Origin of the sequence: Azospirillum sp. (genome assembly GCF_035627195.1) — a bacterium.
Classification (GTDB): domain Bacteria; phylum Pseudomonadota; class Alphaproteobacteria; order Azospirillales; family Azospirillaceae; genus Azospirillum.
Genome location: NZ_DASPMG010000179.1, coordinates 1 through 53,711, shown reverse-complemented (window position 1 = coordinate 53,711; position 53,711 = coordinate 1). Strand labels below are relative to the sequence as shown.

The following is a 53,711-nucleotide window of genomic DNA, read 5'->3' as shown; positions in this document are numbered from 1 at the left end:
CGCCAGCCCGGACCTGCGCTGCGGCGTCTGGGGCCTGCACGCCCGCTTCGACCACGTGGTCATCGACACCCCGGCGGCGTCCACTCCGGCCCTGCGTGCGGCGCTGCTGGCGGCGGACACCGTGCTGGTGCCGACCCATCCCGAACGGGACGCCGTGGGGCGCTGCGCCGCCACCCTGCAGTTGGTGGTCGAGGCGCTGGCGGTCGAGCCGGCCATGACGGCGTCGGTGGTCCTGACGCATGCCCCCGCGGGCCTGGAGATCGAGCCGGGCACCGAGATGACCGTCTGCGGCCTGCGCCTGCCCGTGGCCGCCGCGGTGGTGGGCGAGCGGATGAGCTTCGCCATGAGCCGGGGCACCGGGCTGCTGGTCCAGGAGATCGACTTCGTCGGGCCGGCCGAGGTCGATGTCCGGCGGCTGGTCGATGAGGTGTTCGGTCGCGGCCGGACAGGGAAAACGGGCTGAGCGGGGCGGGGCCAGGGTGGTTTCGGGACCGGGCGTGGTGTGGCGTAGGAATGGCGGCAAAGACAGGCGGCCGGCGGTCACCGGAAATAATAGGCAACGGCTGCTTGGGAAGTAAGAAAGCCAGTTCAGCAAGATAAAAGAGCGTCTACGGCGTCGTTTCGTCCCGTTCCAGATCAACAGCTTATCTGTATTCCAGAGATGCTTGGGGATACAGGCGCATTCAACACGCCAATCCTCTTAACTCATCCGAGACGTTGAGAAAGAGCGGCGCGCGGCTCAACGATGATCATGCCGGATTTGTGTCCGGTGATCTGTGGGGTGGAGCATGGGAAAGCGGTTCGGCCTGTTCGGCGGCATCCTCGACGACGACGGCTTCAAGGCGCGGATGAAGGCGCTGGCCGACCGCGGTCGCCGCCTCGCCCGCGCCTACACCCGCCGGCCGATGCAGAAGGTCCGCGTCAAGGGCGCGCCGCCGCAGGCCGGCCCCTACGCCCGCCCGGTGATGGTCAAGGTGCTCTACCACGACCGCGCCCGCGGCGCCTACCCGAACACCGTCTCGGCGCTGGCCAACTACCTCGCCAAGGAGGGGCCGCTGTTCGACCGCGAACGGTTGGGCATCGACACCGCCGGGATCGTGGACGCCTGGTCGGCCGACCGCCGGGTGTTCCACCTCATCGTCAGCCCGAACGACGGGCACCGCATCGACGACATGGTGTCCTACGGCCGCGACGTCGTTACCGCCTGGGAACGCCGGGTCGGCCCCCTGGAGTGGGTGGCCTCGGTCGAGCGCAAACCCGACATGGCCCATCCCGACGGCAACCAGCACCTGCACATCATGGTGCGCGGCGTTCAGAACGACCGCGACCTCCACCTCGACCCGGACGTCGTCTCGCGCTGGCTGCGCCATGACGCCGTCGAGGTGACCACCGACCGTCTCGGCTACATGACCGAGCGTGAGCGCCGCGATTTCGAGCGCCAGCTCGTCGAGATGCAGCGGCTGCGCGAGCAGCAGCGTGGCCGCGAGGTTGGGCGCGACGATCTCCACGATCTGGGAGGGCGCGAGCTGTGACCGCTCCCATCCTCCGCGCCGCAACCCTGCTGCTGGTCTGGCTCGCCGCGGTGTTCGCCATCACCGAGCTGACCGGCTGGCTGTTCGCCTGGCCGGCCGTCTTCGGTGGGCTGCGCGTCGGTCCCGCCGCCCTGTACTGGCCCGGTCAGTTCCTCGGCTGGCGCGGGCTGCTGGCCTCCGGCCACCGCTGGATCGTCGATGGCGCCGCGGTGGTGTCGGGGCTCTGCGCGCTGGCGCTGGCCGTCCGGGTCGTCCTCGACCTGCGAGGGACCCGCCGGCCGGGCTTCGGTGCCGGCCGCTGGGCGGACCGCGCCGCCGTGCGCCGCAGCGGCCTGCTGGGAGGGGGACGGCGATGACCAACCGCTCCTCCGTCATCCTGGGCGCCTACGGCCGGGACCTGCTGCACGAGCGCACCATGCAGCCGGTCCTCGTCATCGGCCCGACCGGTTCGGGCAAGACCACCACCGCCGTGCACCCGACGCTGCTGGCATCCTGGGACGAAAGCGCGGTGGTCTGGGACTTCAAGGGTTCGGTCACCGAGGACACCAGCCGCGCCCGCACCCGCTTCGGCGACGTCATCGTGCTCGACCTCGCCCGCCGGGGCGGCCCCCGCTACAACCCGCTGATGGCGGTGCGGCCGGAACCGTACCTCGTCCCCGACTGCCAGCACGCCGCCCGCGTCCTCACCGAGGGCGAACAGGAGGGGCACTGGCGCAACGCCGCCTTCTCCTACCTCACCGGCGTCTTCGTCTTCCTGCTGACCGCCGCGGCCGATTCCGAAAAGTCGCTGGCCGGTGCCCGTCGGCACATCCTGCTCGGCGACGAGGGGCTCAAACTGATGCTGGCCGAGGGCGTCCACCCGACCGCCCAGCGCGCCGCCCAGGAGCTGTGGGACAAGAGCCTGGCGCTCGCCGAGGAGCGCGGCGCCGGCGAGGGCGAGGGGAAGGGGCGGCCGGGCGGCGGTTCCGCCCCGCCCGACAAGAGCCTGCACTACCGCAAGTCGGTCTACGTCACCGCCTCGGTGCTGCTGGCCGAGTTCGAGGATTCCGTCCTGGAGGCGCAGACCGCCGTCAGCGACTTCTCCATCGCCGACCTCGTGGCCGGCGAGCGGCCGGTCACCCTCTACATCGTTGCCCGCCCGCTCGACGCCCGCCGCCTGCGCCGGGTGTTCAAGCTGATCCTGACGCAGATGGTGGACTTCCTCACCATCGACCGCGCTCTGGCCGACGACGGCCGGGCGCGGCGCTGGCGGCTGCTGGTGGTGCTCGACGAGTTCCTCCAGTTCCACCTGCGCGAGGCGGCGGAGTGGATCAAGTACGTCCGCGAGTACGGCATCCGCCTGCTCCTCCTGGCCCAGAGCCTGTGGGAGGTCGAGGAGGAGTATGGCCGCGGCCTCACCGCCAACTGCCGGCTGGTGGTCTTCCGCCCCAACTCGTCGGACGAGGCCGAGCGCATCAGCCGCATGGTCGGCGAGGCCATCGAGGAGGTGCCGACCCGCTCGACCTCCAAGGGCCTGCTCGACCTCTTCCCCACCGTCAGCCGCGGCGTGCGGGTGGACCGCCGGCCGGTGCTGCCGATGCACGAGGCGCTGGAGATGGGCGGGGACGACCTGATCGTCTTCGGCTACGGCAAGCCCATCCGCGGCACCCGCCTGCACCCTTACGCCGATCCGCGCTGGCGCCCGCTCTACGGCCGCGCCACAGCGGCCTGGACTCCCAACCCCGACGCCAACCGCTGGTTCGGCGCCACCGGCCCGGCTGCCGAGGCCGGCGTGCCCGACACGCCCACGCTCCCCCGGCGTCCCGGCAAACCCCCGAAGGTCTGGACATGACGGACACCCCCGACACCACCGCCACCCGCCCGGTGTCCGCCCGCGTGCCGGTGCCGCTGGCCGACCAGATCGCCCTGGTCCAGGCCCGTCAGGGATTGCGCACGCTGAGCGATGCGGTGATCCACGTGCTCGACAAGGGGCTCGACGCCATCGCCAACGAGCGGGCGAAGACCGAGCGGCTGGAAGCCACCGTCGCCCGCATCGACGATCTGCTGATCACCGTGGTCGCCGTGCTCAACCTCGTGCACGACCTCGACCCGGCGGCGGTGACCGAGACCAAGGCGGCCGTTCAGCAGCAGCTCGGCCACCCCCGGCGCACGGTGCCCAGCGTGCGTGACGGCTTCCACCCGAAGGAAACCGGCGCATGACCGAACCGGTGACGATCGACGAGCCGGCACGCCGGGAGATGCTGCTGCTGGCCCTGCGCCGGCTGATGGAGGGGCTGTTCGGCGACCTGTTGTCCCGCGACGACGTCGCCAACGTCCTGGTGCTGCCGCCCTTGCGCGGCTCCGGCCGCTGCCGCGTCGTCGTGAAGAACGGCCCGTCGCCGGAGTTCGTCCGCGAGGCCGATCCCGATCAGGTGCGCCGCTTCCTCGCCTACGTCGCCGGCTTCCAGCGCAAGGAGCTGCGCCGCGACCGCCCGACGCTCGACGTCACCCTGCCGGAGACCGGCGAACGCATCCACGCCGACGTCGAGCCCGTCACCACCGGCCCGGCCTGCTCGATCCGCAAGCCCTACCGCGGCCGCATCACGCTGGACGACTGGGTGCTGTCCGGCGCCGCGACACCGCTCCAGGCGCGGCTTATCCGCCGGCTGATCGACGGGCGCCGCACCGTGGTGATCGCCGGCGACGTGGACACCGGCAAGACCACGCTGCTGCGTGCCTGCCTGGAGGAACCCGCCTTCCGCACCGGGCTGCCGGCGGTGTTGCAGGACCCCTACGAGTTCGAGCCGCCGTGCCCGCACGCCTACGCCATGGTCGCCGACCCGTGGGCCGAGCCGCCGGTCACCCTGGAGACGCTGGTCGCCAACGCGTTGCGCGTGCCGATGACGCACTTGGTGCTCGGCGAGGTGCGCCGGGCCGAGGCGCGGCAGATGGTGGTCGGCTGGACCACCGGGCATCCGGGGCTGTGCACCGTGCACGCCGGCTCGGCCTGGGACGCCCTCGACCGCATCGCCCAGATGGTCGGCCTCGGCGGCGTCGCCATGGACGCGCTTCAGATGCGCTGGATCGCCAAGGCGGTGCACGCGGTGGTGCACCTCGCCCGCGACCGCGCGGGCAAGCGCTTCGTCAACGAGATCGTCCGGGTCGAACGCTTCGATCCGGAGCACGGGTTCGTCCTCCGCCCGCTGGGGGCGGGGGAGCTTGACGGTGGAGGTGAGGATGCGGAGCTTGCGTGACGCGCGCCGGGGACTGGCCCTGGCGCTGGTGCTGGCGTGGACGGCGATGCCGGCGCACGCCCAGGTGATCGCCAACCTCGGCGCCGAGCTGCTGTCCTGGCAGGCGGTGTTCGACACCAACTTCGTGCCGATCGCCGTCACCGCCGGTCTGCTGCTGGCGCTGGTTGCGGCGATGTTCTCCCGCATCGCCGGCGTGGTGGTGTTCGTCTTCACCGTGGCCGGCGCCGCCGCCTATGGGGCGCGCGACGCCATCATCGCGCTGGCCGGGGGCTGAGCGATGGAGACCCCGCTGCCGCCGCCGTCCGTTCCCGACGGCTGGGAGAAGCCGGTCCGCCGCACCTCGGTGCGGCCGACCAAGATGCCGCTCGGCGTGCCGATGGAGCTGCTGGCCATCGCCGTCTGGCTGGCCGCGGAGCTGTGGCTGGCTTTGGGCGCCATCCCGCAGGCGGTGGCGGGGTTCCTGCTCGTCTTCCTGACGGCGCGCTATCTGACGCGCCGCGATCCCTGGTGGCTGGAGATCGTCCGCCAGAACACCTCGGCCTGGCTGCTGCGGGCGCTGCGCACCGGCGGCCGGTCGCTGTCCCTTTCCTCCTACCGCGCCCCGAGGTGAGGCATGCTCGACCTGACCGCCTTCGACGACGGCTTCGATTCCCTGTCCCGGCATCTGCCGTGGGACTGCTTCGTCTGGCCCGGCGTGGTGCTGCTGGAGGAGGACGGCGCGCTGATGGCCGTCGTCGAGTACGGCGGGCGCGACCAGGACGGCCAGGACCCCGCCGAGCGGATGCAGACGGCGCTGGCCGCCGGCAACGTGCTGTTCCCCTTCACCGGCGGCTGGACCTTCCATTTCGAGATGCAGCGGCGGTCCGCTGGTGGTTACCCGCGCTCCACCGGCGCGCACCCCGTCTCCGAGCTGATCGACCGGGAGCGTCACGCCCGGCTCGACCAAGCCGGCCGGCAACTGCGCACGCGCACCTTCGTGGCGATCACCTACACGCCGTCCCGGCCCACCACCCGCACCGTGGCGTCCTGGTTCACCCGCAACCCGCCCGAACGCGCCCGGCCGGACGTCATGCGCGACCACGTCGAGCCGTTCCGTCAGCTCGTGCTCCAGTTCGCCGGGCTGCTCGGCCGCGCGGTCGGCTGGGCCAGGATGCTGGACGACGATGGCGTGCAGACCCTGCTGCACAACTGCGTCTCGCCCTTGCACCAGCGCCACGTCACCGCCCCCGACATCCCCGGTTTTTCGATCAAGGCCAATCTGGTGGACGTCGGCTTCAAGCCCGGTTCCTTCCCGGCCTGGAGCAACGGCGGGGCCGAATGGCCGGTCCGCATGATCGGCATTGGTGGCTACCCCAAGGTCAGCCACCCCGGCCTGCTCAACGTGCTGGACAAGCTGCCCTTCGAGTTCCGCTGGTCGGTGCGCTTCGAGGCGATGGACCACGTGCAGGCGCGCGGCGTCTTCGCCGCGCTGTGGCGCAAGCACGACGACACCTCCTACGACTGGCGCTCCGTCCTGCTGCGCGCCGTCGGTGGCTACGCCGCCCTGCGTCACGACCCGGTCGGCGTCATGGAGGCGCTGGAGGCCGAGGCCGCGCGCCTGGAAGCGGAGCAGGCCGGCACCAGCTCGGGCTGGATGACGCCGACCGCCGTGCTGTGGGGCCGATCGGTCGAGGAGGTGGAGGAGCGCCGCGACGAACTGGTCAAGGCGCTGCGCACGCTGGGCTTCACCGTCATCGAGGAAACCTGGGGCGCCGAGCGGGCGTGGTACGGCACGCTGCCCGGCCACGTGCGGCCGAACCCGCGCAAGGTGCCGCTGACCCAGGTCCAGCTCGCCGATTTCCTCGTCCTCTCCTCCGCCTGGGGCGGGCCGGAGCGCAACCCGCACCTCAAATGCGATCCCCTCATGCAGTTGGAGGCCGAGGGCGGCACGCCGCTGATGCTCGACATCCACCAGGGCCAGGACGGGGCGGCGCTGGTGATCGGGCCGCCGCGCACCGGCAAGTCCACCGTGCTGGCCTTCATGGGGCACCAGTTCCTCGCCCGCGTTCCACAGGGACGTGTCGTCTGGATCGACGTGGACGCCACCGAGAGCACGTCGCTGGTGGCGACTTGGGCGGCCGGCGGCGAGTTCCTGTCCATGGGCTCGGGCGACGGCGCGCTCGGCGACCTCGCCTTGCAGCCGCTGGCCGACGTCGACACCCCCAACGGCTTCGCCTGGGGCCACGGCTTCGTCATGGACCTGCTGCGCCTCCAGGGCGTGCTGGCACCGGGCAACCTCTCGGCGGCCGAGGCCGGCGACGTGGTGGACGCCGCCCTGCACCTGCTGGCCGTCTCGCCGCCGGCCGAGCGCACGCTGTCGCACCTCGCTCATCTGGTGCAGGACAACATCGTTCGCATCGCGCTGGAGCCCTACTGCCGCGGCGGTCCCTACGGCGATCTCGTCGACGCGGCCGAGGACCGCTTCCTCGGCTCCGCCTGGACCACGGTGGACATCGGCGCGCTGATCGACCGTGGTCCCGGTGCGGCGCCGGTGATCAAGGCGCTGTTCCGCCGCTTCTACCGGCTGTTCGAGGACGGCCGACCGACGCTGTTCCTGGTCGATGAGGCGTTCAAGGCCTTGAAGCATCAGCCGGCCGAGCTGGACGAGCTGCGGCGGCGCGGGCCGAAGAAGAACGTCGCCCTGGTGCTGGCCACCCACCAGCTCGACGACATCGAGGGCTCGGCCATCGCGGCGATGTTGAAGACCATCCAGGTCCTGCTGCTGCTCGCCGATCCCAACGCCGCCAAGCGCTCCATCCTGCGCGACTGGGGGCTGAACGCCACCCAGGCCGCTCAGGTCGCCCGCGCCATGCCGCGCCGCGACGTCTTCTTCAAGACGCCCGAGGGCAGCCGGCTCGGCCAGCTCACCCTCGATCCGGCGGCGCTCGCCGTCTGCGGCTGCGGCGGGGCGGCCCACAAGCGCCGGGCCTTCGAGCTGAGGACCGACGTCGGGCCGCAGCGCTTCGCCGCAGAATGGCTGCGCCGCAGCGGCTTGATCGAGGTCGCCGACACCCTGGAGACGCTTCATGAAGGAGAAACCCCATGAGGACCAGCACCCTGCGCGCCCCCACCGCGGCGCTCGCTCTCACGGTCGGCCTGACCGCCGTTCCGCCCCCCGCCCATGCCTTCCTGGGCGGGCTGCTCAACAGCTTCTTCGGCGGTGGTGGTGGAGGCGGCTGCTTCTCCGAGGAGGGCGACGGGCTGTTTGGCACCGCGCTTTCGGTCGCCGCCGGTTACGTCACCGCCGGAGCCGCCGGAGCCGCCATGGGGGCCGGCTCCAGCCTGACGGGGAGCGGCGGCTCCCAGGCGCCCGGCTGCCCCATCATGGAGAGCGAGCCCCTGATCGTCGAAGGCATGGTCCAGCGCCAGGAGGTCGAGATCATCGCCCAGACCGCGCACATGCTGACCCAGATCGACAACATGATCCGCATGCGCCGGCTGTCGGATCTCGACACCCGCGTCGACGTGGCCGTCCGGCTCGGCGACGCCCGCCGCACTGCCGGCCTGGTGGACCGGGTGCTGTGGAGCCTGGACGGCGTCGGGCAGCAGTTCGCCGACCTCTACCCCGAAGCCCTGCCCGAGGGTATGACCGCCGAGGCCCTGGCGGAGCACCAGGCCGAGCAGGCGCGCCTCGCCCGGGACGCCAGCCGGGCCAGCAAGCTGGTCTCGGCCGACGTCATGACCGGCATCGAGGACTACCCGGCCCGCGCCCGGGCGCTCATGGCGGCGCTGAAGGCGTGCGACGGCCAGACCTGCGCCATCGACGCCGGCACCCAGGCGACGCTGCTCACCGCCGAGGTCGCCGGCCAGCTCCTGATGATGCAGGCGGCGCACCACCGGGCGGCGGAAGCTCAGCTCGACTACGAGCAGGCCGCCGTCGAGCGCGCCCGCCAGCACACGCGCATCAACTGGCAGGGCCTCGACACCTACGGCGCACCGGGGAGCTGAACCATGACGGCACGTTCGATCCTGCTCGCCTTCGGCGTGATGCTGGTCGTCAGCATCATCGGTGCCGTGGCCCTGGTGCTCTACGTCCGCTCCGACAACGGGGCGTCCGCCCTGGAGCGGTTGGAGCGCAGCAACCCGGCTTGGAAGGGCATCGGCACATACACCGCACCGGAAAGGTGACCGCCATGGACGTCAGTGCCCTCTCGGTCGTCCTGCACCAGCTCACCGCCGCCGTCGTCACCGGCCTCGGGCTGCTCGGGCCGGACGTGCAAACGGCGCTGCGCCTGCTGATGACGTTCTCCTACACGCTGGCCCTGCTGCTCTGGCTGTTCGAGGGCAAGGCGGCGGTGCACGGCCCCTTCCTGCGCATGCTGCTGAAGTTCGCCGCCATCGGCGCCCTGGTCGAGTGGTTTCCTGCCGGTTCCGCCGCGCTGATGCAGGCCGCCGCCCAGCAGGGATTGAACCTCGTGCCCGGCGGCGGATTCGCCCTCGACGACCCCGGCTACATCGCCCACCTCGGCATCCAGGCGGTGATCCCGCTGATGCAGCGCGTCAAGGAGATGCTGGGGCCGGTCGATTTCTTCCTGAACTTCGTCGAGATCGTCATCTTCCTGCTGGCCGCCCTGGTGGTGATCGTCAGCTTCTGCATCCTGGCGATCCAGGTGTTCCTCGCCTTCCTGGAATACCGGCTGCTGTCGCTGGCCGCCTACCTCGCCATCCCCTTCGCCGTGCTGGGACCGACCAGCTTCGTCGCCGAGCGCGCCATCGGCTACATCGCCGCCACCGCGCTGAAGCTGCTGGTGCTCGGCTGCATCATCGCCATGTGCAGCGCCACGCTGCTGGCGCTGACCTTTTCCGGCACGCCGACGCTGGCCCAGGCGTTCGGAGTGGCGGTGCTGGCCGCCGCCATCTTCGTGCTGGCCATCAAGGCGCCACGCGCCGCCGCCGGCTTGGTCAACGGCGGCCCGGTGATGGACGGCATGACGGCGCTGGCCGCCCTGTGGACCGCCGGCTGGCTCGGCATGCGCACCATGGCCGGAGCGGCGGCGGCCACCACCGGGGCACCCGGCAGCCTCGCCATGGGCGCCTCGGCGGTGTGGGGCGGCCTGCGCCATGCCATGGGCGGCGCGACATCGTCCATCGGCAGCACCGGCGGCGGTGCCGATGGCGGAACCGGCGGTGGGTCCGCTGGCGCCTCGGCCGGACGGCGCTACCCGGCCGGCCGCTTCGGTGGCTCCCAGGCTTCGGCCCCGCGCGGCAGCGGCTGGGACAAGCCGATGACCGACGCCCAGCGCGGCGAACTCGACCGCCTCGCCGCCGGCCGCACCGTCGATCCCAATCTCACCCGTGGGCAGGCCAGCCGGCTCATCGAACGCTGGGGCGGCGAAGAGTCGTGGCTGCGCCGCACCGCCTCCAACGCCACCGAACGACCGCAGGATCCGCCGGGCCAGACGCCCGGAACGGATCGCCGCGCCGACGACAAGGAGACTGACCCGTGATGAAGGAGCGCGTCGTCAACGTCTACGACCCACCGCCGGCGGCCGTGCCCGACAGTGCGAACTACCTCGCCGCCATGACCTACCGCGCCAGCCGCGAGGCCAAGGCGCTGCGGCTCAAGCGCTGGACCTTCGCCCTGGCCGTGCTCGGCCTGTCCTGGGGCTCGCTGATGACCTGGGACAACCTGCGCATCGCCGGCAAGCTGGTGGAGATCGCCCGGTACAAGCCGGTCTACCGCGTCGAGCAGGAGATGGACGGCCACCAGCGCCTCGTGCTGCTCGACAACACCATCACCGTGACCAAGGGTGCGCGGATCAACGCCGTCCAGTGGTTCGTCCGCTGGCAGCGGCAGATCGGCACCGACCCGGTGATGCTGGCCAGGGACCGCGCCGCCGCCCGCGCCCGGCTGACCGGCGGCGCCGAGCGCAAGTGGGACGCCCTGCTGGCCGCTGACCTCGCCCCGGCCGAGGGCTGGACCCGCGACGTCGCCGACGTCCGCGTCCAGGAGCGCGAGGCCGACCCGAAGACCGGCGCCACCGCCTTCTACGTGGTGTGGACGGAGACGGTGTACCGGGACTTCAAGCCGCGCGCGAAGACGCTGATGAGCGCCGCCGTGGTCACCGTGGACGGCCCCTCGCGCGACGGCGCGCTCGACGGCGTGTCGATCTCCGGCTTCTCCGAGCCCAGCGGCACGCCGCTGAAGGCCGAGACCAAGGAGCCGGCCAAAGCCCACCCCATTCCTCATCCCGAGACGATGGAGCCCCAGCCATGAGACTCCCGGTTCCCCTGCTGGCGCTGCCGCTGCTCGCCGCCTGCGCCACCGAGCCGCCCTTGGCGCCGGCCGCCGGTCCCGCCAGCCCACAGCGCCCCTACACCCTGGCCGACCTGCACATCCCGCCGACGGCGATGGAGCGGGAGCCGAAGGAGAAGGCAGCGCCGCGTCCATCGCGGGCGCAGACGCGCAGTTGGGTCGGGCAGGCCAACGAGGCCGCCCTCGATCTGCCGACGCTCACCTGCTTCAAGGGCAAGAGCTGCGAATACTGGTACCAGCCCGACATGCAGTACCTCGTCTACATGGCCGAGGGGAACCAGACGCTGGTCTGCCTGAAGCCGGGCGAGGTGGTGCGCGACATCGTCGCCCCCGGCGCCCAGGTGTGGATTCCCCACACCCCCTACAGCTTCGGCAAGGGCGCCCGGCGCACCGAGTGCATCGCCTTCATGCCCCGCCGCGCCGGCCTCAACCAGCAGATCTCCCTCTTCACCAGCGAGCGCAAGTACGACCTCAACGTCGAAACCCACACGCGCACCCACCACGTCGAGGTGCGCTGGCGCTACCCCGAGGACTATCTCGCCACGCTCAACGGTCAGGCCGCAGTCATTCCGGCCGCCGGAGGCGACCGGCGCGACCGCACCACCGAGCTGGCCTACCGCGACCGGCGCTGCACCTACACGCTGGACGGCGACACCCCCGAATGGCGGCCGGTGCCCACGGCCGACGGCCAGCCGCCGGTGTGCGACGACGGCGAGGTGACGGTGATCAACTTCACCCCCGGCGCGCTTGGCGCCTACGGCGCGCCGATCCTCTGGCGCATCGGCGCCGACGGCACCCGCATCCCCGTCCAGTACGGCCGGATGAACGCCACCTACCGCGTCGCCGGCATCCACGACCACCTGCTGCTGGCGATCGGCGCGCAGGAGGTGCACATCCGGAGGACCCGCCCGTGACATCGGTCAACGACACCCCGCCGCTGCCGCCCGATCCGCTGGCCCGCCACCGGGTGGTGACCTCCGGTCCGCACGTCGTCCGCATCCTGCTGGTGGCGGGCGTGGTGATCGGGCTGGGGTTGGCGGCCTACATGCTGGGCCGCAGCCAGGGGGGCGGGGGCTTGCCGAAGCTGTCGGTCGCCCTTGGCCCGACCCAGCCGGAGCCGCGGCTGCCCAGCTACGAGGACATGGCGCCCAAGCCGGCGCCGGCCCCGCCGCCGGTGCCCCGCATCGAGAAAGACCCGCCGCCTCCGCCGGTGCGACCGCAGGCCAAGGCGGCTCCGAAGGAGGACGAACTGCGTAAGAAGGCGATGGAAGCCGGCGTCGGTGGTTGGAGCCGCAAGGAGGACGCGGGTGCTGCGACTGCCATTCAGACCGGGACGTCGGGCTTCGCCGCCGCCGGGTCCGAGTGCTTCGTGCCGCCCGGCACGCCGATCCCCCTGCTGACGGCGAACCGGGTGGTGACCGAGCGTGGTGGCATCGTCACGGCGCGCGTCACGCAGGACGTCTGGGACGCCGGCTTCGCCTGCCTGGCGGTGCCCGCCGGCTCGGTGGTGACGCTGGACGTCGGCAGCGGCGTCAGCAAGGGGCAGAAACGCATCGAGGTGGCCAATCCGGTGATCACCCGGCCCTGGCCGCGCAACGACACGGTGCGCGTCGCCGCGGTCGGGACGGACGCCACCGGTGCGGCGGGGCTGGCCGGGTCGGTGCAGGTGCCGTGGCTCCAGACCGGGCTGCTGATCGCCGCCAGCACGGCGGTGGACATCGCGGCGGCGGCGCTGACCGGCGGCGGCAGCCTGATCGGCGGCATCCTCGGGCACAGCATCGACCGTCCGCTCGACAAGGCGGCCAAGGACCTGCTCGACCGGGCACCCGTCATCACCCTGGACGCCGGAGAGCCGGTGCTGCTGCTGTTGCGCGGCGGCCTCAAGGCTGACGATTTCCGCGATGAACGCTGACTCTGATGAGGCACCGTTTTGGCAGTCAGAGGGTGTGACGGGCTTCCCCACGCCAAGCGGTTCGGTTCCGAACCGGAGGCTGAGGACGAGCCCCACCACGGAATGCCGCTGCCGCCGAACAGGCGAGTGCCGCTGCCGTCCTCCTTCGGGAGGGCGGCTTCGCGCTCAGCATGCCGTGCCGGCCACTCGCGGCGGCTGGCGAGTCATCCGTCCATCAAGCGGGTGGTGCGCCCGTCGTCTCCTCCGATTGCCGGGAGCCATGGAGTTCGCAGAGAACAGGCGTGCCAGCGGTTGTGGAGCAGCCCGCGATCGTTCCGATTCCCGGCAGGGGTGTGTCCGCCGGCGCGTGGGCGTCCTATTCACCGGGAGGAACCCCGGCCGCCATCAGGAGACGGTCGAGGGCTTCCCCGAGTTGCCGCGGAGTGACCGGCTTATGGACGATATGAAGGCCATGCGCGGCGGCGTCGCGCTGGACCTCGTTTCCCGTCTCCCCGGTCAGGATGATGCCCGGAACGTCAGCACCGCAGGCCTCACGCACCCGCAGGATGGCTTCGGATCCGTTGCGCCCCTCGCGCAGCCGGTAGTCGGCGATGGCGACGTCCGGACACCGGCCGCAGGACGTCATCAAGACCAGCGCCCGGTCGGTGGTGTCGGCGGCCAGCACGTCGTAGCCCCACGCCTCGAACGTCGCTTTCAGCCCCAGCAGCACGATGGCGTCGTCGTCCACCAGCACCGCAAGACGGCCGTTGCCCGCGGCCTGGGGTGCCGACGTGGCGCCCGGCCGTGCTTCCGCCCGGCCGAGCGGCACCTCGATGGAGAACACCGAGCCCCGGCCCGGCGTCGAGTGCACCTCGACCGGATGCTTCAGCAGCAAGGACAGACGCTGAACGATGGCAAGCCCCAGGCCCAGGCCGCGGTTGCGGTCGCGTTCCGGATTGCCGACCTGATGGAACTCCTCCCAGATCCGTTCCAGGTGCTCGGGCGGGATGCCGATGCCGGTGTCGCTCACCTCGACGCGCAGGCGGTCGCCCGCCGGACGGCATTCGATGGCGATGCGCCCGCTCTCGGTGTAGCGCAGCGCGTTCTCGACCAGATTGCGCACCATCCGGCCGAGCAGCGTCCGGTCGCTGTGCACGACGATGGAACAGGCCGAGACCTCGAAGGTGATCCCCTTGGCCGCGGCGATCGGCGTGTAGGCGGCACCGGTCTGCTCGACGAGATCCTGGATGGCGAAGTCGTCCAGGACCGGCTCGACGATGCCGGCGTCCAGGCGCGAGATGTCGAGCAGACTCTCCAACAGGTCCCGCATCGCGTCCAGGCCACGGCCGAGATGCTTCAGGGCCTCCCGCCCCTTGGGGGCGACGTGCGGCTTGAGGACGTCGAGGAACAGCAGGAGCGACTGCATCGGCTGGCGCAGGTCGTGCGACGCCGCGGCCAGGAATTTCGACTTGGACAGACTGGCCTGTTCGGCCTTTTCCTTGGCCAGCTGCAGATCCCTCTCGGCCTGCTTGCGGGCGGTGATGTCGTCGAGGAGGATCCCGACGCGGTGCCGTGCGGGACCGACCGGGAACGCGTAGACGGCGTACCAGCGGCCCAGCGCGGCCGTCCGATGCTCGAAGCGCTCCGAGCGCCCGGTCAACGCGATCCGGCCGTAGATTTCGAACCAGTGCTCCTCATGCTCCGGCTGCATCGCGCGCATGCGCTTGCCAGCGGCATCCCGCAGGTCCGTCTGCGCCTCGAAAGCCGGATTCACCTCGGCGAAGACATAGTCGACCGGCCGGTTCCGTTCGTCGAACACGACGTCCACCGTGCAGAACCCCTGATCGATCGAGGTGAACAGAAGCCGGTAGCGCTCCTCGCTCTCGCGCAGCCGCGCCTCGGCGCGGGCGCGTTCGACCGCCGCCCACAGCCGCTCGCAGGTCTCCTCGACGATCTCCACCTCGGCCGGCGTCCAGGCCCGCGGCTCGGGATGGTGGACGAACAGCACGGCGACCATGCGCCCATCCTTCACCAGCGGCACGTCGAGGATGCTGCGTGTTGCGATGCCGTCGTAGGCGGCGACCACCTCGGGCGCGCGCGTCCGCGCGTCCGCGCGCACGTCGGGGATGACGATCGTCTCGCCGCGCTTCATCTCGGCGATGAAGGCCGGCCCGAAGTCGTCCATGCGCCAGGTGCCGGCGACCGACGGGACGCGCCCGTCGTTCCAGTCGTGGTGCACGGTCACGTGCGCCTGCGCCGCGTCGACCTCGCCGTAGCCGGCCTGGGCCGCCTGGAGGAACGCGCCCAGCGTGGTGGTGGCGGCGGCGATCATCGCGTGCGGGTCGGCCAGATCGCGCAGCTGTTCGGTGAGCGTGAGGCGGTAGGTCTGGCGATGCTCCTCCCGCTTGCGCCCGGTGATGTCGAGAATGAACTCCACGGCTTCGCCGTCGGCGAGCAGGCGTGGGGCGAACAGGCCCCACCAGCGCGAGCCGTCCTTGCGGAAGTATTCCTTCTCATAGGGCGTCGCGCGGCCGGTGGTGGTCAACTCGGTGAACGCGCGCCAGCTCGCCGCCATGTGCTCGGGTGGGGTCAACTCCTGCCATTGGAGTTGGCCGGCCGCCACGTCCTCGTGCGTGAACCCGGAAAAGCTCAGGAAGGCGGCGTTGGCCTCCCTGATGGTCCCGGCCGGATCGAAGAAGATCACGCCGACCGTCTCGGTCGCCAGGGCGCGGCGCAGGCGTTCCTCGCTGTGGTGCAACGCTTCTTCGGCGCGCTTGCGCGCCGTCACGTCGCTGGCAACGCCGAACCACTCGGTGATGTCGCCCCCGGCGTCGAGAACCGGCACGGCGCGCGAGTGCGTCCATCCCAGGGTTCCGTCCGCGAGCCGGACCCGGTGCTCCAGCGCGAAGACGCTTTTGCTCCGGACGGCGTCCTGGATCGTCGCCAGGACGCGGGGCCGGTCGTCCGGGTGGATGTAGTCCTCCAGCCAGCCGCGGTTCGCCGTCTCGGTGGCGGAGAGGAAGCCCCCGCCGCTCAGCTGGCGCATCTCCGACCAATCGGGGCTCATGCGGTACATGACCTCCGAACTGGCTTCCGCCAAAGCCCGGAACCGCTCCTCGCTGGTGCGCCGGGCGACGACCGTCGGGGTCGTCTCCGTGCAGAGGACCAGGACGCCGCCCACGCCGTTCGGCGCCCCGGCGTCGGTGATCGGGCTGTAGCCGTAGGTCCAGTAGACGTCGTCGCGCCGGCCATGGCGGGTGATGGGGACCAGCTGATCCTCGTGCCAGGTCGGTTCGCCCCCCGCCATGACCTGCCCGATCTGCGGCCCGATGACGTCCCAGGCCTCCGGCCACGCCTCGGGGCCGCGGGCGCCCAGGATGGAGGGGTGCTTCTCCGGCCCGAGCGAGGCGGCGTAGGCGTCGTTGTAGAGGCAGACGTGCTCGGGACCCCAGAAGATGAACACCGGATGGCGGGTGGTGAGCATGATGCCGACCGCGGTGTTCAGGCTCTGCGGCCAGTTCCCGGTCGGGCCGAGGGGGGTGCGCGACCAGTCGTGCGCCCGCATCAGCGCCCCCATGGTGCCGCCTCCCATGGGCCAGACGCGCGGGTGCCCGGTGTCAGCGTCCATGACCACCCTCCGGGGTGGGGGCGGTTTTCGGACGGGGTTGCACGGGCGTTCGTTCCTGAAGCAGGCGCAGTGCGTCGCGGATCGCCTCGCTGACGGTCTGGTAGCGGCCGGAGGCCGCCTGTGCCTGGACGGAGCGGTCGAGGTCCGGCGTGAGGGGGATGCTCTGGCTGACGCGCCTGGATATGGGCATTCTGGCAGGACGATGGTTGGTGCTGGTTCGTACGACAAAGAGGAACACGCGGACAGATTTCAAGTTGCTTGTCCGATATAGTTGGGTACGCGCGATCCGGATCGTCGTGTTCGGCTGGCGTCCTGACGCTGCCCGGAACGGGTTCTCCGAAAAAAATCCGTTCCGCGATCTGCGCCTGCGCTCTTGAGGCAAGTTGCCGACGTCTTATGTTGAAGGGGTATGGCTTCTCCGAAGCGGCTTGAGACGTTGCAGGCAAAGGTTCGTGCGGTGCTGGAGCGCAGACATCGGCTCTTGGAGGCCGCCTATGCGCGTTTGCGCTCCGCCGAAGACGTCTTGGCCACATCCCGACGCCTGACACACCGCAAGGAGAAGCCCGATGGTCGCGACACAGCTCCCCATGGAAAGGGCTGAAGAGCAGCGCGTGGATGCGGAGGACTGGCGACGGCGCGGTGAGGCGCGGCGGAGCAATTCCGAAGAGGCCCGCGCCGCAGCCGAACGCCAGCGCGCCGAAGCCGAACAGGAACGGGCGGCGGCCTTCGAGCGCCAGGAGGAGGCTGAAGGCGTTCGCCTCATGGCCGAGGAGGGGCGGATCACCGGCGAGGCACAACGGCGGGAAGCCGAGGATTGGCGCATCAAGGACGAGGATCAGCGTCGATCCGCCGAGGAGGCGAGGCGCGCGGCGGAGGACGCACGTCAAGCCGAAGAACGGGCACGGGCGCTCCGTGAGGAGGCCGGTCGCTGCGCCGAAGAAGCCCGCGTGCATGCTGAGCAGGCTCGTGCGGACGCGGAACGCACCCGTGCCGCCGCCGACGAGCAGCGCCAACTCCTGGAGGAGATGCGGGAAACGGTCCGGCGCTATGAGACCCTGTTGGATCAGCGCCAATGATCCTTGGATCAGGGCAGGTCGGCCCACCCGTTCATCCGATGCCATATTGCGTTCGCTCTTCCGGGTTGGGCGGCATTGTCCCGGTTTACTCAGGGCATGGACGACCACGCCCTCATTGCATGGTCTCGGCACCTCCGCGAGCGCGTGCGGGAGGCTCTGGCGCACCACGCCGCGCTGCTGGAGCAGCTCCGGCATGCGGTGGCGGCCAGCGAACCGGAAAATGGGGCAGGTCCACGGGTGAGCGAGGAGCAGCGTAAGGACTTCCAAGATTGTTCCGATGATTCGGTCCAAGCGGGAGGGGGCAATGGACGACATCGATCCGGAAGATTTACGGCGCCATCAGACGATCGAAAACCTGATACGCCGCCATAGAGAACTCATCGTGCGTGCCCGGGCCATCGTCGAAGAGTCCCGGCGCCTTCGTGCCGCTTGGCGGCAGGAACGGGAACAGGCCCGCGCCCGGCTCGAGGCGGTTCAAGGCCAGAACGTCATCTGCATTGAGCAGGCCAAGACGGCCTTGGCGAAGTCCGCCGACGCCGTTTGCAGCAGCATGGCTTCGGTCGGCTCGATCCACGGACGACGTGGGGCTTCTTCGTGTTCCGGCAGGCGCTGAGCCTGGCGCGACCGCGCAGACGTGGTACGGGACCGCTCTCAACGCCAAGCAGAACTGAACACATAATTCTTCCAGTCCAACGGCGGCGTCTGTCCGGACAGCGATCCATTCTTCGGGAGCGTCCGTCACCCGCATGGCCACGGAACCTCCGGCTTTGGCTCAGGTTGAGACGCCATGGCAGACGAACCCGAGAGCAACCGGGATGACGATGCCCTTGTGGCGCGCGTGTCGCGCTACCAGGACATCCTGACCGATTACAGCCGGATCGCGGCTGAAGCGAAGGAACTTGGCCGCCTGCTTCAGCTGACCTGCGTGCAGGCCGCCCGCGGCATCGGCATCAAGCGCACCAAGATCATGCGCTACCGCCCGGCCATGGGCGACCTGCTCGTCGAGGCCGGCGTGGGCTGGAAGCCGGGCGTGGTCGGACAGGTGAAACTCGGCACCGACATCGCCTCGCCACCAGGCCGCACCTTCCAGACCCGCCTGCCGCTGGTCATCGACGACCTGCCGAACGACCCCGAGTTCCGCTACTCCCCGGTCCTCCAGGAGCATGGCATTGTCTCAGCCCTCAATGTGCCCATGGCTGCCGACGGTGTGGTCTGGGGGGTGCTTGAGGTGGACAGTGAGGAGCCCCGACACTTCAGCCAGAGCGACGCCAAGTTCCTGACCGCCATGGGCAACATCCTGGGCATGGCCGTGCAGCGCAAGCTGCTGGAGCACCACGCCGGGAACGTCGCCAGGAAGGCCATCGCCGACGTCGAGCAGCAGAAGATGCTGATGCGCGAACTGCTGCACCGGGACAAGAATGACTTTCAGTTGATCATGGCGCTGCTCGTCATGCAGCAGAGCAAGCAGCAGGACCCCAACGTCCGGCAGGCCTTCCGCCATGTCCTGGACCGGGTGGCGGCGATCAGCATGGCCCACGACCAGTTGTCCATGCGCCCGGAGACCGGCACCATCGACTTGGCCGACTACCTGCAAGCCCTGTGCGGCAACTTCGACCAGCGCCGCGAGGGCATCCGGATCGAGACGCAGTGCGAGCATGCCGATCTGGTTCGCGAACGCGCGGTGCCGCTCGGTCTGATCACCAACGAACTCGTGACCAATGCCATCAAGCATGCCTTCCCGGATGGCCGGGGCACGGTGCGGGTGGAGTTCACGGTCGATCAAGCAACCGAGCAGGGCCGCCTGACGGTCGCGGACAATGGGACGGGTATGGGACCGCCCCGGCCGGGAAGCGCCGGGTTGCCTCTGGTCCAGAGCTTGGCCGAGCAGGTCGGTGCCTCGGTTCGGCAGGAAAGCCCGGGCCGTGGGACGGTTTTCCGGATCACCTTCCCGCTTGTGGTCTGATGGGAGCGCGGCCTGGACGCATCCGGTTGTCCGGTTCAGGACAACGGGCCGCATATCCGCTGCGCAAGAGCCGCACGCGGGGGCGCCAAGCGCGGTCAAGATCAGCAGACGGTTGCCATGAGAACCGGGGCAAGCACAATCGAGGTGGCCTCTGACGGTCGATCAAGCTCTTGCCGCGGCAGTCATCATCGGCTTGGTGGTGATGTTCGTGTGGAACCGGCTGCGGTACGACCTGACGGCCTTGCTCGGGCTGCTCGTGGCCATGGCGACCGGCGTCGTCCAGCCGGACCGGGCTTTCGTCGGCTTCAGCGATCCGGTGGTGGTCATCATCGCGTCGGCCCTCGTCGTCAGCGCCGGGGTGGGCAAGTCGGGGGTGGTCGGCCGGGCCATCCGGCGCCTGGAACCGCACCTGCGGACCACGGGGATGCGGGTGGCGGTGCTCGCGGGCAGCGTCATGGTCCTGTCCGCCTTCATGAAGAACATCGGTGCCCTGGCGATTTTCCTGCCGATTGCCGTTCAGGTCGCCCGGCGCAGCGGCACGCCGGCCTCGACGATGCTGATGCCGATGGCCTTTGGATCGCTGATCGGCGGACTCGTGACGCTGATCGGTACCTCCCCCAACATCCTCGTCGCGCGGGCGCGCGCGGAGTTGCTCGGGGAGCCGTTCGCCATGTTCGATTTCGCGCCGGTCGGTCTCGGCATCGCGGCGGCCGGCTTTGCCTTCCTGGTGGTCGGCTGGCGATTGCTGCCCAGGGGGCGCCGGGCGCCGGCGCCGGCGGCCGCGGCGTTCGACATCGATCCCTATCTCTCCGAAGCGCGCCTGCCCGCCACCTCCCCCCTGATGGGGAAAACGGTGGCTGATCTCGAAGCCATCGGCGAGGGCGACGTCACCGTGGTCGCGATCATTCGTGAAGAGGAGAGGCGCTACAGTCCTGCCGGGCACTGGACGCTGTTCGCCGACGACGTCCTCGTCCTCCAGAGCGACCCTCACGCGTTACGGACGGTGGTGACGGAAGCGAAACTGCACCTTGAAGGCGCCGGCCGGAGCGTGACGAGGAACCTGGCCGCCAACAACGTTGGGGTGGTCGAGGCGGTGGTGATGACGAGTTCCCCTCTGCTCGGCTGCTCGCCGGCGCAGTTGCGCCTGCGCCAGCAGCACGGCGTGAACCTCATCGGAATCAGCCGGCACGGCGAACGCGTTGCCACCCGGCTGCGGAACCTTCGCTTCCAGGCGGGTGACGTGCTCGTCCTGCAAGGAAGCGCCGAGGCCATGCCCGATACGTTGCGGGGGCTCGGTTGTCTGCCGCTCATCGATCGGGCTACCGGCTTGGGACGTCGCGGTCAGGAATACCTGCCGCTCGTCCTGCTGGCGCTTGCCATGGTGACCGTGGCGCTCAACCTGCTTCCCGTGGCGGCAGCCTTCTTCGGTGCCGCCGTTCTCATCGTGCTGTTCGGCGTTCTCACCTTGAAAGAGGCGTACGATGCGCTCGAACTGCCAATCCTGGTGCTGCTCGCCTGTCTGATCCCGATCAGCGATGCCATCAGCAGCACGGGTATGGCCGCGTTGATCGCGCAAGGGCTTGCGGTGGTCGCCGGCACCCTTCCACCCGTGGGGGCCGTGACGCTGGTTCTGGTGACGGCCATGGCGCTGACTCCCTTCCTCAACAACGCGGCGACCGCGCTGATCATGGCGCCGATCGCGGCGAGCCTGGCCCAGAGGCTCGGCATGAGCCCGGATCCCCTGCTGATGGCGGTGGCGGTGGGGGCGGCTTGCGACTTCCTGACGCCCATCGGACACCAGTGCAACACGCTGGTGATGGGACCGGGCGGGTACCGCTTCGGCGACTACTGGCGGCTTGGCTTGCCGCTGTCGATCATCGTCGTCGCGGTCGGAACGGTGCTCATTCCTCTGGTGTGGGGACTGCGGTGACGAGGGGCGGGTACAAGCGTACATTTTGTCCCGGCGATCGTATTGAACCGGGCGCCGCGGCGCAGAGTTGCCTGTGCGGGCGTCACGGGGGCGTGTTCCCCTCTTGTTGCGAGGGGGCCTGCCTTCGCGGTCATGCCGGCCTCGCCAAGGCCGAGGACAGGGGGAAAACGAGGCCATGAACGAAGCGCAGTTTCCCCATGACCGTCGGAGCCAGGACGAACGGATAGAGGTCGGGCAGACCCATGCTGTGGTTGAGGCTGTTGACCCCATAGGTCAGCGGCAGCCACGTTCCGATCAGAACATTGAAGTCCTGTTGGCCGTAGGGGTCGAAGTCGACGTCCACGATCAGCGCCGGATCGGTTTCCCCCCTGGGCCGGACACGCAGGCCGAATTCGCAGGCCGTCTCGAGCGTGTCCAGGATGTGCAGGTAATGCGCCCAGGTCTCGGCGAAATCCTCCCAGGGATGGGCGCTGGCGTAGCCGCTGACATGGTGCTGCTGCCAGCCGGCGGGTGGACCCTGCGCGTAATACGTGCTCAGGCTTGTCTGATAGTCCCGGCGTTCGTCGCCGAACAGGTCACGGAACGCCGCAATCCAGGGGCTGCTGCGGACCAGCCGATCCCAGTAGTAGTGTCCGACCTCGTGCCGGAAGTGCCCGAGCAGCGTGCGGTACGATTCCGCCATGTCCCTCCGGTGACGCTCCCGCTCGGCATCGTCGGCTTCGGCGATGTCGATGGTGATCAGGCCAGCCGCGTGACCCGTGACGATTTGAAAGTGTTCCCGGGCGATCCGGTCCGAGTCGGTCCGATCCGAGTTGGCAAGGAAATCGAAGGCGAGCCCCGTCTCGGGATCGTCGAACCGGCTCACCAGGGGCAGGCCGAGCCTCAGGAGGCCATAGACGAGACGGTGCTTGGCGGTTTCCAGGCGTTGCCAGCGCAGCCGGTTCTCCCATGGACCGAGGTCGGGGATCGTGCGGTTGAGCCGGCAAGCTTGGCAGAACGCGCCGGGGCTCTCGGCCGGAATCAGCCAGTTGCATGCGTCATGGGCGGCGTTGGCGCAGAACCGGGACGGCCGGGTGGGGGCGGCCAGCGGGCGCCAGCGATCCCCCTCCAGCGGGGCAAGGGCGCTCAGGACCGCAAGATCGGGGAGGTAGCCGAGACGGTGCCCGCAGCGTTCGCACCGGGTGTTCGCGAAATACACCATCTGGCCGCAGCTCTGGCAGTGGAAAACCTTCATGGGGCAGCCTCGCGATCCTCATTGGCCTTGGTATGCTCGGCTCCCCGCGGCCCCACATGATCCGGCTTGTCTGGAGACACGAAAAGGGCACCGGGATTCCCGGTGCCCTTTTCAAGAGCCCTTTCACGGCTCAGACGGCCTTGAGGTCTTCGGCCGAGCTCTTGCCCCGCTTGGGGTCGCGGTGCTCCTCGTAGGAGACCTTCTGGCCTTCGCCCAGGCCTTGCATGCCGGCGCGCGCGACGGCGGAGATGTGGACGAAGACGTCCGAGCCGCCGTTGTCCGGCTGGATGAAGCCGTAGCCCTTGGTGCCGTTGAACCATTTGACGGTGCCGATGGTCATCGCTGTCCTCCTGGAATGCGGGCGGTACCCCGTCACCAGCGGGGCAATCAGACTGTGGTCCAGGAACAGCGCAGCGATCCCGCGCCCGAAGGCCGTGCACGCCAAACGCCTGAAGCAGAATGACCGGATCAACATGGGGCGCGAGACAATCCATTGCTTCCCGCCATAAGACGGCTGGCCTGCCGATCATGTACCGAAGATCTCCGGCGAGGCTGTCGTCCATGAAGATGATTTGGGTGGGCAGAGTTCGCCGGCACCGCAATTCCAGACCTACATGTACCGATGCGCATGAAAGTCGCATTTGACGGCCTTAAATAACTGACCGGAAGGCTCCATTTTACAAAATCAGCAGTGCATGCGGCGATCCTCGCTGTATGCCTCTTCCTGTTTTGGGGAGAAGCCATGAAGCCGGATAAGCAGAAAACCTCGGAGTGGTATGCCGACCCAATGTTCTTAATTCCGGTCTGCGCAATATTGATGCTGTTTCTGTGGACCATTTTTCGCCAATTTGGTTATTAGGCCGAGTCAGTGCCCATCAAATTTTGCCGGTCTCCCCGGTCACGAAACCGGGTTCGTTCAACTGTGCGCGGAGAATGCATCATGGCCACGTTGACATTGAATGCACGCCGTCAAGGTGGTGATCGCGATGCAAGGGCGGTGGAGCGATACAGCTTGTGCTACGTGCTTGGTGGGGACTGCTGCTATGAACTCCATGCCCGAATGATCGAGGTTCAAAAGCGCCTTCCGGCACTAATTGCCGCGGGGGCTGCGGAATTTTCAGTGCTCAGGCCCGATGGGGCGGAAGTCGCCACCCACGACGACCTTATCCATTGCTTGGATGTTGCCTCCACGGACGGGGCCCTTAATTGCAGAACGTGACGACGCGTCGTCGCGTTCAGGGTGTTCCCAAGGAACGGTATCGAATCGGCTTTGAGGGCCGCCGGCCGTTTCTGCAAACAGGGTGGCAGCCGCTCCGGTCGGATGCGATGGGCAGTGCTCGAAACATCAGGACATTGCTGAGGCTGGTTCTTGGCGGAGCGGCCGCAGGGGTTGCTCGACGCCTCGGAGCGCGGAGGCCGGAATCCGGCAGCGGTCAGCACGACCCTCGCCCCGGAGAGAATGCGTCAGCGCGCACGGCCTTGGCAGTCGAACGCTGCCGCCGCGCCATCGGCCAGGCAAGCACGGAGCGCGACCGCCTCATCGCGGAGATTCGTCGCTACGATGACGCCCGCGAGGTTCTCATCGCGCGCGAAGCCAGCGAGCCTGATCGCACCAAGAGGAATGAACTGCACCGTTCGTTGAGGGCGCTCGATGCCCGGTTGACCGGGTGGCTCGATGAGCATGACGCGCTCACCGCGCGCATCGCCGGCCTCGAGGCCGACCTCGCCTTTCTCGAGACGTTGGCCGGCGCCGGAAGCCGCTGGCGTGGAGCTCAAGCGGACACCGGCACCGCGGCGGATCCCGGTGTCATTCCGTATCTTGAAGCGCTCGGGCTCCTTGCAATGCCGGCCACCCTGGTCGAGTTGAAGGCGGCATACCGGGCCCGGCTCAAGGCGGTGCATCCGGATGTCGGCAACCAGCCGTCCACGGAGGCTGCGGCCGCAGCCACCGTCGCCTTCGCCGAACTGCGAAAGCGCCTGACGCGTTCTTGACCCTGTCCGCAGCAATAAAGCTGCATGGTCTGAATATCCATGCCCCGTGTGAGCAAAATTCAGCAGCCGTGCTCATATGGATCGTGATGCGGCAACTTGGGAAAGTTCTCGCCGCTGCGGATGGGAGGACGTGATGGCTGATGCCTTGACCAAGTTCCTTCCGCCTGTACCCGGTGGATCAAGCCCCAGGAGACGTCCGATGTTCTCACGCACCACCAGCAAGACGGTGACGTTCTCGCACCCCTTCGTGTTGACGGGGATCGACGGTGTGCAGCCGGCGGGAACCTACACGGTCGAAACCGACGAAGAGCTGGTGGACGGCTTGTCCTTTCCGGCTTACCGGCGTGTCGCGACGGTGATCCTGCTGCCGGTGGCCGCCGGCGGCACCATCCTCGTCCAGGCCGCCACGATCGATCCCCTGGACTTGGAGCGGGCCGAGCAGGCCGACGCAGCCATCGCATAGATGGCGCCACCGGCATGGCGCACGGACATGGCCACCGTTCGGCCCGCTGGTCTCTGGACCCCGCTTGCCGCTGGCGATGTACCGGCTCGTTCGGGAATGAAGGCCTCTACAGGAAACTTGGCAGCCAGCCGGCGGCGCTCATCGTCTCCCAGGCGACCCCCAGGGCGATGGCGGACAGCAAGAGGGTTCCGACCAGCGCGGCGCAGAGCAGCGCACCGTCTTCCTCCAGGTAGGCGAAGGCGATCAGGACGACGAGGAGAGCAGGGGGGAGGTTGCTCAGGGGGACGGGAATGAGGAGGCTCGTGCCAAGCAGCAGGACGACACCGCCGACCACCCGCTTGGTTGCCGCGAACGGGGTGGCCCAGCGCGGCCGGATGAACCGCTCCAGATACCGCAACACCGGAACGGTCCGGCGGATGATCGCGGTGAGCCGCCGGGTCTCGACGTGACGGGTGGCTATGCGGCGGGGGAACACGGGCCCGGGACGATCCAGGATCATCTGGAACGCAACGATTATGAGCAGCACGCCGGCCATGGCTGACACGCCCGGAAGCACGCCGAGGAGCGCCAGGAGAAGGAGGATGACGCCGAAGGAACGATGGCCAAGCCTCCCGGTGAGCCAGTCCAACGTGACGTGCTCCGCGGGTGCTTCCCCGAGGATCCCGTTCAGCACCACGGACGTGGGCACGCGCGCGATCATGACGATGCACCCCAGGACGCTTGACCCATCGGGAGATGGGACGGGCTGGCCGGCTCAGGAGGGGGAAACACGTGGGCGGGTGATGCCATGAGCGAGTCGCAGATGGGCCTGTTCATCGCCGCCGCTTCGGTCATCGCGGTTTCCGTTACCCTATACCGGCGCGGTCGCCTCAGCGAGACTGGCTTGCTCGGCGTGCTGATCGGCATCGCCGCCGTGGTGGCATGGATGCTCTCCGGTCGGTGATGGGCGTCCTCCGCAAGGCCCGGAGAAAGGCCGTGCAGCAGCGCGCCTTGGGCAGAACGAAAGACCTCCAGCGATGTTGATGCCGGGAAACGTCCGCAACGACCGTCTCCGGCGCCGTTCGAACCCTGATCGCCAGCCACGGTCGGCCAGCCACCGCCGGTGGAACGAACACGAGGGGCTATTCCCATGGGCGCGGAGAGAGGCACGGATCATAACCGTCGGCGGCAGCAGGCCCGTCGAGGCGGCGCAGCCAGCAACCGGGAGAACGGTGAAACCGGGATGGACGGTGGTCCGGACCGGCTGCCTTTGCGGCCCGACATGGCCCTGGGCCTCTGGACGTCCTGGATGGAGGCCAACGCCGGCGCCGTCCGGGATTGGGGCGGGGCGGGCAGACCATGGTGGCAGGTCTCGCCCGACGATCTCACCGGCGCCATGCTGGAGGCCGGAACCCGGCAGCTCAACGATGCCCTGGCCAAGGACCCGGTGCTTCGGTCCATCGACAGCCTGTGGAACGCCAATCCCTTCCGCACCATCGTGCCGGTCGACTGGGCGGAAGTCGCCCGCGCGCTCCGGACCGTGTGGGTGCTGTCGCTCAGCCGGCCGGACAGGACCGTCCGCAAGGCCGCCGATGTCCAGGCGGCGGTCTGGACGTCCGCGATGGAGGCCTGGAACGACGCGGGCCGCCGCTGGTGGGGCATGGCCGAGGGCAAGGCGGCGGACGGGGCCAAGGCCGGACCGGCGCCCGATGGCGACAAGCGCTTCGCCGCGCCGGAATGGCACACCAACCCGGCCTACCGCACGCTCAAGGAGATGTACCGGCTGGCCTCCGACTGGCTGCTGGAGCAGGGCGAGCGCGCCGACGGCCTCGACGACGCCGAACGGCAGCGGCTGACCTTCCACCTCCGCCAGTTCGTCGACGCGATGAGCCCGACGCTTTTGCTGTTCTCCAACCCCGCGGCTTTGCGCCGGGTGCTGGAAACCGGCGGGGTCAGCCTGGCCGACGGTGCGCGCAACCTGCTCTTGGACCTGAGGGAAGGCCGCCTCAGCATGGTGGACGCCACCGCCTTCGAGCCGGGGCGCAACCTGGCGACGACCCCCGGCAAGGTCGTCCACCGCAACCGGCTGATCGAGCTGATCCAGTACCAGCCGGCGGGTGGGGCGGTGCACGCGGTGCCGCTGCTCATCATGCCGCCGTGGATCAACAAGTACTACATCCTCGACCTGCAGCCGAAGAACTCGATGGTGCGCCATCTGGTCGAACAGGGGTTCACGGTGTTCGTGATCTCGTGGAAGAACCCGGACGCCTCGATGGACGGCGTCGGGTTCGAGGACTACATGGACCTCGGCCCGCTCGCGGCCGCCGACGTGGTGCGCGACATCACCGGGGCCAAATCCATCAACGTGATGGGCTACTGCATCGGCGGCACGCTGCTCGCCATCACGCTCGCCTGGCTCGCCGCGAAGCGCGACGCCCGGTTCAACGCCGCCACCTTCATGGTGTCCCTCCAGGACTTCTCCCACGTCGGCGACACCGCGGTGTTCCTGGGCGAGCCGACGGTGGACTTCATCGAACAGCAGATGATGGAGCGCGGCTATCTCGACAGCCGGGAGATGAGCAACATGTTCACCCTCCTGCGTTCCAACGACCTGATCTGGTCGAACGTCGTCAACAACTACCTCATGGGCAACAAGGCGCCGGCCTTCGACCTGCTGTACTGGAACAGCGACGGCACCCGCATGGCGCGGGCGGCGCACAGCTGGTACCTGCGCAACACCTACGTCGAAACAACCTGATCGTTCCGGGCAAGGTCACGCTCAAGGGCGAGGCCATCGACCTCGGGCGCATCCCGCAGGACGTGTACGCGGTCGGCGCGGAGAAGGACCACATCGTGCCCTGGGATGCCGCGTGGCGCGTCACCCAGCTGCTCAAGGGGAGCAAGGTGCGCTACGTGCTGGCGTCCAGCGGGCACATCGCCGGCATCATCAACCCGCCCGGCGGCAAGGGCACCTATTGGACCAACGACGCCGGGGAGCCCGGCGCGACCGCGCAGGCGTGGCGCGAGAAGGCCACCGCGCACAGCGGCAGCTGGTGGACGGACTGGACGGCGTGGCTGGCGGAACGCTCGGGTCGAAAAGGAAAGCCGCCGGCGCTGGGCAGTGCGGCGCATCCCCCGCTCGCCGACGCACCCGGCGCCTACGTTCTGGAGACGTAAATCCGCACCACCGCTTGGCGTCCCTGCGGGCGGGCGGTCAGGACCAGACCCCGTTCATCGCCCAGGCGACGAGCATCGCCGTGAGCACGAGGAGAAGCCAAGGGCCGGTGCTGCCCGTGTGGCGGTTCCGGCCGCCGGTTTTGCTGGTGATGGCTGTGGCGGATCCTCCTTCCGGCAAGAGCTTCACCAGGCGATCCGCGGTCGTGACGGCATCCGGGGCGTCGGGCTGTTGCGCGGGAAGCCGGCGGAGGATGACGGCGAGCGCCGCTGCCGCGGCGTCCCTCGGCAGCGCCGCCAAGCGGGCCGCCTCAGCCCAGGGATCGATGTCGAGCCGCGCCAGCGCCGAGAGGACGCTGAGAGAGCTTCCGTTCTTCTCCATCCAGAGCGGAGCGGACAGGAACTCGGCCAAGTCGGATTGGTGCAGGGTATATTCAGGACGTAACGGCATGCCAATCTCCCGTAAGGCCCTATGTTCCATATTTATATATAGCGATCTTCTGAAAAATCAGTGAGGTGATGATGGCGCTGATTAAAGGATCGGGTTGCGGATACCGCGGTGATTTGGCTTCTTTTTTTGAGGGTTATTTGCCAATCGGTGGCGGGGTGTTCATGACTGCAATTGTTGAATGGCATTTTGGGCCGCATTTTTTGCCTGAGTGCGACCATTGCGGATTTTTCATTTCATCGGGCGGCTGCGGGGGCGTGCGCGTCAATCGGGCGGCGGGGCCTCGCCGTGGTGCTGGCGCAGTTCCGGCGCGCCACGCGGCGGTTCGCTGTGTCGCCGCTCGTAGACACCACCGTCGCCCGCGACCCGAGCCCCCTGGACCACACGCCGCGTCCTGTCGTCCGAGGTGCCGAGGCTGCGCAGGGCATAGTCCATCAGCCCGAAGGCGAGCTCGCGCTCCCCCATGATCGCCACGCCCACGCCTTGCCTCTCCAGATGGGCAACCTCGGCCTCGCTGTGGGTCTGCACCGCCGTATCGATGCCGGGGTTGATCTGGCGTGCAAGATCGAGAACGCGCCGCGCCTGGTAGCCCTCGGCCGTGGCGACCACGATCAGCCGTGCCCGCCGGATGCCGGCGGCCTCCAGAATGCCCGGTGTCGTCGCGTCCCCGTAGACCGCCGGCACGCCGCGTTCACGCAACGCCTCGATCCGCCGGCGGTTCTGGTCGATGACCACGATCGGTAGATTCTGGCTCTTCAGGCCCTTGCCGACGACGCTGCCGACCCGCCCGTAGCCGATGATGACCGCATGATCGCGCGGGCCTTCATTGGCCGGAGGCAGCGCCGACAGGCTGTCGGATCTCCGGCGCTCGAGGCGGCCCAGCATGCCCGGACGCAGGCGCAACCAGCCGGAGAGTCGGTCGAGACCGATGAACACCAGCGGGTTGAGCGTGATCGACAGCAGCGCGCCCGCGAGGATCAAGTCGCGTCCCTCCGGCGGCAGGAGCCCGAGGGTCACCCCGAGGCCCGCCAGGATGAACGAGAATTCGCCGATCTGCGCCAGACTGGCCGACACCGTGAGCGCGGTCGATGCCGGGTAGCCGAACGCCAGCACGATCCCGAACGCCGCCAGAGACTTGCCGAGGACGATGACCAGGACGACGGCGAGCACCGCGTACGGCTCGCGGAGCAGGATCGTCGGGTCGAACAGCATGCCGACCGAGACGAAGAACAGCACCGCAAAGGCATCCTGAAGCGGCAACGCGTCGGCCGCGGCCTGATGGCTGAAGTCGCTTTCGCTCAGAACGACGCCAGCGAAGAAGGCTCCGAGCGCGAAGGAGACGCCGAACAACTCGGCCGAGCCGAAGGCGATGCCGAGCGCGGTCGCCAGCACCGAGAGCGTGAACAGCTCGCGAGAGGCGGTCCGGGCGACCTGCATCAGAAGCCATGGGATCGCGCGCGTGCCGACCACCAGCACGAGGGCAAGGAACACCCCGACCTTGCCCAGCGTCAGCGCCAAGGTCACGGCGAGAGTGCCGGCGCCGATGTCGCCCGCCACGCCGCCACGCGGGTCCCCGCCGAGAACTCCGGCCAGCGCCGGCAGCAGCACCAGCGCCAGCACCATGGCGAGATCCTCGATGATGAGCCAGCCAATGGCGATCCGGCCGTTCGCCGAATCGAGGATGTTGCGTTCCTCGAGCGCGCGCAGCAGCACCACGGTGCTGGCGACCGACAGCGCCAGACCGAACACCAGACCCGCACCGAACGACCAGCCCCAGATGTGCGCGACGCCGACGCCGAGCGCCGTCGCCGCCACGATCTGGCCGAGGGCACCGGGAATCGCGATGGCGCGGACGGCGAGCAGATCCTTGATCGAGAAATGCAGCCCGACACCGAACATCAGGAGGATGACGCCGATCTCGGCGAGCTGGGCGGCAAGCCCCTCGTCGGCAACGAAGCCGGGCGTGAACGGGCCCACCGCGACGCCGGCCAGCAGATAGCCGACCAGGGGAGGCAGCCTGAGCTTGCTGGCGAGAAGGCCGCCCAGGAAGGCGAGAACCAGGCCCATGACGATGGTGGCGATGAGCGTCGTCTCGTGCGGCATGAAGATCCTCGCCCGGTCCTGGCGGGAGAATCCCGCGATGGGACCGGCTCTGCCAGATATGGTGGATGCTCAGCGAGCGGTCAGCACGATGTGCAGCGGCAGGGACGGCAGCTGTTCGTCTGCGCTCTCGCTTGTGCCTTTGCGCATCCCCATGTCGATTGGATGATGAGGATCGAATACGGTGCCCGCTTCGACTTCGATGGCTGGATGGTCATCGACACCGCGGTGGTGAACGGTGAACTGGTCGGTGAGGCGGTTCGGCGTGGTCTGTCCTTCGCGGAGGCTGCGCAACTGGCGGAGTCCTTGAATCGGTGCGGGATCGCTCTCCACGCCAATCAGAACTGAAGGCGCCCTGCCGTGCGCGAAAACGTGCGGGGCTCAGGTAAGCACACTCGCAAGATGGAGGGTAGGGGGCCACATAAGGGAGGGCACCAGCCCAGCCCTTTGCCCTTGGGGGCGCCGTGAAGCCCGCCGTCATTGCCCTCCTTCTTTCGTTCGCCATCGGTAGCACCGACGCCGCAGCCGGTGAGCGCAATCCCACGCACCTCTTCGATCCCGGTAACCACGTCGATGCCGGCGGCGTCGTCCGCGACCGTGGCGGCCGGCCCGTCGGGCGCATCGAGGCGGATGTGAAAGGGAGCCACGTGTTGCGGGACAACGCCGGGCGCCACATCGGCAGCGTCGAGCGCGGTTCCGCCGAGGGCGAGCTGGTGATCCGGGACAGCGAAGGGCGCCGCCAGGGCACGCTCGAACGCCGGCACTGACGCGGAAGCCGCATCTCCGGGGCCGCCGCGAACCGATCGTCGGATCAGTAGAACGCCCCGTCGTCCAGATCCTTCCTGAACGGTCCGCTCCAGTCGGAGGGGAGCGCCGACCGGTAGGCCCGGGAGGTTCGGGTCGGCGCGTAGGTCACGGTGATGGTGTGGACTTGGACCGTACCGCCCCTGACGACGTGAGCCTCGATGCGGTCTTCCATGCTGAAATCGTCCGGGCGAAGCGTGACGTGGGCAACGCACCGTTCGAAGGCATCCCTCTCGACGTTCTTGAGCATGGCGACGCCTCCGGTTCAGGCCACGGGACCATGGATCAGGGCGAACAGCACGACCGCCAGCCCGACGGCGACCGGGATCACCAGCGGCGGCACGAAGTACTCCATCGCGGTCGCCCAAGGCCTCGGTGCGCCGGGAGGCGCGGGTGTCTGCATGGTCATGGCCGTACTCCGTGTGTTCGGCCCCCTGGGTCCGGGATGCCGTCGCGTCTCCCTCGACCCGGCGCCGGTGGCGCCGAGGGCATGTTCAGACAAGGGGGTGGATGCCGCCCCTGCTTTCGGCAAATCCGTTGTGAAGGCCCCAGATGGCGGCTTGCGTGCGGTTGGTGGCGTCGATCTTGCGCAGCAGGCTTTTGAGGTGGACCTTCACGGTCGCCTCGGTGATGTCGAGGTGTTTGGCGATCAGCTTGTTGCTGTCACCAAGGAGCAGGCAGCGCAGGATCTGCGCCTCGCGCTGCGACACATTCCTCTTCGAGGGCGGCAGGTCGGTGCTGGCTTTGGTGGCCTGGCCGCTGATCAGCAGCGCGGCCAGGGGGCTGGGGAAAACCTTCTCTCCCATCATGACCAGACGCAGCGACTGAACCAGCGCATCGGTCGACATGTCCTTCATCAGGAAGCCGTCCGCACCGGCCTCGATGGCCTTCATCATGATGCCGCTGTCGAGCGTGCTTGTGAGCAGCACGAGGCGTGCGTTGGGGTATGAGGTTTTGAGGGCGCGGACCATGTCCGCAACCTCGCCCACTCCGAGAGGATCGACCAGAACCAACTGCGGCGTGTCAGCGTCCGGTGTGCTCATCCGCACCCCGCTCAGAGATCCGGCTGCGCTCGTGATGTGAAAATCCTGATCCGAAAGCAACGCCTTGAGGCCTTCTCGGAACAGGTTGTTCGAATCGAGCAAAACGACAGGGACGGGCTGCATCGCCAACCACTCCGCAACACCTTCGGGATTAGCAATCTACCCTATCGAGAGCGGTTTCAGTGCACACCATTTAGGAATTCTCTAGCCACAATTAGGAGGGGCATTGTTGACCAAGCCTGATTTGCAGGAGGGCCCGGTCACCCGCGCCGACGGCTGTCCGCAACGTCTGTTCTGCGCCAGGTCGGCCGGATCAAGGCTTGCCGGTGCGCGGCTTCCCGGACCGCGCCGATGCGAGAACCTCACGCAGGCGCGCAGGAATGGGCTCGAAGAGAACCGGCGCGAACATCTCCCGCAGGCGCTCCCACACCGCCCAATCGCGCCGGATCCGCAGGGCGTCGTCGGGGTTCGCGGCCAGATACTCTTCCAAGAGGCCGGAGTTCGCCGCATCGAGTGTGCCGCTGACATAATCGTCGAGATACTGGCGAGACATCTCCGGTGTCTGCTTGTTCATGCGCTCCCATCCTGCTTGAGGGCAACGAAGCCCAGGGGCAGTGCGCTGAGCTGGTCAAGCGCCTCGCGAAGGGCTTTTCTCACGTTGTGCACGGTCATCCGCGTGATGATGGCCGCCTCCTGGTCCGAGAAATCCTCGATGGCCATCAGAAAGAGAACCGCCTTCTGCGCAAAGCCGAGTGCGCGAAAGGCCAGTTGCAGTCCGGGTTCGCGACTGTCCGCAACGTGAGTCTCTCTGGGTGGCCACCGTGCGGGGGTGTTCGCCGGTCGCGGCCGGCGGCCGCTTAGGGCGTTCCGAAGGATCACGGCGTGCAGCATGGTGAACAGCCAGATGCGCACACCGTTTTGGGGAACGGTCTCGAAAATATCCGCGGCGGTGTGCAAGCAGTTCTCAACAAGATCGTCCGCGACGCCCGGGTCGCCGGTAAGCGCGCGGGAATAGCAGCGAAGATTCGGAATGGCCCTTTTCAGGTCTGATACTGACGCCATCTCCCCTCCTGTGCGGCGGGACGAGATGGTTTTCGCTCCGGGCGCTTCCGTGCCGAATGTTCATCGTACAGCACAGCGGCGCGCGGGAAGGGTGCTCTTATGGGCTGTTCGGAGGAAAGCGGTGGGAGGGGAGCCTGCGGACGCCCGTACCGGGTTTGCAGAGGGTCGTCACATCTTGAAGCCGATCTCGAGGGTGGTCCCCTTTTCCGAACTCCACGTCGCCGTCGCTTCGATCTGATCGACCAAACCGTCGATCAGCGTCATTCCGGTGCCTTGCGTGTGGCGCTCCTTCGGGAGGCCCTTGCCGTTGTCCCACAGGCGTAAGCGCGCCGTGTCGGGGGCTTCCACGTCGAGCTTGACGCCGATGATGCCGTTCCCGTTCGCGAAGGCGTACTTCAGGCTGTTGGTGATGAATTCATTCACGATCAGCCCGAGCGGCACGGCAAGATCGCCGGGGACCATCACGCTCTCGACCTCCGTCCGCAGTCGGATCGCCATGGCCGGGTTGCTCTGGAACCGCAGCAGACTCGCGCTCAATTCGCCGAGGTAGGTGCCGAGGTCGATGCGGTTGATCTCCCCCGTGGAATAGAGCTTGTCGTGCACCAAGCGCATCGTCTCGATTCGATGGCCGATGGCTTGGAGTTCCCGTCGGGCATCCTGCGTCCTGGCGGTTCCCGACTGGATCGCGACGAGGCTGGTGATGACCTGAAGGTTGTTCTTCATCCGGTGTTGCAGTTCCCGGAGAAGATGCTTCTTTTCTTCAATGGCCGCTTTCAGCCTGGGCAACAGGTTCAGCCGCTCGACCGAGGAGGCGAGAAGGTTGGCGTAGCCGCGCAGGAAGTCGATGTCGGTTTGGATGAACGCGCGTGGCGTGCGGCTGTCGACCTGGAGGATGCCGTAGGGCGGCTTGGCCCCCGAGCCGAGGATGGGCACGTTGACGAGGGACTTGACGCCGTGATCCCGGATGAATTCCGGGATCGTCACGTTGCGCTCCCCTTCGACGTCCAGGCAGACGAACGGCACACCGGTATCGATCGCCTGTGTTTCCGACGATCCCGGCTTCAGCGGAACCGTGAGGTGGCCGACGATGCCGGGCTTCCAACCCACGCCCGCGCGTACCAGCAAGGTGCCGCCGTCGGGTTGCAGTTCCATGACCTTGGCGAGGTCGACGCGCAGGCCGCGGCCAACCAGGCGGCAGGCTTCCTGAAGGATGTCCTGAAGACTGTCGGCCTTGAGGGCGAAGGCACCGAACTCCGCCAGCACGGCCCGCTGGTCGTCGAGTTCGTCCGGACTCGGCTTGGGCTCGATGCTCACGGCTGACTCCGGCAGATTGGCGGCTCGTTGAGCGAGCAATATGGTTGTCCTTACGGCTTCCGCCCACCTCCGGGACGGGTGAGTTTCCGCTTGTATGCGACCATGCCGCCCCCATATGGCGGTCATCGAAGTTGCTCTGGGTTATGCGTTCTCCGGTGCCCTTCCAAGGGCTTGGGTCTCTTCCCGCAGTGAATTTGACGCCCCTCTCCTGTCGGGCGGGGCAACGCCAGAAAGGGAACTGACCCATGGCCAACGGCACCGTGAAATGGTTCAACTCGACCAAGGGTTTCGGCTTCATCCAGCCGGATGACGGCACGGCGGACGTCTTCGTCCACATCTCCGCGGTCGAGCGCGCCGGCATCGGCAACCTCAACGAGGGCCAGAAGCTCTCGTATGAATCCGTTCGCGACCCGCGCCGCGGCAAGGTGTCGGCCGAGAACCTGCGCGCCCTCTGAGCGCAGCAGCCATCGTGATCGGAAGGGGCGGCTCCGGCCGCCCTTTTTCGTCTCTGATCCGAACAATCCAAAGCAATCGACCGGCGGGCCATGCGCCGGCTGGAGGAATCGTATGAACTTTGCATCACCCCCGCTCCAAGGCGCCGTTCCGGTGTCCAACCCACGCACGGCCGTCGCCGATACCCGCGCTGTCCTGACCCGAGCGCCGGAATGGCCTCGTCTGACGCGGCGCGAGGTGCGCCAGATCGTGCTGGACTTCCTGGGCTGAGTGTTCGTTTCAGCCTGATGGCGACGGGCGCGCGGCAGCGATGCCGGTCGCGGCCGCGCCGAACAGGGCTGCAAGACCACCAAGCAGCATAGAGCCATCCAGCGGCGTTCCCGGCGCATCGGCTGGCCTGTGCACACCGTTCCAGGGCTTCCGATTGATGAGGTTGTGCGAACGTTGCGCGCTCCAGTCGGCCTGCGCTTGGCGTGCTGCGGTCACGTCCGCCTCCGATGCGCCGTCTGGAAGCGCGGTGATGACCAACGCGCCACCGATGATCAGGCACATGAGACTGAGGGCGCAAAATATATTCTGTTTTGTATTCGGCATGACTCAGGATGTTCGCAAAAATCAAGTGGTGCAATTCATATCACCGTCCTGGGGCGGTTGCCGGATTTAATTGACCAGTATTTTGCGCCAGGATGTTTTTTGATTGTATTATCGCTGATAAGCGCCCATCTGATGAGGATTGTTTTTCATTGGGATGGCTAAAGCGCACGTGCCTTCGAAAAAGACTGCCACAATCACGCCCGGCGATCCGGCCACCCGCTGGGGGCGCGTTGCGTTTCTCACCGGTGAACGGGCGGCGACCGCTGGGATCGCACGATCCGCGAACCCGCATCCGACCGGCAGCCCCCTTGCCCGAAGCTGGCTCGCCGGATGGCGCACGAGCGTCCCGGCGAAGCCGGCGCCATCCGTATCGGAGGCGGCCGGCCCTCCGCACCCACAACAAGAGGGCCCCATAACGATGGATCTCATCGAGAAGCTGCCCGGAATGGCGGACGACGATCTCGGCACGCTCGTTTCGAACGCCGAGCGTCTGCTGCAGACCGGCACGCCGAAGCAGCAGCAGGCCGCCGAGGCCATGCTGCCCGCCATTCGGGCCGAAACCGTCCGGCGGCTCGACCTGAAGCCAGCCAAGCGCGCACCGCGAGCCGGGCGGAAGCCCGCTGCCCGCGCGCAACGCGCCTGACGCATCGGCGCGCCCTCCCAGTCGAGCAAGACCGGCTTCGTCCGGCGCTGTCACGCCGGATGCGCACCGGCCCGGCGGCCGGCGGGCACGATCCGCTGATCAGGTGCCGCACCACGTCGCAGACCGCCGCACCGCATGCGACCCACACCTTCCCGGCCTACACGCCCGGCGAACGGGTGGCCGACGCGATCCTCCATGTCGTGGCTGTGGTTGGGGCCGGGGCCGGGGCTGGAGGCCTCTGGCTGCTGGTGGTGCGGGCCTGTTGCCTGCCCGGCGCCGAACGGCTGTCCCTTTATCTATACGGGTGCGCTGACCGGGGCGCTGCTGGCGTCGGCCCTGATCGCGGCCGCGTGCCATTTCGCGGCGGTCGGGCTGGAAACCGCGCCCTGACGCCGGCGGTGGCGTCCAGCCCGGTCCCCGCACCATCGGCTCGTCAAGGATGTCCGATCAGGTCAACGTCGGGTACGGGTTGTGCCCATAGGTCCACTCGGCGATGTACGGCTGCCCTGTCGTAGCCTGCGTCAGCACCACGCTCGCAAAGCCAAGGAGTCCGGCAGCCTGCGCCTCGTGCACGGCGCTGCTCACGGCGATTTCAAAGCTTGGATAGGGGCCATAGACGTACCCGTCGGCACGGACCAACCAGCCGCCGTGTGTGTTGACGACAAAAAATGCGAGCTCGGTTCTGCTGGGCATGCTGCTTCCTATGGGGGCACGTCGCGGAGCGGGACTATCCGGCGGTGTCCGCCCGGCGGTTTGTGAGCGTCTCTTCCGCAGCCTTCCGCCACCAGTTCCGGACGAGGCGGTCGCGCCTCGCCCAAGGAACGTTCGTCGTGTTGCTCGCGTCATAGAGCTGCTCGGCCAGAGCTTCGATGGCCTCTCTGTCCAGGGCGATTCCGCTCATGCGGTTCTCCGGTTTGCGGGTAAAGCATCCATTCCGCCGAGGGCGATGTATTTGGATGCGATCTCCCTGAAATTTGTGCTGCGCCTGAAGAATCAAGGAAAATATATTGGCACGAAAAAGAGCTTATTGAGACCCGAAGTCCGCTCATCGTTTATGGCGTGTGTTCGGCCATTGCATCTGTTGGGAGGAAAAATATTATGCCGTGGCTGAGGAGCGTCCGGGAGGCGCTTGGCCGACGCCGGTGAACGGACCGCCGCCGTAGCGGATTCGTACAGGCAGCCAAAGATCCCCGCCACGCGGAGGAATCGGGTGCGAGATCCGGGCCTGGAGCCTGTTGAGGGTGGGTGTCCGCGCCATCCTGGCCATCAGCGGCAGCACCAGCCACGAGGGAAATCGACCATGTCAGAACAGGCGCTCAAGGAACTCCTGATCAAGGAGTTGCAGGATACCTACAGTTCCGAAACGCAGATCATCGAGGCGCTGCCCGTGATGGTGGACGCCGCTTCGTCGCCCCAGCTCAAGCAGGCCTTCGAAACGCACCTGCGGGAGACCGACGGCCAGGTCAAGCGCCTGGAACAGATCTTCCAGATGCTCCAGGCCGAACCGGGCGGGAACACCTGCGAGGCAACCCAGGGCCTCATCGAGGAAACCGAGGAGATCATCGACGAAGGCCTGCCGGCCGAGGTGCTCGACGTTGCCCTCATCATGGCGGCGCAGAAGGTCGAGCATTACGAGATCGCCAGCTACGGGTCGCTGAGGACGCTGGCCGAAACCTGCGGCATGACCGAGGTCGCCCGTTTGCTCGAGCAAACGCTCGACGAGGAGAAGGCGACCGATCAGAAGCTCAACCAGCTCGCCGAAGGCGAGATCAACATGCGGGCCTTCAAGGCGGCATAAGGCGGAGCGACGCAGGACAACAGCCGTGGCCCCGGTGGGGGGCTGCGGCTGTTTTCTTTTGCGACGACGCGGCCATAACGCGCGCATGCCGTTGCGAAAGGCGCGTTTCCGTCCCGGCTTTCACGAGGGGAGTTCTCCATCCCGAGGCAAATTCGCCTTGATCGGCCGCCACGCGCCCCCACTTACCATCCAGACGGATGGTGCAGGGATGGGGAGAAGATGGCTGACAGCGCGTACGAGATCAGGCCGAAAGGTGCGGACAGCGAGAAGATCACGATCAATCTCGGCTACGTCGATCTCGGCCATATCGATCTGCTGGTGCAGGAAGGGTTCTACGCGAACCGCACCGACTTCATCCGCACCGCCATCCGCAACCAGATCGACCGCCACGGCGACGCCGTGCGGCAGGCGGTGACGCGCAAGAGCGTCGATCTCGGCCTGCGCCACTACACCCGCGAGGACCTTGAAGCCGTGCGGGACGCCGGGCAGACGCTTCACATCCGCATCCTGGGGCTTGCCAGCATCGCCCAGGACGTCACCCCTGAACTCGCCCGCGCCACCATCGCCTCGGTTGCCGTGCTGGGGGCGCTGCACGCCAGCGCCGCCGTCAAGGCAGCTCTGGCGGACCGTATGCGGTAGGGGCACCCATCCCTCCGCATCCCTGAAAGGACACCGGACCGGTCCGCCCAGCGAGCCCGCGTCCGAGCACAGAAAGCACCGACATGACCGACCGATTTCCCAGCGGTATGGCCGAGGCGACGCGCCTCACCAGCGCCGGCAAGCTCACCGAGGCGACCGCCCTCATCCAGCGCCTGCTGAGGGGGGAGGGGCCGGGCGCGGCTTCCGACCCGGCAGGCACCGGTTCCCCGACCATCATCGACGTGGAGCCCGTCACGGTGGGCGTGGCGGATGCGCCGCCGCACCGGACTGCGACCGCGGCGTCCGCCGGCGCGTTCGCCGGCCGGTTCCATCCCAAGCCCCGGGCCGGCCTTGGCGAGACGCTGCGCAATCTCGCCAGGCGCGTGATGCCGGACGGCCTCGACCTCGACCTCGACCTCGGTGTCGGCGGCGCCGCGCGGCCCGCGGCCGATCCGCTGCCGGACGGCGCCTCCTTCACCAGGGCGTCCTACCGCAACGAGGCGGGGGCACGCGCTTACAAGCTCTATGTACCCGCCGACCGGCGCGGCGAAGAGCCGCTCCCCCTGGTGGTGATGCTGCACGGCTGCACCCAGTCGACCGACGATTTCGCGGCCGGCACGCGGATGAACGCGCTGGCCGAGGAGCACGGCTTCCTCGTCGCCTACCCGGAGCAGCCGTCCTCGGCCAACGCCAACAAGTGCTGGAACTGGTTCAGCCCGGACGACCAGCGGCGCGACCGCGGCGAGCCCTCGCTGATCGCGGGGATCACCCGCCGGATCATGCAGGACCATGCCGTGGACCCCGGCCGCGTCTACATCGCCGGACTCTCCGCCGGCGGAGCGGCGGCGGCCGTCATGGCCGCGACCTACCCGGACCTCTACGCCGCCGTTGGCGTGCATTCCGGTCTGCCGCATGGGGCCGCCCGCGATCTCCCCTCCGCCTTCGCCGCCATGCGCCAGGGAGGGGGGCCGGCGGTCCGGCGGTCCGGCGCCCCGGTCCCGACGATCGTCTTCCACGGAGACCGGGACACCACGGTCCACCCGCGCAACGGCGACGATGTCGTCGCCCAGTCGAAGGGGGGTATGACGGGGATGCAGGCGACGGTGGAGCGCGGGACGGTGTCCGGTGGGCACGGCTACAGCCGCACCCTGCACGCCGACGTCTCCGGTCGGGTGCTGTGCGAGCAGTGGACGATCCACGGTGCCGGCCATGCCTGGGCCGGTGGCAGCCCGGCCGGGTCCTACACCGATCCACGCGGGCCGGACGCCTCGCGGGAGATGCTGCGTTTCTTCCTCGCGAACCCGCATCGCAGCGTGTCGTGACCTCACGCCGGAGCCGGCTCACGGTGCGGCCATCCGGCTGTGGCGTGGGCTGGGGCCTGGCGGGCAACGAGGCTGCCGCCACGGAACCAGCCCGTGATGCATGGGGCGCCGATAGCCAGGCGGATCTGAACGTCCACATCGGCGGATAGGGGGAGAGATGAATCGTGGCTTAGGCCCAGTTTCCGGAAATCCCCGAGGTCAGCTGCGAGCGCGATCAGGTCACCGCATGCCGGTTCCCGTGCCTTTGGCATGGCAGCGGACATGCGAGCGCAGGTGGTAGATCTGGTGGTCGACTTCATCGACCGGATCGAGAACCGGCAACCCGGTCCGGGGGCCCACCGGTATGGCCCCGACCCTCACCCTCGCCGGAACCAAGGCCCCCTTCCCTTGTTCGCGGTTCGGGTCTGTGCCCTACCGAGGATTGCAAAGGGGAACACCATGAAACGAGCGTTATCCACCGTCGCCGCGCTGGCGCTGCTGGCGGGGTCGGCGTGGGCGGCGACCGACGATGACCTGAGGAAGCGCGCCAACGAGACCTTCAAGCCGATCCCCTCCATGGTGCCCGCCGTCCAGGGCAACCCGGTGACCCGCGAGAAGGCCGACCTGGGCCGCATGCTGTTCTTTGACCCGCGCCTCTCGGCGAGCGGCATCCTCAGCTGCAACTCCTGCCACAACCTAGCGATGGGCGGCGACGACAACCTGGAGACCTCCATCGGCCACGGTTGGCAAAAGGGGCCGCGCAACTCACCCACGGTGCTGAATTCGGTATTCAACGCCGCGCAGTTCTGGGACGGCCGCGCGCAGGATCTCCGCACCCAGGCCAAGGGGCCGATCCAGGCGGGCGTCGAGATGGCGGCCACGCCGGAGATGGTGCTGGGGGTGCTGAAGAGCATCCCGGAATACCAGCAACGCTTTAAGACCGCCTTCCCCGGCGAGGCGGACGCCGTCACCTTCGACAACGTCGCCAAGGCGATCGAGGCGTTCGAGGCGACGCTGATCACCCCAGCCTCGCGCTTCGACCAGTTCCTCGAAGGCAACGTCAACGCGCTGAACGCCCAGGAGAAGGAGGGGCTGCGCCTGTTTATGGACACCGGCTGCTCCGGCTGCCACAACGGCGTCAACCTCGGTGGCCAGGACTACTTCCCGTTCGGCGTGGTCGAGCGGCCCGGCAGCGACATCCTGCCGCCCGGCGACAAAGGGCGCTTTGCGGTGACCAAGACGGCATCCGACGAGTACGTGTTCCGCGCCGTGCCACTGCGCAATGTCGCGCTGACCGCCCCCTACTTCCACACCGGCAAGGTGTGGGACCTTGAGCAGGCGGTCGCCATCATGGGCACCAGCCAGCTTGGCAAGGAGCTCAGCCGCGATGAGGTCAACGCCATTACCGCGTTCCTGCACACCCTCTCGGGCGAACAGCCGCGGGTTGAGATGCCCCTGCTCCCCGCCAGCACGGCGCAGACGCCGCGGCCGGAACCACTGGTGAAAAACTCCATGGAAAAGGGCGCCGCCGTCGAACGGGCAACGCCGGTCCGCTGAGGACGGGGCGCCGGAAGCACCGGCACCCCTCTCCGCAGCTTAGGGAAGGTGTTTAGAACGCACTGAGGCGGTTTGCGACGATGAAGAAGGCGGCCGCGGTGAGCAGCGCGAGTATCATCCGCTGCAACCTGTCCTGTCGTCGATCCAAGCGTTTGTTCGCCAGCGGCCAAGTGCAGCCGTGCTCGACGATGCATCGGACCGTGCCGAGCCCCGAACCGTGGGGCTCGCCGACCTTGCGGCTGTGTGGCTGGACCCCGTCGCGTAAGCAGAGCCAGCGGTTGTTGGCACGGTCGTACCCCCGTCCGCGTAGAGCCTGCCGATGGCGGCGCAGACGACCTGGGCCACGCGCAGCGGATCCGGAAAGAGCCTTACTGTCATGCACGTTGGCGGGCGAAGGGGCGACCGCCAGCGGCAGGCCGTCGGCTGAGACGACGATGTGGTACTTGGTCCCGGGCTTGCCGCGATCGGTCGGGTTCATCCCGGTCAACGCGCCGCCCCGCTTGGCCTGCACCGAGCAAGTGTCGCCGACAACATCCCATGCGGCGTCGGGACCGGAGCGCGTCATGCGAACGAGGACGGCATGGACATAGCGCAGCACCGCCGTCGCGTGCCACCCGTCCAGCCGTCGGCGAAGACGGCCCGGGCACCCGCCCAACGAGCTCGGATCGTGGCGGGGAGCTCTTGCCACCGACTCCAGTGTTCCAAGCGATTGGTGCGGGCGGTCGGACTCGAACCGACATATCCGTAAGGATGGCGGATTTTGAATCCGCTGCGTCTACCAATTCCGCCACGCCCGCACTATGCCGCCGACCCTGTCTTCCGCGCTCTGCACCTATTCTGCACCTAGCGCCTTTGACGGGTTTTCCGACGGCGTTTCTCCTACCACTCTAACCCGTTAAAGAACAGCGACTTTTTGGCGTTCTGCGACAAACTGCCGCACCATAGACAAAGCTGTTTTTGAGTCTGTCGCGTCTACCAATTTCGCCACTGGGGCAACGGGTGCAAATTGGTGGGGCGATCATACATGCCGGCCCGCCCCGGTCAATCGGAAAGGGTAGCCGGCCGCAAACGCCGGCGGGGCCGCAGCGGTCGGTGGCTGGCGGCTGGCCTTGCGGCGCGGGGCGCGCTATATCTCGCGCCATGCCGAACCGCCTCGCCCTCGCCGATCCGCGCCTGCCCGCCCTGCTTCTGGCGCTCGCCAGCGCCGGGATCCTCGGGGCGGCCCTCGTCTTCCAGTACGGCTTCGGCTACCAGCCGTGCATCCTCTGCATCTGGCAGCGCTGGCCCTACGTCGCCGTGCTCGCCTTCTCCATCGTCACGCTGCTGTTCCCGCGCTGGCGTGGGGTGGGCGATGCGCTGCTGGTCGCCAGCGGCTTCGCGCTGCTCGCCAACGCCGGCATCGCCGCCTACCACGTGGGCGTGGAGCAGCAGTGGTGGGCCGGCACGTCGGGCTGCGGCGCGCCGGCCGTGGCGGCCACCATCGAGGAACTGCGCGCCCGCATCCTGGCCGCGCCCGTCGTGCGCTGCGACGAGGTGCAGTGGTCGCTGTTCGGCGTCTCCATGGCCGGCTACAATGTGGTCCTGTCGCTGGGGATGGCGGCCTTCGCCTTCGCCTCGGCCCGCGTCGCCTACACCCGCAACCCCGCCGTCGGACTGCCATGACCCCGCTCGACGCCCACACCCTCGAAGGTTCCGCCGTCACCACGCCGGCCGCGCCCCGGCCCCGGCCGCGCGGCGCGCTGCCGGGTGATCCGACGCCGCGCCAGCGGCTGGCCCGCATCTGCCGCGTCGACCACGCCGGCGAGTACGGCGCCAAGCGCATCTACGAGGGGCAGATCGCCGTCATGGGCAAGGGCCGGCACGGCGACACGCTGCGCCACATGGCGCAGCAGGAGTTGGAGCACCTGCGCTACTTCGAAGGCCAGCTCGCCCGGCGCCACGTGCGCCCCACGGCGCTGCAGCCGTTCTGGCACGTCGCCGGCTTCCTGCTGGGCGCCGGCACCGCGCTGCTGGGCGAGCGCGCGGCCATGGCCTGCACCGTGGCGGTGGAGGAGGTGATCGACGGCCATTACGAGGCGCAGCTGAAGCACCTCGGCCCGGAGGAGGCGGAACTGCGCGACTCGATCGTCCGCTTCCAGGCGGAGGAGGTCGAGCACCGCGACATCGGCCTCGCCAACGGGGCGGAGCAGGCGCCCGGCTATGGGCTGCTGAGAGCCGCCATCAAGGCCGGCACGCGCGCCGCCATCTGGGTGGCGGAGCGGGTGTAAGGGGGCCTTATCCCCGATCGCCTTATCCAGGCTCCAGTTCGCTGTCCCAATAAAGAAAATCCCGCCAACTTTCGTGAAGGAAGTTTGGCGGGAAGGCGCGTCCGTTCTCTTGCAGCAGGTGGGCCGTCGGTTGGTGCGGCGGACTGAGGGGAATCATGCCGCAATGGTGCGGCAGCCGGTTCCCCTTCATCAGGTTGCACGCCGAACAGGAGGTGACGACGTTTTCCCACGTGGTGCGCCCTCCGCGTGAGCGCGGGACGACATGGTCGAAGGTCAGCTCCTGCGTCGGGAACGGCCGGCCGCAGTACTGGCAGGCGAATCGGTCGCGCAGGAACACGTTGAATCGGGTGAACGCCGGCTTGCGTGTCGCCGGGATGTACTCCTTCAACGAAATCACGCTGGGCAGGCGGATTTCGAAGGTGGGGGAGCGCACCACGCGGTCGTATTCGGAGATGATGTTGACCCGGTCGAGGAACACCGCCTTGACGGCTTCCTGCCATGACCAGAGCGACAGCGGGAAATAGCTGAGCGGACGGAAATCCGCGTTCAGCACCAGAGCCGGACAATGATCGGGTGGTGGAGCCAATGGCCACTCCCTTCGTCTCGTTCCGTCTCGCAGGACCCGGATAAGGCCCGGCGCACTAAATACATAAGCGATCGGGGTGCGGTTCTCAACATCTCGCGTTCGGGTGCGACGCTGCGGCGCACAAATTTCTTCAAACCGTAACCCTTTCGGCGGAGGGCCGGCCGCCAGTCTTTCAGGCTTCAAGCGGACGGAGGTGTCCTTGTGACAAAGGACCCTTGTGACAAAGGTCGGCCCGGGCCTCCGCCGGGCTTGCCGGTTACAGGGCGTTAACCAAAACGGCCCATGGTTCCCCTCACGAGAAAGCCAGGGGAATCGTCATGTCCGCCATGATCATCGACCTCACCGAGAAGCGCCGCGAACGCGAGGAGCGCGACCGGCAGAAGCGCATCGACGCCTTCGATCGCGAACTGCGCCGCCGCCTCGCCCTCTACCTGGACGGCGAAGAGATCCCGGTCGAGCCGATCCGCGACAATCCATACATCTAAACACGCCGCACATCTGACAGCCGCCCGCAAGGTCGGCTATAGAAGCGGCATGACGACCGTCACCCGCTTCGCCCCCAGCCCGACCGGGCACCTGCACCTGGGCCACGCGTACTCCGCCCTGTTCGGCTGGCGCGCGGCCAGGGAGGCCGGCGGGCGCTTCCTGCTCCGCATCGAGGACATCGACCCGGGCCGCTGCCGGCCGGAGTTCGAGCGCGACCTGATGGAGGATCTGGCCTGGCTGGGCCTCGATTGGGAAACCCCCGTCCGCCGCCAGTCCGACCACCTCGGCGACTACCGCGCCGCGCTGGAGCGGTTGCAGGGCATGGGGGTGATCTACCCCTGCTTCTGCACCCGCAAGGACATCGCCGCCGAGATCGCCCGCGCCGGCCACGCCCCGCACGGGCCGGACGGCCCGCTCTACCCCGGCACCTGCCGCCACCTCCCGGAATCCGACCGCGCCGCGCGCATCGCCTCGGGCGCGCCGTACGCGTTGCGCCTGGACGTGGCGCGCGCCAAGGGGTTGACCGGGCCGTTGCGCTGGCACGACCAGGGCAAGGGCTGGCAGGAGGCGACGCCGGAGATCCTGGGCGACGTGGTGCTGGCCCGCAAGGACACGCCGACCAGCTATCACCTCAGCGTCACGACGGACGACCACATCCAGGGCGTCACGCTGGTGACGCGCGGCGAGGACCTGTTCTTCGCCACGCACCTGCACCGTCTGCTCCAGGCGCTGCTGGGCTACGCCGTGCCGGAGTGGCACCACCACGGCCTGCTGACCAACGAGCGCGGCGAACGACTCGCCAAGCGCGACAAGGCGCAGACGCTCCGCTCGCTCCGCGATGCCGGCCGCACCCCCGCCGAGGTCCGCGCCCTGGCGGAAGGTCATACGTTCGGGTGAGAGTTGCCTTCTCTCCCTCCCCTGCCTCCGGCGAGGGAGGGAAGGGGCCCACGAAGTGGGAAGGGTGCGGGCAACGGCCTTTTCGGGTGACGGGGCCGCTGATCCTCGGCACAACCTTGCCCCCACCCTCCCAGCCTTCGGCTGGGTCCCTCCCTCCCCCGGCGGGGCCAGGGGAGGGGATTCATTCACCACACCCGCCGCAGGCCCGTCACGAGGTCCAGGTACTCCGGGTGCTCGGGCGTCAGGAAGCCGTGGCGGATCATGAAGTCGATCAGCACGAGGTTCACGTTGAACTTCCAGCGGTCGGTGGTGCGCACGGATTCGGCCACCTCCTCCAGCGGCCAGCGCGTGTATTCCTCCACCTCGCCGTCGGTGTTGCGCGGCTCGAAGTCCGGATCCAGTTCCAGGTCGTAGAGGAACAGCGTGTCGGGCTTCAGGCCGGCGGCGCAGTCCATCAGATAGGTGATGGCGCCCACCGGCACGGCGCGGGTGATCAGGTCGGGGCCGATGCCGGCTTCCTCGTGCGCTTCCTTGACCAGGTTCTCGGCCAGCGTCAGGCCGATGGGCTGGCCGCCGGCGATCAGGTTGTCCAACTGGCCCGGCGCCACCGTGCGGTCCTGCGCGCGCCGGCCGATCCACAGATCGATGCCGCCGTCCGGCCGCCGCACGAAGCCGTTGACGTGCAGCCCATAGGCGGTGACGCCGAACGGCGTGACCGCGGCGCGGTCGATGCGCGCCAGCGGCTCGTCGCCCCACCTCGGCAGCACCGGGTAGAACTCGTTGCGCAGCTTCGCCACGGTGCCGCGCTCGACGAGGTATTCGGCGGCGTGCGCGATCACCGCCGAGCGCGCCTCGAAGTCGCCCACCTCCGGCGCCAGCGTCAGCCGCTCGGGCGTCGACACGAAGCCGGGATCGACGTCCGGCAGCTCGTCGGACAGGTCGTGGCGGACCCAGCCGACGCGCACGCCCTCCACCTCGAACGGGCGGTAGGCGGAGAAGTCGTACGCGTTGCACGCGCGGATGTGACGAAGAAAGGACATGCCAGCGATGTAGCCGGGCGCGGTGCGCTCGGCAAGACATTGTGTGGGCAAGACATTGTATGGCCGGACGGGGCGGGTGCTTTCGCCGCACCCATCGTTCGTGTTACCTCCTCTTCGGACGAGGCGGGGCGGCGGCGATGGGCGTGTTCGGGCGGGCAATCTTCGGGGCGGCCCTGCTGTTGGCCGGTGCTGCGGCGCCCGCGCTGGCCGCGCGCGCCACGCTGGTGGTGGACGCCGAGGGCGGGCGGATCCTGCACGCCGAGAACGCCAACCTGCGCAGCTTCCCGGCCTCCACCACCAAGATGATGACCGCCTACCTCGCCTTCGAGGCGCTGGCCAAGGGCGAGCTGAAGCTGGACGAGGATCTGGCCGTGTCCGCGCACGCAGCCGGGCAGGGCGGCCAGTCGCTGGAGCTGGAGCCGGGCACCCGCATCAAGGCGCGCGACGCGCTGCTGGGCATGCTGGTGGAATCGGCCAACGACGCCGCCGTGGTGCTGGCCGAACGGCTGGGCGGCGGCGAGGCGGCGTTCGCCGAGCGCATGACCGCCAAGGCGCGCGAGCTGGGCATGGCGCGCACCCGCTTCCGCAACGCCTCCGGCCTCAACCATCCGGAGCAGGTGGTGACGGCGCGCGACATGGCGGTGCTGGCGCTGGCGCTGCTGCGCGACTTTCCCGACCGCTACGGCCTGTTCGCCACGCGCGGCTTCGCGCACAAGGGCGAGTCCTACACCACCGTCAACGGCTTCCTCGTCAACTACCCCGGCGCCGACGGCATCAAGACGGGCTTCACCTGCGCCGCCGGCTACAACCTCGTGGCCTCGGCCGTGCGCGGCGGGCGGCGGCTGGTGGCCGTGGTGCTGGGCGAGACCAGCCGGGGCGAGCGCGCCGGCACGGTGGCCGAGCTGATGAACGCCGGCTTCTCCAAGCCGCCGGCGGAGAACGCCCGCACGCTCGCCGACCTCGACCCCGTCCAGACCGGCGAGCCCGACCCGCCGCCGCAGGGCGTGATCGCCGAATCCTGCGCCTCCATCATCGCCACCCCGGGCGCCCCCAACGTCGGATTGGCCGGCGCCGGTCTGGCCGGGCTCGGCGCGCCGGGCCTGCGGGCGGCGGGCTGGAGCGTGGAGGTGGCCGGCGGCTTCGCCGATCCGGCGACGGCGCGCGCCGTGGGCAGCCGCATGCTGGTGCGCGAGCCGGGCCTGCGCGGCGGCCGCATCGGCGTGTTGCAGCGGCGCGGGGGCGGGCCGCTCGGCTTCCGCCCGCTGGTGCTGGGCCTGACCGAGCCGGCGGCCAAGCAGGCCTGCTTCCGCATGCGCCAGCGCGGCCAGCGCTGCATCGTGCTCAGCCCGCAGAACCTCGTCGCCGCGGCCGAGCAGGCGGCCATGCTGTCCCGCGCGGCGGCGGTGGGGGCGGCGCCGGCCAAGGCGGCAGCGGCCAAGGCGGATCCGGCGGGGGCCGCCAAGCCGGCCCGGCGCTGATTGTTCCGCGCTGTTGCCGCCCGGTCACACGCACACGTCCTTGTTGCAACGCGCCTATCGGCATCGTAAACGAGAGCGCACGAGAGAGAGGGGACGGCGCATGGCGACAACGGCGTTCGGGGATTACACGGTGCTCGTCATCGAGGACGAGGCCTTCACCCGCATGGTCCTCGCCAAGATGCTCGCCACCCTCGGCTTCAAGGCGGTGCACCAGGCCGCCGACGGCGAGGCGGGCTTGGCCGCCGTGCGCGAACACCGGCCCGACGTGGTGGTGTGCGACGTCGAGATGACGCCGCTGGACGGCCTGGGCTTCCTGCGCGCCCTGCGCGCCGGCGGCGATCCGCGCCACGCCGCGCTGCCCGTGATCTTCATGACCAACCGCGCCGACGAAGGGCGCATGGCGGAGGCCCGCGATCTCGGCGCCGACGCCTTCCTGGTCAAGCCGGCGACGCCGGATTCCCTGCGCGCGGCGCTGGGCGCGCGGCTGGGCTGAACGGCCGCCCCACCGGCGCTTTCGGCCGAAACGCTGTACGCGGATCCGCCGATGTGGCGTAGGAGGCAGCCTGTCCGGCCGTCCTCCGACGTGCCTGCCCTAACCCTTTGGACGCCTTCCAACGAACCTCGCAAGTCCGTGTTGATGTTGCGCGATACCAATCCCCATCTCTCTTAGGGAGGGGTTGGATCCGCACCGCGCTCCGTGCGTTAATGGGGACGGGACGGGTCCATCCGCCGACAGCGCAGCAGGGAGTTGTTAACCTTTGATCGGCACGCTTACGATTAACCCTAGCGTCTGCGTAGGTTAACGGCGCGGGGCAGCTCTGGAGGACGATGGCGTGATATGGGGCGCCTGGCATATCCGGACGGAGCGGCAGACGGGGCATACCCCTTCTGCCGGTACGCCGGTGGCACCCTCAGCCAGACGCCAAGCCGGCCTTCGGCCCATACGCCGGAATGAAAGCACCTTCCGCCACGTTCGTGTTCACGACTGTGTGCGTCTGGAAAACCCTACGCCAAGCATTAGATTGATACTTACAGGTCCTGCTGGTTCGCTGCTTTTGGCAAGTAACCGCATAAAAATGCTGGGCTTCGACGGTGAGCGGGGTCGGTACAGGACTGGTCTTCCGCCTGTGCCCGCCCATGAACCTCGGTGGGTGTGGTCCGCGCCGCTGGACGGCAGCGCCGCATCCCCCGTCCCTTGGGACTAGGAATACGGAGCAACTGAATGTTCCCGGCCGACGAACTGTTCTCGCGTTACACGCAAGCGTACGAGGGTCGCCGCGAGGTCGAGATGACCCTCACGGAATACCTCGAGGGTTGCCGGGACGATCCGATGATGTACGCATCGGCGCCCGAACGCATCCTGGCCGCCATCGGCGAGCCCGAGGTGGTGGACACCGCCAAGGACCCGCGGCTTGGGCGGATCTTCATGAACCGCACCATCAAGGTCTACCCCGCCTTCTCCGACTTCTACGGCATGGAGGAGACGATCGAGCGCATCGTCGGCTTCTTCCGCCACGCAGCCCAAGGGCTGGAGGAGCGCAAGCAGATCCTCTACCTGCTGGGCCCGGTCGGCGGCGGCAAGTCGTCGCTGGCGGAGCGGCTGAAGTCCCTGATGGAGAAGTGCCCGGTCTACGTGCTGAAGGCCGGCAAGGAGGTGTCGCCGGTGTTCGAGAGCCCGCTGGGCCTCTTCAACCCGGACGAGATGGGCGAGATCATCGAGGAGCGCTACGGCGTCCCGCGCCGCCGCCTGACCGGGCTGATGAGCCCGTGGGCGATCAAGCGCCTGGACGAGTTCGGCGGCGACATCTCGAAGTTCCGCGTCATCAAGGTGCATCCGTCCAAGCTGCGGCAGATCTGCGTCACCAAGACCGAGCCCGGCGACGAGAACAACCAGGACATCTCCTCGCTGGTCGGCAAGGTCGACATCCGCAAGCTGGAGATGTTCAGCCAGAACGACCCCGACGCCTATTCCTTCTCCGGCGGCCTGAACCGGGCCAGCCAGGGCATCATGGAATTCGTCGAGATGTTCAAGGCGCCCATCAAGATGCTGCACCCGCTGCTGACGGCGACGCAGGAGGGCAACTACGTCGGGTCCGAGAACATCGGCGCCATCCCCTTCCAGGGCATCATCCTGGCGCACTCCAACGAATCCGAGTGGCAGTCGTTCAAGAACAACAAGAACAACGAAGCCTTCATCGACCGCATCTGCGTCATCAAGGTGCCGTACTGCCTGCGCGTGCAGGAGGAGCAGCACATCTACGAGAAGCTGATCAGCGGCTCCGACCTGTCCACGGCGCCGTGCGCGCCGTCGACGCTGGAGATGCTGTCGAAGTTCTCGGTGCTGTCGCGGCTGCGCGAGCATCCGAACTCCAGTCTCTATTCGAAGATGCGGATCTATGACGGCGAAAGCCTGAAGGAGACGGATCCCAAGGCCAAGTCCATGCAGGAGTACAAGGACCAGGCCGGCGTCGACGAGGGCATGGACGGCATCTCCACCCGCTTCGCCTTCAAGGTGCTGGCGGCCACCTTCAACTACGACTCCACCGAGATCTCCGCCGATCCCGTGCACCTGATGTACATCCTGGAGCAGTCGATCAAGCGCGAGCAGTTCCCGGAGGAGACCGAGAAGAAGTACCTGGAGTTCATCAAGGCCGAGCTGGCGCCGCGCTATGCGGAGTTCATCGGCAACGAGATCCAGAAGGCCTATCTGGAATCCTACCACGACTACGGCCAGAACCTGTTCGACCGCTACGTCGACTACGCCGACGCGTGGATCGAGGACCAGGACTTCAAGGATCCCGACACCGGCCAGCTGATGAACCGCGAGCTGCTGAACCAGGAGCTGACCAAGATCGAGAAGCCGGCCGGCATCGCCAACCCCAAGGACTTCCGCAACGAGGTGGTCAAGTTCGCGCTGCGCGCCAAGGCCGCCAACCAGGGCCGCAACCCGTCCTGGACCAGTTACGAGAAGATCCGCGAGGTCATCGAGAAGCGGATGTTCAGCCAGGTCGAGGATCTGCTGCCGGTCATCTCCTTCGGGTCGAAGAAGGACAGCGACAGCGAGAAGAAGCACCACGAGTTCGTCGAACGCATGATGTCGCGCGGCTACACCGAGCGGCAGGTCCGGCGGCTGGTGGAATGGTACATGCGCGTGAAGCAGGCCGGCTGACGCCGGCCCGCCAGCGCACACGAGTAAACCGGAAGGCGAGGGCTCTCCATTGATGAACATCGTCGACCGCCGCCTGAACCCGCAAGGCAAGAGCCTGGCCAACCGCCAGCGTTTCCTGCGGCGCGCCAAGGAACAGGTCATCAAGGCGGTGCGCGAGGCTTCCTCCAAGCGCTCCATCCAGGACGTCGAGAGCGGTGACAAGATCACCATCTCGACCGGCGGCGTGCGGGAGCCCTCCCTCCATCGCGCCTCCCAGGGGGGCTTGCGGGACTACGTCGTCCCCGGCAACAAGGAGTACATCGAGGGCGACACCATCCCGCGCCCCGAGGAGCAGGGCGGGCGCGGCAGCGAGGCCAGCGCGGACGGGGAGGGCGAGGACGATTTCCGCTTCGTCCTGTCCCGCGAGGAATTCCTGGACATCTTCCTGGAGGACTTGGAACTCCCCGACCTCGTCAAGCAGAAGGTCAAGCAGTCGGAATCCTTCTCGCTGACGCGCGCCGGCTACACGGTGTCCGGCTCGCCGGCCAACCTCAACCTCGTGCGCACCATGCGCAACAGCCTCAGCCGGCGCATCGCGCTGAAGCGTCCGAAGCCGGAGGATCTGGTCGAGCTGGAGCGCCAGCTGGCCGACGCCGAGGCGCGCGGCGATTCGCCCGAGGAGCTGGAGGAGATCCGCCGCCACCTGGAGCACACGCACCTGCGCTCCAAGCGGATTCCCTTCATCGACCCCATCGACGTCCGCTACAACCGCTTCGAATCGGTGCCCAAGCCCATCGCGCAGGCCGTCATGTTCTGCCTGATGGACGTCTCGGGCTCGATGACCGAGCACATGAAGGACCTCGCCAAGCGCTTCTTCATGCTGCTCTACCTGTTCCTGCGGCGGCGGTACCGCTCCGTCGACATCGTCTTCATCCGCCACACGCACGAGGCGAAGGAGGTCGACGAGGAGACGTTCTTCTACTCCACCGAGACCGGCGGCACCGTGGTGTCCACCGCGCTCGAAGAGATGCAGAAGGTCGTCAAGGACCGCTATCCCGAGAACGAGTGGAACATCTACGCGGCCCAGGCCTCGGACGGCGACAACATGTCGTCGGACAACGCCCGCTCGGCGGCGCTGCTGCGCGAGGTGATCCTGCCCATGTGCCAGTACTTCGCCTACATCGAGGTGGCGGCGGAGCACAACCTTGGCCTGTCGGCCCTGGGCCGCGAGACCGAGTTGTGGCGCACCTACAAGCTGGTGCAGCGCCCCGACCTGCCGCTCGCCATGCGGCGCGTGCGCTCGCGCCGCGAGATCTTCCCCGTCTTCCGCGACCTCTTCGCCCGCGAGAAGGCCACCGGTGCCTGAGGAGGCCATCCGCATGACCGCCGTGATCACCAAGCCGGAAGGCCCGCTGTTCGAAGGCGCCGACTGGGACTACGACAAGATCAAGCGCGCCTACGACGCCATCGAGGACGTCGCCTTCAACGAACTCGGCCTCGACATCTACCCCAACCAGATCGAGGTCATCACGGCCGAGCAGATGCTCGACGCCTATTCGTCCATCGGCATGCCGCTGATGTACAAGCACTGGTCGTTCGGCAAGCACTTCGCCCGCGACGAGATGCTGTACCGCAAGGGCTTCCGTGGCCTGGCGTACGAGAT

General features: G+C 68.2%; 61 protein-coding genes and 1 tRNA gene (1 of these 62 running past the window's edge). 42 read left to right on the top strand and 20 right to left on the bottom strand.

Features of this window, described 5'->3' with window-relative positions; all coding sequences use genetic code 11:
- The 15 genes from VED21_RS16810 to VED21_RS16740 all read left to right on the top strand — a co-directional run.
- Positions 1-463 carry the 3' portion of a division plane positioning ATPase MipZ gene (locus VED21_RS16810; protein WP_324884018.1) on the top strand. It extends 191 nt beyond the left edge of the window, so 463 of the gene's 654 nt are visible here — the last part of the coding sequence; its start codon lies beyond the left edge, outside the window; it ends in the stop codon at positions 461-463.
- A 325-nt stretch (positions 464-788) separates the two neighbouring features.
- Positions 789-1,532 (top strand): hypothetical protein, encoded by a 744-nt coding sequence (locus tag VED21_RS16805; protein WP_324884016.1) that lies wholly within the window; start codon positions 789-791, stop codon positions 1,530-1,532.
- On the top strand, positions 1,529-1,888 hold the full coding sequence (locus VED21_RS16800) for a hypothetical protein (protein WP_324884014.1): 360 nt from the start codon (positions 1,529-1,531) through the stop codon (positions 1,886-1,888). The genes VED21_RS16805 and VED21_RS16800 overlap by 4 nt, the downstream gene beginning before the upstream one ends.
- Positions 1,885-3,363, top strand: a complete 1,479-nt coding sequence (locus VED21_RS16795) for a type IV secretory system conjugative DNA transfer family protein (RefSeq protein ID WP_324884012.1) — start codon at positions 1,885-1,887, stop codon at positions 3,361-3,363. Before VED21_RS16800 ends, VED21_RS16795 begins: the two co-directional genes overlap by 4 nt.
- Complete coding sequence (locus VED21_RS16790) at positions 3,360-3,731, top strand: hypothetical protein (RefSeq protein WP_324884010.1); 372 nt, start codon at positions 3,360-3,362, stop codon at positions 3,729-3,731. Before VED21_RS16795 ends, VED21_RS16790 begins: the two co-directional genes overlap by 4 nt.
- Entirely contained in the window at positions 3,728-4,765 is a 1,038-nt protein-coding gene (locus tag VED21_RS16785) for a CpaF/VirB11 family protein (protein WP_324884008.1), read from the top strand. Before VED21_RS16790 ends, VED21_RS16785 begins: the two co-directional genes overlap by 4 nt.
- Positions 4,749-5,039, top strand: coding sequence for a hypothetical protein (locus tag VED21_RS16780; RefSeq protein ID WP_324884006.1), 291 nt, complete (start codon positions 4,749-4,751; stop codon positions 5,037-5,039). The genes VED21_RS16785 and VED21_RS16780 overlap by 17 nt, the downstream gene beginning before the upstream one ends.
- A gap of 3 nt (positions 5,040-5,042) precedes the next feature.
- Positions 5,043-5,375 carry a VirB3 family type IV secretion system protein gene (locus VED21_RS16775; RefSeq protein ID WP_324884004.1) on the top strand — a complete coding sequence of 111 codons (333 nt, stop codon included), beginning with the start codon at positions 5,043-5,045 and terminating at the stop codon, positions 5,373-5,375.
- Between the two features lie 3 nt (positions 5,376-5,378).
- Positions 5,379-7,850 (top strand): conjugal transfer protein TrbE, encoded by a 2,472-nt coding sequence (locus VED21_RS16770; protein ID WP_324884002.1) that lies wholly within the window; start codon positions 5,379-5,381, stop codon positions 7,848-7,850.
- Positions 7,847-8,752 carry a hypothetical protein gene (locus VED21_RS16765; protein WP_324884000.1) on the top strand — a complete coding sequence of 302 codons (906 nt, stop codon included), beginning with the start codon at positions 7,847-7,849 and terminating at the stop codon, positions 8,750-8,752. The genes VED21_RS16770 and VED21_RS16765 overlap by 4 nt, the downstream gene beginning before the upstream one ends.
- A 3-nt stretch (positions 8,753-8,755) precedes the next feature.
- Positions 8,756-8,932 carry a hypothetical protein gene (locus VED21_RS16760; protein ID WP_175429655.1) on the top strand — a complete coding sequence of 59 codons (177 nt, stop codon included), beginning with the start codon at positions 8,756-8,758 and terminating at the stop codon, positions 8,930-8,932.
- 5 nt (positions 8,933-8,937) lie between these two features.
- Positions 8,938-10,251, top strand: a complete 1,314-nt coding sequence (locus VED21_RS16755; RefSeq protein ID WP_324883995.1) for a type IV secretion system protein — start codon at positions 8,938-8,940, stop codon at positions 10,249-10,251.
- Positions 10,251-11,021 (top strand): hypothetical protein, encoded by a 771-nt coding sequence (locus tag VED21_RS16750; protein ID WP_324884039.1) that lies wholly within the window; start codon positions 10,251-10,253, stop codon positions 11,019-11,021. Before VED21_RS16755 ends, VED21_RS16750 begins: the two co-directional genes overlap by 1 nt.
- Positions 11,018-11,974, top strand: a complete 957-nt coding sequence (locus VED21_RS16745) for a TrbG/VirB9 family P-type conjugative transfer protein (RefSeq protein WP_324883993.1) — start codon at positions 11,018-11,020, stop codon at positions 11,972-11,974. The genes VED21_RS16750 and VED21_RS16745 overlap by 4 nt, the downstream gene beginning before the upstream one ends.
- Positions 11,971-12,972: a TrbI/VirB10 family protein gene (locus tag VED21_RS16740; RefSeq protein ID WP_324883991.1), complete on the top strand. Its 1,002-nt coding sequence runs from the start codon at positions 11,971-11,973 to the stop codon at positions 12,970-12,972. Before VED21_RS16745 ends, VED21_RS16740 begins: the two co-directional genes overlap by 4 nt.
- 355 nt (positions 12,973-13,327) lie before the next feature.
- Here the strand turns inward: VED21_RS16740 and VED21_RS16735 are convergent, their stop codons facing one another.
- Both VED21_RS16735 and VED21_RS16730 read right to left on the bottom strand, forming a co-directional pair.
- Positions 13,328-16,579 (bottom strand): PAS domain S-box protein, encoded by a 3,252-nt coding sequence (locus VED21_RS16735; protein ID WP_324883988.1) that lies wholly within the window; start codon positions 16,577-16,579, stop codon positions 13,328-13,330.
- Positions 16,569-16,769: a ribbon-helix-helix domain-containing protein gene (locus VED21_RS16730; RefSeq protein ID WP_324883986.1), complete on the bottom strand. Its 201-nt coding sequence runs from the start codon at positions 16,767-16,769 to the stop codon at positions 16,569-16,571. The genes VED21_RS16735 and VED21_RS16730 overlap by 11 nt, the downstream gene beginning before the upstream one ends.
- Here VED21_RS16730 and VED21_RS16725 point away from each other — a divergent pair.
- From VED21_RS16725 to VED21_RS16705, 5 genes are all read left to right on the top strand, one after another.
- Complete coding sequence (locus VED21_RS16725; protein ID WP_324884043.1) at positions 16,738-16,956, top strand: hypothetical protein; 219 nt, start codon at positions 16,738-16,740, stop codon at positions 16,954-16,956. The two genes, VED21_RS16730 and VED21_RS16725, sit on opposite strands and share 32 nt — an antisense overlap.
- A 189-nt stretch (positions 16,957-17,145) precedes the next feature.
- Positions 17,146-17,655 (top strand): hypothetical protein, encoded by a 510-nt coding sequence (locus VED21_RS16720; RefSeq protein ID WP_324883984.1) that lies wholly within the window; start codon positions 17,146-17,148, stop codon positions 17,653-17,655.
- Positions 17,656-17,959: 304 nt separating this feature from the next.
- Complete coding sequence (locus VED21_RS16715; protein ID WP_324883982.1) at positions 17,960-18,268, top strand: hypothetical protein; 309 nt, start codon at positions 17,960-17,962, stop codon at positions 18,266-18,268.
- Between the two features lie 174 nt (positions 18,269-18,442).
- The gene (locus tag VED21_RS16710; RefSeq protein ID WP_324883980.1) at positions 18,443-19,618 is read left to right on the top strand and encodes a sensor histidine kinase; all 1,176 of its coding nucleotides are present in this window, start codon (positions 18,443-18,445) and stop codon (positions 19,616-19,618) included.
- A 202-nt stretch (positions 19,619-19,820) separates the two neighbouring features.
- Complete coding sequence (locus VED21_RS16705) at positions 19,821-21,548, top strand: SLC13 family permease (RefSeq protein ID WP_324884037.1); 1,728 nt, start codon at positions 19,821-19,823, stop codon at positions 21,546-21,548.
- A gap of 130 nt (positions 21,549-21,678) precedes the next feature.
- Here VED21_RS16705 and VED21_RS16700 read toward each other — a convergent pair whose 3' ends face one another.
- Positions 21,679-22,782, bottom strand: a complete 1,104-nt coding sequence (locus tag VED21_RS16700; protein ID WP_324883978.1) for a putative zinc-binding peptidase — start codon at positions 22,780-22,782, stop codon at positions 21,679-21,681.
- A 130-nt stretch (positions 22,783-22,912) separates the two neighbouring features.
- Positions 22,913-23,122, bottom strand: coding sequence for a cold-shock protein (locus VED21_RS16695; RefSeq protein ID WP_324883977.1), 210 nt, complete (start codon positions 23,120-23,122; stop codon positions 22,913-22,915).
- A 1,139-nt stretch (positions 23,123-24,261) separates the two neighbouring features.
- Here VED21_RS16695 and VED21_RS16690 point away from each other — a divergent pair.
- Both VED21_RS16690 and VED21_RS16685 read left to right on the top strand, forming a co-directional pair.
- On the top strand, positions 24,262-24,774 hold the full coding sequence (locus VED21_RS16690; RefSeq protein WP_324883975.1) for a hypothetical protein: 513 nt from the start codon (positions 24,262-24,264) through the stop codon (positions 24,772-24,774).
- A 199-nt stretch (positions 24,775-24,973) separates the two neighbouring features.
- On the top strand, positions 24,974-25,237 hold the full coding sequence (locus VED21_RS16685; protein ID WP_324883973.1) for a hypothetical protein: 264 nt from the start codon (positions 24,974-24,976) through the stop codon (positions 25,235-25,237).
- A gap of 106 nt (positions 25,238-25,343) precedes the next feature.
- Here the strand turns inward: VED21_RS16685 and VED21_RS16680 are convergent, their stop codons facing one another.
- A complete protein-coding gene (locus VED21_RS16680) occupies positions 25,344-25,937 on the bottom strand; it encodes an exopolysaccharide biosynthesis protein (RefSeq protein ID WP_324883971.1) in 594 nt (197 codons plus the stop codon).
- Positions 25,938-26,024: 87 nt separating this feature from the next.
- On the opposite strand from VED21_RS16680, the gene VED21_RS16675 reads away from it, so the two are divergent.
- The 3 genes from VED21_RS16675 to VED21_RS16665 all read left to right on the top strand — a co-directional run bounded on the left by VED21_RS16675 (position 26,025) and on the right by VED21_RS16665 (position 28,393).
- Positions 26,025-26,180, top strand: a complete 156-nt coding sequence (locus tag VED21_RS16675; RefSeq protein ID WP_324883969.1) for a hypothetical protein — start codon at positions 26,025-26,027, stop codon at positions 26,178-26,180.
- Between the two features lie 279 nt (positions 26,181-26,459).
- Positions 26,460-27,974: a PHA/PHB synthase family protein gene (locus VED21_RS16670; RefSeq protein WP_324883967.1), complete on the top strand. Its 1,515-nt coding sequence runs from the start codon at positions 26,460-26,462 to the stop codon at positions 27,972-27,974.
- Between the two features lie 62 nt (positions 27,975-28,036).
- Positions 28,037-28,393: a hypothetical protein gene (locus tag VED21_RS16665; protein ID WP_324883965.1), complete on the top strand. Its 357-nt coding sequence runs from the start codon at positions 28,037-28,039 to the stop codon at positions 28,391-28,393.
- Positions 28,394-28,430: 37 nt separating this feature from the next.
- Here VED21_RS16665 and VED21_RS16660 read toward each other — a convergent pair whose 3' ends face one another.
- The 3 genes from VED21_RS16660 to VED21_RS16650 form a co-directional block, all read right to left on the bottom strand.
- Positions 28,431-28,841 (bottom strand): hypothetical protein, encoded by a 411-nt coding sequence (locus tag VED21_RS16660; protein ID WP_324883963.1) that lies wholly within the window; start codon positions 28,839-28,841, stop codon positions 28,431-28,433.
- Between the two features lie 261 nt (positions 28,842-29,102).
- A complete protein-coding gene (gene ybaL / locus VED21_RS16655; protein ID WP_324883961.1) occupies positions 29,103-30,941 on the bottom strand; it encodes a YbaL family putative K(+) efflux transporter in 1,839 nt (612 codons plus the stop codon).
- A gap of 69 nt (positions 30,942-31,010) precedes the next feature.
- Positions 31,011-31,232, bottom strand: a complete 222-nt coding sequence (locus VED21_RS16650) for a hypothetical protein (RefSeq protein ID WP_324883959.1) — start codon at positions 31,230-31,232, stop codon at positions 31,011-31,013.
- A gap of 170 nt (positions 31,233-31,402) precedes the next feature.
- Between VED21_RS16650 and VED21_RS16645 the strand changes: the two genes are divergently transcribed.
- Positions 31,403-31,705: a hypothetical protein gene (locus VED21_RS16645; protein WP_324883957.1), complete on the top strand. Its 303-nt coding sequence runs from the start codon at positions 31,403-31,405 to the stop codon at positions 31,703-31,705.
- Between the two features lie 44 nt (positions 31,706-31,749).
- On the opposite strand, the gene VED21_RS16640 is transcribed toward VED21_RS16645, so the two are convergent.
- The 5 genes from VED21_RS16640 to VED21_RS16620 all read right to left on the bottom strand — a co-directional run bounded on the left by VED21_RS16640 (position 31,750) and on the right by VED21_RS16620 (position 35,161).
- Positions 31,750-31,992 (bottom strand): hypothetical protein, encoded by a 243-nt coding sequence (locus VED21_RS16640; protein WP_324883955.1) that lies wholly within the window; start codon positions 31,990-31,992, stop codon positions 31,750-31,752.
- A 244-nt stretch (positions 31,993-32,236) separates the two neighbouring features.
- On the bottom strand, positions 32,237-32,908 hold the full coding sequence (locus VED21_RS16635) for a response regulator transcription factor (RefSeq protein WP_324883954.1): 672 nt from the start codon (positions 32,906-32,908) through the stop codon (positions 32,237-32,239).
- A gap of 190 nt (positions 32,909-33,098) precedes the next feature.
- Positions 33,099-33,359: a hypothetical protein gene (locus tag VED21_RS16630; RefSeq protein WP_324883953.1), complete on the bottom strand. Its 261-nt coding sequence runs from the start codon at positions 33,357-33,359 to the stop codon at positions 33,099-33,101.
- The gene (locus VED21_RS16625; RefSeq protein ID WP_324883951.1) at positions 33,356-33,847 is read right to left on the bottom strand and encodes a hypothetical protein; all 492 of its coding nucleotides are present in this window, start codon (positions 33,845-33,847) and stop codon (positions 33,356-33,358) included. Before VED21_RS16625 ends, VED21_RS16630 begins: the two co-directional genes overlap by 4 nt.
- 168 nt (positions 33,848-34,015) lie before the next feature.
- Positions 34,016-35,161, bottom strand: a complete 1,146-nt coding sequence (locus VED21_RS16620; RefSeq protein WP_324883949.1) for a histidine kinase dimerization/phosphoacceptor domain -containing protein — start codon at positions 35,159-35,161, stop codon at positions 34,016-34,018.
- Between the two features lie 245 nt (positions 35,162-35,406).
- On the opposite strand from VED21_RS16620, the gene VED21_RS16615 reads away from it, so the two are divergent.
- Positions 35,407-35,616: a cold-shock protein gene (locus tag VED21_RS16615; protein ID WP_324883947.1), complete on the top strand. Its 210-nt coding sequence runs from the start codon at positions 35,407-35,409 to the stop codon at positions 35,614-35,616.
- A gap of 277 nt (positions 35,617-35,893) precedes the next feature.
- Here the strand turns inward: VED21_RS16615 and VED21_RS16610 are convergent, their stop codons facing one another.
- Positions 35,894-36,208, bottom strand: a complete 315-nt coding sequence (locus tag VED21_RS16610; RefSeq protein WP_324883945.1) for a hypothetical protein — start codon at positions 36,206-36,208, stop codon at positions 35,894-35,896.
- Between the two features lie 418 nt (positions 36,209-36,626).
- Here VED21_RS16610 and VED21_RS16605 point away from each other — a divergent pair, with 418 nt between their 5' ends.
- Together VED21_RS16605 and VED21_RS16600 are read left to right on the top strand one after the other, a co-directional pair.
- Complete coding sequence (locus VED21_RS16605) at positions 36,627-36,851, top strand: hypothetical protein (protein WP_324883943.1); 225 nt, start codon at positions 36,627-36,629, stop codon at positions 36,849-36,851.
- A gap of 195 nt (positions 36,852-37,046) precedes the next feature.
- The gene (locus tag VED21_RS16600) at positions 37,047-37,241 is read left to right on the top strand and encodes a hypothetical protein (RefSeq protein ID WP_324883941.1); all 195 of its coding nucleotides are present in this window, start codon (positions 37,047-37,049) and stop codon (positions 37,239-37,241) included.
- A gap of 57 nt (positions 37,242-37,298) precedes the next feature.
- On the opposite strand, the gene VED21_RS16595 is transcribed toward VED21_RS16600, so the two are convergent.
- Together VED21_RS16595 and VED21_RS16590 are read right to left on the bottom strand one after the other, a co-directional pair.
- Positions 37,299-37,544: a hypothetical protein gene (locus VED21_RS16595; RefSeq protein ID WP_324883939.1), complete on the bottom strand. Its 246-nt coding sequence runs from the start codon at positions 37,542-37,544 to the stop codon at positions 37,299-37,301.
- Positions 37,545-37,578: 34 nt separating this feature from the next.
- Positions 37,579-37,752, bottom strand: a complete 174-nt coding sequence (locus tag VED21_RS16590) for a hypothetical protein (protein ID WP_324883937.1) — start codon at positions 37,750-37,752, stop codon at positions 37,579-37,581.
- Between the two features lie 399 nt (positions 37,753-38,151).
- Between VED21_RS16590 and VED21_RS16585 the strand changes: the two genes are divergently transcribed.
- From VED21_RS16585 to VED21_RS16570, 4 genes are all read left to right on the top strand, one after another.
- A complete protein-coding gene (locus tag VED21_RS16585; RefSeq protein ID WP_324883935.1) occupies positions 38,152-38,649 on the top strand; it encodes a ferritin-like domain-containing protein in 498 nt (165 codons plus the stop codon).
- 219 nt (positions 38,650-38,868) lie between these two features.
- Positions 38,869-39,288, top strand: a complete 420-nt coding sequence (locus VED21_RS16580) for a CopG family transcriptional regulator (RefSeq protein WP_324883933.1) — start codon at positions 38,869-38,871, stop codon at positions 39,286-39,288.
- Between the two features lie 83 nt (positions 39,289-39,371).
- Positions 39,372-40,610, top strand: coding sequence for a PHB depolymerase family esterase (locus VED21_RS16575; protein WP_324883930.1), 1,239 nt, complete (start codon positions 39,372-39,374; stop codon positions 40,608-40,610).
- 438 nt (positions 40,611-41,048) lie between these two features.
- Positions 41,049-42,146 carry a cytochrome-c peroxidase gene (locus VED21_RS16570; protein ID WP_324883928.1) on the top strand — a complete coding sequence of 366 codons (1,098 nt, stop codon included), beginning with the start codon at positions 41,049-41,051 and terminating at the stop codon, positions 42,144-42,146.
- 52 nt (positions 42,147-42,198) lie between these two features.
- Here VED21_RS16570 and VED21_RS16565 read toward each other — a convergent pair whose 3' ends face one another.
- Both VED21_RS16565 and VED21_RS16560 read right to left on the bottom strand, forming a co-directional pair.
- Positions 42,199-42,744 (bottom strand): transposase, encoded by a 546-nt coding sequence (locus VED21_RS16565; RefSeq protein WP_414638223.1) that lies wholly within the window; start codon positions 42,742-42,744, stop codon positions 42,199-42,201.
- Positions 42,745-42,856: 112 nt separating this feature from the next.
- Positions 42,857-42,943, bottom strand: a tRNA-Leu gene (locus VED21_RS16560).
- A gap of 343 nt (positions 42,944-43,286) precedes the next feature.
- Here VED21_RS16560 and VED21_RS16555 point away from each other — a divergent pair.
- The gene (locus VED21_RS16555) at positions 43,287-43,808 is read left to right on the top strand and encodes a disulfide bond formation protein B (protein WP_324883926.1); all 522 of its coding nucleotides are present in this window, start codon (positions 43,287-43,289) and stop codon (positions 43,806-43,808) included.
- A complete protein-coding gene (locus tag VED21_RS16550; protein ID WP_324883924.1) occupies positions 43,805-44,413 on the top strand; it encodes a demethoxyubiquinone hydroxylase family protein in 609 nt (202 codons plus the stop codon). The genes VED21_RS16555 and VED21_RS16550 overlap by 4 nt, the downstream gene beginning before the upstream one ends.
- A gap of 22 nt (positions 44,414-44,435) precedes the next feature.
- On the opposite strand, the gene VED21_RS16545 is transcribed toward VED21_RS16550, so the two are convergent.
- Positions 44,436-44,999: an HNH endonuclease gene (locus tag VED21_RS16545; RefSeq protein WP_324883922.1), complete on the bottom strand. Its 564-nt coding sequence runs from the start codon at positions 44,997-44,999 to the stop codon at positions 44,436-44,438.
- A 317-nt stretch (positions 45,000-45,316) separates the two neighbouring features.
- Between VED21_RS16545 and VED21_RS16540 the strand changes: the two genes are divergently transcribed.
- Both VED21_RS16540 and gluQRS read left to right on the top strand, forming a co-directional pair.
- Positions 45,317-45,484 (top strand): hypothetical protein, encoded by a 168-nt coding sequence (locus VED21_RS16540; protein WP_324883920.1) that lies wholly within the window; start codon positions 45,317-45,319, stop codon positions 45,482-45,484.
- Positions 45,485-45,533: 49 nt separating this feature from the next.
- Complete coding sequence (gluQRS, locus tag VED21_RS16535) at positions 45,534-46,382, top strand: tRNA glutamyl-Q(34) synthetase GluQRS (RefSeq protein ID WP_324883917.1); 849 nt, start codon at positions 45,534-45,536, stop codon at positions 46,380-46,382.
- 185 nt (positions 46,383-46,567) lie between these two features.
- Here the strand turns inward: gluQRS and VED21_RS16530 are convergent, their stop codons facing one another.
- The gene (locus VED21_RS16530; RefSeq protein ID WP_324883915.1) at positions 46,568-47,422 is read right to left on the bottom strand and encodes a DUF4743 domain-containing protein; all 855 of its coding nucleotides are present in this window, start codon (positions 47,420-47,422) and stop codon (positions 46,568-46,570) included.
- 137 nt (positions 47,423-47,559) lie between these two features.
- Here VED21_RS16530 and VED21_RS16525 point away from each other — a divergent pair, with 137 nt between their 5' ends.
- The 5 genes from VED21_RS16525 to VED21_RS16505 form a co-directional block, all read left to right on the top strand.
- Positions 47,560-48,900 carry a D-alanyl-D-alanine carboxypeptidase family protein gene (locus VED21_RS16525; RefSeq protein ID WP_324883913.1) on the top strand — a complete coding sequence of 447 codons (1,341 nt, stop codon included), beginning with the start codon at positions 47,560-47,562 and terminating at the stop codon, positions 48,898-48,900.
- Between the two features lie 100 nt (positions 48,901-49,000).
- The gene (locus tag VED21_RS16520; protein ID WP_324883911.1) at positions 49,001-49,393 is read left to right on the top strand and encodes a response regulator; all 393 of its coding nucleotides are present in this window, start codon (positions 49,001-49,003) and stop codon (positions 49,391-49,393) included.
- Positions 49,394-50,122: 729 nt separating this feature from the next.
- On the top strand, positions 50,123-52,069 hold the full coding sequence (locus VED21_RS16515; RefSeq protein WP_324883909.1) for a PrkA family serine protein kinase: 1,947 nt from the start codon (positions 50,123-50,125) through the stop codon (positions 52,067-52,069).
- A 52-nt stretch (positions 52,070-52,121) separates the two neighbouring features.
- Positions 52,122-53,414, top strand: coding sequence for a YeaH/YhbH family protein (locus VED21_RS16510; protein WP_324883907.1), 1,293 nt, complete (start codon positions 52,122-52,124; stop codon positions 53,412-53,414).
- 13 nt (positions 53,415-53,427) lie between these two features.
- Positions 53,428-53,711: SpoVR family protein (locus tag VED21_RS16505; protein WP_324883905.1), on the top strand; the 284-nt coding region annotated here is incomplete at its 3' end.

What these genes read in the sequence shown, in the direction of transcription:
- VED21_RS16805 (WP_324884016.1), top strand. Translation starts at nt 789, where the DNA reads ATGGGAAAGCGGTTCGGCCTGTTCGGCGGCATCCTCGACGACGACGGC.
- VED21_RS16795 (WP_324884012.1), top strand. Translation starts at nt 1,885, where the DNA reads ATGACCAACCGCTCCTCCGTCATCCTGGGCGCCTACGGCCGGGACCTG.
- VED21_RS16790 (WP_324884010.1), top strand. Translation starts at nt 3,360, where the DNA reads ATGACGGACACCCCCGACACCACCGCCACCCGCCCGGTGTCCGCCCGC.
- VED21_RS16785 (WP_324884008.1), top strand. Translation starts at nt 3,728, where the DNA reads ATGACCGAACCGGTGACGATCGACGAGCCGGCACGCCGGGAGATGCTG.
- VED21_RS16780 (WP_324884006.1), top strand. Translation starts at nt 4,749, where the DNA reads ATGCGGAGCTTGCGTGACGCGCGCCGGGGACTGGCCCTGGCGCTGGTG.
- VED21_RS16775 (WP_324884004.1), top strand. Translation starts at nt 5,043, where the DNA reads ATGGAGACCCCGCTGCCGCCGCCGTCCGTTCCCGACGGCTGGGAGAAG.
- VED21_RS16770 (WP_324884002.1), top strand. Translation starts at nt 5,379, where the DNA reads ATGCTCGACCTGACCGCCTTCGACGACGGCTTCGATTCCCTGTCCCGG.
- VED21_RS16765 (WP_324884000.1), top strand. Translation starts at nt 7,847, where the DNA reads ATGAGGACCAGCACCCTGCGCGCCCCCACCGCGGCGCTCGCTCTCACG.
- VED21_RS16760 (WP_175429655.1), top strand. Translation starts at nt 8,756, where the DNA reads ATGACGGCACGTTCGATCCTGCTCGCCTTCGGCGTGATGCTGGTCGTC.
- VED21_RS16755 (WP_324883995.1), top strand. Translation starts at nt 8,938, where the DNA reads ATGGACGTCAGTGCCCTCTCGGTCGTCCTGCACCAGCTCACCGCCGCC.
- VED21_RS16750 (WP_324884039.1), top strand. Translation starts at nt 10,251, where the DNA reads ATGAAGGAGCGCGTCGTCAACGTCTACGACCCACCGCCGGCGGCCGTG.
- VED21_RS16745 (WP_324883993.1), top strand. Translation starts at nt 11,018, where the DNA reads ATGAGACTCCCGGTTCCCCTGCTGGCGCTGCCGCTGCTCGCCGCCTGC.
- VED21_RS16735 (WP_324883988.1), bottom strand. Translation starts at nt 16,579, where the DNA reads ATGGACGCTGACACCGGGCACCCGCGCGTCTGGCCCATGGGAGGCGGC.
- VED21_RS16725 (WP_324884043.1), top strand. Translation starts at nt 16,738, where the DNA reads ATGCTCTGGCTGACGCGCCTGGATATGGGCATTCTGGCAGGACGATGG.
- VED21_RS16730 (WP_324883986.1), bottom strand. Translation starts at nt 16,769, where the DNA reads ATGCCCATATCCAGGCGCGTCAGCCAGAGCATCCCCCTCACGCCGGAC.
- VED21_RS16720 (WP_324883984.1), top strand. Translation starts at nt 17,146, where the DNA reads ATGGTCGCGACACAGCTCCCCATGGAAAGGGCTGAAGAGCAGCGCGTG.
- VED21_RS16715 (WP_324883982.1), top strand. Translation starts at nt 17,960, where the DNA reads ATGGACGACATCGATCCGGAAGATTTACGGCGCCATCAGACGATCGAA.
- VED21_RS16710 (WP_324883980.1), top strand. Translation starts at nt 18,443, where the DNA reads ATGGCAGACGAACCCGAGAGCAACCGGGATGACGATGCCCTTGTGGCG.
- VED21_RS16705 (WP_324884037.1), top strand. Translation starts at nt 19,821, where the DNA reads ATGTTCGTGTGGAACCGGCTGCGGTACGACCTGACGGCCTTGCTCGGG.
- VED21_RS16700 (WP_324883978.1), bottom strand. Translation starts at nt 22,782, where the DNA reads ATGAAGGTTTTCCACTGCCAGAGCTGCGGCCAGATGGTGTATTTCGCG.
- VED21_RS16695 (WP_324883977.1), bottom strand. Translation starts at nt 23,122, where the DNA reads ATGACCATCGGCACCGTCAAATGGTTCAACGGCACCAAGGGCTACGGC.
- VED21_RS16685 (WP_324883973.1), top strand. Translation starts at nt 24,974, where the DNA reads ATGTTCTCACGCACCACCAGCAAGACGGTGACGTTCTCGCACCCCTTC.
- VED21_RS16680 (WP_324883971.1), bottom strand. Translation starts at nt 25,937, where the DNA reads ATGATCGCGCGCGTGCCCACGTCCGTGGTGCTGAACGGGATCCTCGGG.
- VED21_RS16675 (WP_324883969.1), top strand. Translation starts at nt 26,025, where the DNA reads ATGAGCGAGTCGCAGATGGGCCTGTTCATCGCCGCCGCTTCGGTCATC.
- VED21_RS16670 (WP_324883967.1), top strand. Translation starts at nt 26,460, where the DNA reads ATGGACGGTGGTCCGGACCGGCTGCCTTTGCGGCCCGACATGGCCCTG.
- VED21_RS16660 (WP_324883963.1), bottom strand. Translation starts at nt 28,841, where the DNA reads ATGCCGTTACGTCCTGAATATACCCTGCACCAATCCGACTTGGCCGAG.
- ybaL (WP_324883961.1), bottom strand. Translation starts at nt 30,941, where the DNA reads ATGCCGCACGAGACGACGCTCATCGCCACCATCGTCATGGGCCTGGTT.
- VED21_RS16640 (WP_324883955.1), bottom strand. Translation starts at nt 31,992, where the DNA reads ATGCTCAAGAACGTCGAGAGGGATGCCTTCGAACGGTGCGTTGCCCAC.
- VED21_RS16635 (WP_324883954.1), bottom strand. Translation starts at nt 32,908, where the DNA reads ATGCAGCCCGTCCCTGTCGTTTTGCTCGATTCGAACAACCTGTTCCGA.
- VED21_RS16630 (WP_324883953.1), bottom strand. Translation starts at nt 33,359, where the DNA reads ATGAACAAGCAGACACCGGAGATGTCTCGCCAGTATCTCGACGATTAT.
- VED21_RS16625 (WP_324883951.1), bottom strand. Translation starts at nt 33,847, where the DNA reads ATGGCGTCAGTATCAGACCTGAAAAGGGCCATTCCGAATCTTCGCTGC.
- VED21_RS16615 (WP_324883947.1), top strand. Translation starts at nt 35,407, where the DNA reads ATGGCCAACGGCACCGTGAAATGGTTCAACTCGACCAAGGGTTTCGGC.
- VED21_RS16610 (WP_324883945.1), bottom strand. Translation starts at nt 36,208, where the DNA reads ATGCCGAATACAAAACAGAATATATTTTGCGCCCTCAGTCTCATGTGC.
- VED21_RS16605 (WP_324883943.1), top strand. Translation starts at nt 36,627, where the DNA reads ATGGATCTCATCGAGAAGCTGCCCGGAATGGCGGACGACGATCTCGGC.
- VED21_RS16600 (WP_324883941.1), top strand. Translation starts at nt 37,047, where the DNA reads ATGTCGTGGCTGTGGTTGGGGCCGGGGCCGGGGCTGGAGGCCTCTGGC.
- VED21_RS16595 (WP_324883939.1), bottom strand. Translation starts at nt 37,544, where the DNA reads ATGCCCAGCAGAACCGAGCTCGCATTTTTTGTCGTCAACACACACGGC.
- VED21_RS16590 (WP_324883937.1), bottom strand. Translation starts at nt 37,752, where the DNA reads ATGAGCGGAATCGCCCTGGACAGAGAGGCCATCGAAGCTCTGGCCGAG.
- VED21_RS16585 (WP_324883935.1), top strand. Translation starts at nt 38,152, where the DNA reads ATGTCAGAACAGGCGCTCAAGGAACTCCTGATCAAGGAGTTGCAGGAT.
- VED21_RS16580 (WP_324883933.1), top strand. Translation starts at nt 38,869, where the DNA reads ATGGCTGACAGCGCGTACGAGATCAGGCCGAAAGGTGCGGACAGCGAG.
- VED21_RS16575 (WP_324883930.1), top strand. Translation starts at nt 39,372, where the DNA reads ATGACCGACCGATTTCCCAGCGGTATGGCCGAGGCGACGCGCCTCACC.
- VED21_RS16570 (WP_324883928.1), top strand. Translation starts at nt 41,049, where the DNA reads ATGAAACGAGCGTTATCCACCGTCGCCGCGCTGGCGCTGCTGGCGGGG.
- VED21_RS16555 (WP_324883926.1), top strand. Translation starts at nt 43,287, where the DNA reads ATGCCGAACCGCCTCGCCCTCGCCGATCCGCGCCTGCCCGCCCTGCTT.
- VED21_RS16550 (WP_324883924.1), top strand. Translation starts at nt 43,805, where the DNA reads ATGACCCCGCTCGACGCCCACACCCTCGAAGGTTCCGCCGTCACCACG.
- VED21_RS16540 (WP_324883920.1), top strand. Translation starts at nt 45,317, where the DNA reads ATGTCCGCCATGATCATCGACCTCACCGAGAAGCGCCGCGAACGCGAG.
- gluQRS (WP_324883917.1), top strand. Translation starts at nt 45,534, where the DNA reads ATGACGACCGTCACCCGCTTCGCCCCCAGCCCGACCGGGCACCTGCAC.
- VED21_RS16530 (WP_324883915.1), bottom strand. Translation starts at nt 47,422, where the DNA reads ATGTCCTTTCTTCGTCACATCCGCGCGTGCAACGCGTACGACTTCTCC.
- VED21_RS16525 (WP_324883913.1), top strand. Translation starts at nt 47,560, where the DNA reads ATGGGCGTGTTCGGGCGGGCAATCTTCGGGGCGGCCCTGCTGTTGGCC.
- VED21_RS16520 (WP_324883911.1), top strand. Translation starts at nt 49,001, where the DNA reads ATGGCGACAACGGCGTTCGGGGATTACACGGTGCTCGTCATCGAGGAC.
- VED21_RS16515 (WP_324883909.1), top strand. Translation starts at nt 50,123, where the DNA reads ATGTTCCCGGCCGACGAACTGTTCTCGCGTTACACGCAAGCGTACGAG.
- VED21_RS16510 (WP_324883907.1), top strand. Translation starts at nt 52,122, where the DNA reads ATGAACATCGTCGACCGCCGCCTGAACCCGCAAGGCAAGAGCCTGGCC.